This is a genomic window from Pseudovibrio sp. W74 (assembly GCF_001623085.1).
In the GTDB taxonomy this organism is placed as follows: domain Bacteria; phylum Pseudomonadota; class Alphaproteobacteria; order Rhizobiales; family Stappiaceae; genus Pseudovibrio.
The window spans coordinates 135,365-182,333 of sequence record NZ_LMCJ01000013.1; the positions used below are offsets into that span (position 1 = coordinate 135,365).

Genomic DNA, 46,969 nt, shown 5'->3' on the forward strand with positions numbered 1-46,969 from the left:
ATCATGGTTTCCGTTATGCTGGCATTGGTGCACGGTTATGCATCTATCAGTCAGCGCGGCAACCAGGTGGTTTCCGGTGTGGCGATCAACTTCCTTGCAGCTGGTCTGACCGTATTGCTGGGGCAGGCATGGTTCTCTCAAGGTGGACGAACACCGGCTCTGTCTCCGGCAACCCGCTTTGAAAGCCTCACGCTACCATTCGCCGACACTCTGGCAAACGTGCCTGTGCTGGGTCCGATCTATGCCAATCTGATCTCTGGTCACAACATTTTGGTTTATGCATCTTTCGCTGCTGTACCGTTGACCTGGTGGATCATTTTCAGAACCCGCTTTGGTCTGCGTCTTCGTGCAGTAGGCGAGAACCCTTCCGCAGCTGATACAGCAGGTCTATCAGTAACACTGCTACGTTACCGTGCGACAATCATTTGTGGTATTCTCTGCGGGTTCTCTGGTGCTTACCTGTCTGTTGCTCAGGGCGCCGGATTTATTAAAGATATGAGTGCGGGCAAGGGCTTTATTGCTCTGGCAGCTCTTATCTTTGCAAAGTGGAAGCCAGTGAACGCCATGTTCACATGCCTTCTCTTTGGTTTCCTAGATGCATTGGCAATCCGTCTTCAGGGCCAGGAAATTCCTGGAATTGGTGAAGTGCCTGTTCAGGTCTTCCAGGCTCTGCCTTACGTGCTGACTGTGGTTCTTCTTGCCGGCTTTATCGGTCGCGCAATCCCACCGAAAGCATCTGGTATCCCATATGTTAAAGAGCGTACATAAGGACAATAATAATGAGCGCATTTGACAAACTTTTTGAAGAAGCAAAGGCGGCACGAGAAACCGCCTATGCGCCATACTCCAACTTCAAGGTGGGCGCTGCATTGCTCACCACTGATGGCAAAGTCGTCTCCGGGTGTAACGTCGAAAACGGCGCCTACCCGGAAGGCACCTGTGCTGAAGGCGGAGCAATCGCGGCAATGATCCGCGGTGGCTCCACCAAGATCAATGAAGTTGTAGTGCTGGCAGACGCCGCGCTGTGCACACCATGCGGTGGGTGTCGTCAAAAACTTTCTGAATTTGCAAGCAACAAGCAGATCAAAATCCATGTCGCGAACCTCGAAGGTCTGCGTAAAACCTTCACCATGGAAGAACTGCTGCCTGCTGGCTTTGAATTGAATGAACAGATTGAGGATTGATTATGAGCGGATTTGGTAAGGAATCAGCGGAAATTGTACGCGCTGCTCGCCCAGGTGATTATAAAGTTGGGATGATCCTCGGTTCTGGTCTGGGTTCTCTGGCTGACGAAGTGGAAGACGCGGTTCGCGTGTCTTACAACCGTCTCACCGGTTTCCCTGTCTCTTCTGTTACCGCGCACGCAAGTGAGCTGGTTGCAGGCACTCTGGAAGGTGTCCCGGTTGTTATTCTGTCCGGTCGTGCACACTACTATGAGAGCGGCAACCCATCCGTGATGCGCACTCCGCTTGAGACCCTCAAAGCACTTGGCTGTGACACAATCGTTGCAACCAACGCTGCAGGCTCCCTGCGTGAAAATATCAAGCCGGGTTCTCCAATGCTGATCAATGACCACATCAACTGGTCTGGTCTGAACCCGCTCATCGGCGAAGAAGACGAGAGCCGTTTCCTCGATCTTTCCGCCGCATACGATCCAGAGCTTCGTGAGCAGCTCAAAAAAGCAGCTGCTGAAACTGGTGAAGACCTCGAAGAGGGCGTCTACATGTGGTTCTCCGGCCCGTCTTTCGAGACTCCGGCAGAAATTCGCATGTCTCAGGTGCTCGGTGCTGATGCCGTTGGCATGTCCACTGTACCGGAAGTGATTATGTCTCGCTTCCTCGGCATGCGCGTCGCAGCAATCTCCACCATCACCAATATGGGAGCTGGCCTACAAGCCCACGGCCTCTCTCATGATGAAACCAAGGAAATGGCCCCGCTTGGAGCGGCCAAGATCAAAAAGATTTTGCGTGCCTTCCTCAAAAACATGGCTTGAAGGAAACTGGCAAAATGACCGAAGCATCAACAAAAGAAATAGCAAAGCGTGCTCTAGGACTTATCGATCTAACCAACCTGAATGATGACTGCACTGCAGAAGATGTAGCAGCACTTATTGAGCGCTCAACTACACCTTACGGTCACACTGCAGCCATCTGCATCTGGCCTCGCTTTGTAAAGCAGGCTGCTGAGCTTCTGAAGAACTCTCCAGTTCGCATCGCGACTGTTGTGAACTTCCCTGCTGGCGGTGAAGACACCGCAGCAGTGATCGAAGAAACCAAAAAGGCTGTTGCTGACGGCGCGGACGAAGTTGATCTCGTTATGCCATATCGCGCATTCGCAGAAGGCCGTCGTGGTTTCGCTGAAGATCAGATCAAACAGGTTCGTGGCGCAATTCCTGCTCCAGCACAGCTCAAGGTTATCCTTGAAACCGGTGAGCTGAAGGATCCTCGTTTGATCCACCTGGCTTCTGAAATTGCAATTGCACAGGGTGCAGACTTCATCAAAACCTCAACAGGTAAAGTGGAAGTCAACGCAACTCTCGAAGCTGCGGAAATCATGCTCAACGTACTGCGTGAAACTTCCAAGGAAGATCACCGCGTTGTTGGCTTCAAGCCAGCTGGTGGTGTGCGCACTGTAGAAGAAGCAGCTGAATACCTGAAACTGGCTGACGACTTGATGGGCAGCAACTGGGTATCCTCAGCAACGTTCCGTTTCGGCGCAAGTGGCCTGCTTGATGCAGTGCTCGCTGGCATCGAAGGCCGTGATAACGACACTAAAGAGACCTACTGATATGCTTCCTCAAGAAATCGTTCGTAAGAAACGTGAAGGCGAAGTCCTGACAGCTGAAGAAATTCAGTTCTTTGTAAAGGGCATCACTGATAACAGCGTAACCGAAGGACAGGTTGCTGCTCTGGCAATGGCCGTGTTCTTCCAGGGTCTCAGTGTTGACGAGCGTGTTGCACTGACACTCGGCATGCGTGATAGCGGTGACGTTCTTGACTGGTCCGACATCGGCGCACCAGTCGTTGACAAGCACTCCACGGGTGGTGTTGGCGACAACGTTTCTCTGATGCTTGCACCTGCACTTGCTGCAAACGGTGCTGCTGTTCCAATGATCTCCGGTCGCGGCCTCGGCCACACCGGCGGTACTCTGGACAAGCTGGAAACCATTCCGGGCTACTCCGCAAAACCATCCAACGAACTGTTCCGCAAGGTTGTTCGTGAAGTTGGTTGTGCGATCATCGGCCAGACTGGTGACCTCGCACCTGCTGACAAGCGCTTCTACGGTATTCGTGACGTGACCGCGACTGTTGAGAGCATTGATCTCATCACCGCGTCCATCCTGTCCAAGAAGCTGGCGGCTGGCCTTGAAACTCTGGTTCTCGACGTTAAGTGGGGCACCGGCGCATTCATGGCGAACTACGAAGACGCGAAAGCTCTGGCTGAAAGCCTCGTTCTTGTTGCAAACGGTGCAGGTCTTAAAACCACCGCATTGCTCACAGATATGAACGAGTCTCTGGCATCTGCAGCTGGTAACGCGATCGAAGTTCAGAACGCTGTAGACTTCCTGAAAGGCACCCACGTTGACAATCGTCTGTGGGATGTGACCGTTGCAATTGGTGCAGAAGGTCTTGCCAACTCAGGTCTTGCTGACTCTGTTGATGACGGTAAGAAGAAGATGGAAGAAGCCTTCACCTCCGGTAAGGCAGCTGAACTCTTCGGCAAGATGGTCGGTGAACTCGGTGGTCCAAACGACTTCATGGAGAAGCCGGAAGCATACCTTGCAAAGGCTCCGATCCAGCGCGCAATTCATGTGCCAGAAGCATCTTTGGTGACTGGTGTTGATGCACGTGCAGTTGGTCTCGCAGTTGTTGAACTTGGTGGTGGTCGTCGTGCCGCAGCGGATGAAATCGATCCTGCTGTAGGTCTCACAGACATCGCTGGTGTTGGGACTTCCGTAGACAGCGAAACTCCAATCGCCGTCATCCACGCACACACCGAAGATCAGGTAGAGCGTGCAGAGAAAGTTCTGCGTGATGCTTACACCTTCGGTTCTGCAGCGGACGTTAAAGAGTTCGACACAATCCGTGACCGTATTGCGCCTTAATCTGCGCAGCAATAATTAACTGGCAGGACAGCCTCTCACCTCTTTTGAGCAGACAATTATCTGATTGAGAGCTGTCCTCCAAAAACTAAGGAAACGCGAATGCCACGCGCAATTATGTGTGTACTCGACAGCTTCGGTATCGGCGCAGCCGACGACGCTGACAAGTTTGGCGATGTCGGCTCCGACACCCTTGGTCACATTGCCGATGCATGTGCAGAAGGTAAAGGCGATAAAGAAGGTCTGCGCAGCGGTCCTCTCTCCTTGCCAAACATGGATCGTCTTGGACTGGGTGCTGCCGCTCGTGCATCCACTGGTAAAGACATTAAAGGTCTGGATTTCTCCGGCACGCCAGAATCCCATTGGGGTTTTGCTGCTGAAGTTTCCAACGGCAAAGACACACCATCCGGTCACTGGGAAATTGCTGGCGTACCAGTCACATTCGACTGGGGCTACTTCCCGGATGAAAACCCGTCATTCCCTGCTGAGTTGATCGAAAAGATCATCGAAGTTGGTGAACTGCCGGGCGTTCTGTGTCTGACGCATGGTTCTGGCACTGTTGTCATCGAGGAATTCGGTGAAGAGCACGTCAAAACCGGCAAGCCAATCATCTACACCTCTGCGGACAGTGTTCTTCAGATCGCTGCACACGAAGAGAGCTTTGGCCTTGAGCGCCTGCTGGATCTCTGCGTGAAGTGCCGCACACTGGTAGACGAATACAACATCGGTCGTGTGATTGCCCGTCCGTTTGAGGGCTCTGCTGAAGCAGGCTTTGAGCGGACTTCAAACCGTCGCGACTATTCTGTTCTGCCACCGGCTCCAACTGTTCTGGATCGTCTGGAAGATGCTGGTCGTCAGGTGATTGCTGTCGGCAAGATCTCCGATATTTATGCAGCACAGGGCATCACCAAACTGCTGAAGGGCGCTGGCAACGATCAGCTCTTTGACCGCACTTTGGAAGCAATGGATCTGGCGAAAGACGGAGACCTCGTGTTCTCCAACTTCGTTGACTTCGACATGCTCTACGGCCACCGCCGTGACGTGCCGGGTTATGCCGCAGCTCTGGAACACTTCGACAAGCGCCTGCCAGAGATGATCGAAAAGATGAACGACGGCGACCTGCTCATTCTGACTGCCGACCACGGTTGTGACCCAACCTGGAAAGGCACAGACCATACACGTGAGCATGTTCCTGTACTGGCTCTGGTGAAAGGCGAGAAGGGTTCCAACATCGGAAAACGCCCGACTTTCGCTGATATGGGCGAGTCCGTTGCCAAACATCTTGGAATTTCAACTGGCGAAAACGGAAATAGTTTTCTGTAGATCCAGTAGGAAATTTTGAAAATAAGCCGGGCAAGCATTGTTTGCCCGGTTTAGTGTACCGCGATATATTTCTGAATTGCCTATGATTTGCAATTGTTAGAGTGCGTTCCGTTTGTTTGGACACAATCAAACGGCAAGAATTCACTCCAATAAAAATGTTAGAGCATGATGCGTGACTTTAAAGGAACGCGGCATGCTCTGAGGATGCTGGGAGAGGCATCCGTCGTGTTACATGAGAGGGGAATGCAGCATGCAGGCTCGCACGTTTACTGCACAGCAAGATGGAAGCTTAACGCCTGAGATGAAGCAGGCGTTTGAAGAGGACGGCTTCCTCGTTCTTGAAGGATTTGCATCGCCGGAAGAGTGCGATCAGTTGAAAACACGCATGGCTCACCTGATTGACGAGTTTGACCCGTCAACAGTCGCGTCAGTGTTTGAGACCAATGCGCAAACGCATGCGAAGGACGCTTATTTCCGTGAAAGCGGTGATAAAATCCGTTTCTTCTTCGAGGCAGAAGCATTTGACGAAAATGGTGCTCTGACCAAAGACAAACATCAGGCACTGAACAAAGTCGGCCATGCCCTGCATGACTATGATCCTGTGTTTGAACAGTTTTCACGCTCCCCGAAAATGGAACGCGTGGCCAAAGATATCGGACTGACAGAGCCACTGCTTGCTCAGTCCATGTACATCTTCAAACCGCCTCACATCGGCGGAGAAGTAAACAACCATCAGGACTCCACATTCCTCCACACAGCGCCGTTGACCTGCACAGGCTTCTGGTTCGCTTTGGAAGATGCGGATGAAACCAACGGTGGTTTGTATGGCGTTCCAGGTGGTCATCAAGGACCGCTTCGCAAACGCTTCCATTACAACGGCGAAGGCCTTGTGATGGAGACCCTAGACGAAACCCCACTCGAAAAATCTGCAGATGATGCGGCGCCACTTGTTGCCCCCAAAGGGACCCTTGTTATCCTTCACGGACTTGTGCCGCACAAATCTGCTCCGAACCGCTCTGATAAGTCCCGCCATGCCTATGCTGTACATATGGTAGACGGAACCGCAAAATGGTCGGATGACAACTGGATTGTTCGGGCTAAAGACAAGCCAATGCACGGATTTTAAGAAATGAGACCAAAGCAGAACGTGGTGCCACGTGCCGAACTGCACTGCCACATTGAAGGTGCAGCACCTCCAACGCTCGTAAGAAAGCTGGCTCAACGCTATGATGTAGATCTGGGTGATCTGTTCGACACCAACGGAGCCTACAGCTGGCATGACTTTACCACCTTTATTCAGCAGTACGATGTTGCAGCATCTCTGTTCCGCCGCCCGGGCGACTACGCAGAACTGGCTGAAACCTACTACAAGATGCTGGCAGCTGAAGGTGTGATCTATGCGGAGGTGTTTATCTCTCCTGATCATGCAATCAAAGCAGGCCTGAGCTACAACTCCTATCTGGAAGGCCTCATAGCCGGTCTGGAACGCGCAAAAGCTGACACAGGCATCGAAGGCCGTCTGGTTCCTCTCGGTGTGCGTCATGAAGGTGCTGAATCCGTTGAAGGCGCAGTCAAGGCCGTCATCGACAACCCACACCCAATGGTAACAGGCTTCGGTCTGGCTGGTGACGAGCGCATTGGCCCGGCAAAGGACTTCGAAAAAGCCTTCGCTATGGCCCGTGAAGCTGGTCTCGGCCTCACAGCCCATGCTGGTGAGTTCGGTGGTGCTGAAAGCGTGCGTGATGCACTGGATTACCTGAAGATCACCCGTATTGGTCACGGTGTGCGTGCCGTAGAAGACGACGCGCTGGTCCAGCGTCTGGTGGATGAGGAAATTACCCTTGAGGTGTGCCCACATTCCAACATTGCGCTCGGTGTCTATTCAAACCTGCGCTTCCACCCGGTAAACATGCTGCGTCAGGCAGGTGTGCGTATCACCCTCAATTCCGATGATCCGCCATTCTTCCACACAACGCTTGGACACGAGTATGTTGAAACATCTCGTGTGTTTGGCTGGACGCGTGACATCCAGAAATCCATCACAAAGAATGCGCTGGAAGCGGCGTTTGTTGATGAGGAAACCCGTGCTGTTCTTCTAAAGCGTTTGGACACTTTAACTGAAGAAGCATGAGTTTTTGCTTGAGTTGAGTGTGCATAAGCAGGAAAACTGGCATAGCCGGGTTTCTTATGCTCAAAACCTCAGAGCATAGATTGCAAAAAGCCCGTACCTTCATAAAAAGGTGCGGGCTTTATAGCGAAGATCACTGGGGCATTTTAAGCTTCGGGGCAGACGTTGCATAAGGCCCACTCCGGCAAACCAGAAATACGAGTGCTTTACAGGCCTCAACAGGCAAAACGATAGGAACCGACGAAGATGGAGATGCAAGCATCGCAGGCTTTGTCCTTGCTCAACGCAAAAGCAGTTCGTGAACGCTCACATATGCTTTTGGAGCTGGGATTGCAGGGCGAACTTGAGCATTTTGCTGTTGATCTGTCTCACCTTGCAGAAGCTGCCCGCAGAACACTCGCTGCGACCGACAACACCTATCCAGACCGGCAAATTCCGTTTCATGCCCGCTGGCGCCAGTTTGAGACCGGTGGCATAGACCGTTGGGGAATGCTGGCTGGTGCGCGACGCTTTTCTGATGTGCAGGGCATGGGCCGTGCAGCTTGCGATCTGGCGATTGTTTCAGCGCTGCTGGATGCCGCCGCTGGTGAACACTGGACGTATCGCGAAGCAATCACCAATGAGACCTTCAAGCATTCTGAGGGTTTGGCGATTGGTTCACTGGCCATGTTCTCGGCTGGTTTCTTTTCTCACGAGCCGCTGGACCCACTCAGGGCAGATGCCATCACCTTGTTCCGTCTGGACAAGGATGAACTCGCAGAAGGCTTACAAATCACAGAGAAGAACCAGCTCATCGGGCTGGATGGGCGACTGTCTTTGCTGAACCGTCTGGGAGAGGCTGTTTCTCTTCGTGATGATCTGTTTGGTAAAGAAGACGAGCCACGTCCGGGCGGTCTCTTCGATATCCTCTATGAGGAAGGGCAAACGGGCCCTCTGGATGCAGAACGGATTCTGGAGCTGGTTCTGGATGGATTAGGGCCGATCTGGCCCAATCGTGAGCAGATCGATGGTGTGATCCTTGGAGACACTTGGCGTCATTCCAAAGTCACAACTCAGGACAAAACCACCAATCTTGTCCCTCTTCACAAACTTTCTCAATGGATTGCTTATTCTTTAGTTGAACCTCTGTCGTGGGCTGGTATTGAGATGACAAACATTGATGGTTTGACTGGCCTTGCTGAGCATCGCAATGGCGGACTGTTTTTGGACACGGGCGTGCTGCGCCTGAAAGATCAAAAGCAGTCCCTGAACAAACACGAAGTAAGCAGCGAGCTGGTTGTTGAATGGAGAGCGCTCACGATCGCTCTTCTCGATAAGCTCGCGGATTGGATTCGGGCAGATTTGTCTGTCTCCCGGGACCAGCTTCCACTGGCATGTGTGCTGGAAGGTGGGTCTTGGGCTGCAGGACGACAAATTGCCCTTGAAAAACGAGGTGATGGATCTCCACCCCTGATGATTATCAGTGATGGAACCGTTTTTTGATCTATAACCTTTCGTCAATTGCACCCGAGAATATCAGGTGCCTAACTAAGACACGCACTGCCATGTACATGCTGACAAAAGGCAGCTGCATATAAAAGACCCGACTGGGTTGAAAAAGAGGAACACGATGTCCGGCGCAACCGTAATCGCACACCCGCTGGTCCAGCATAAGCTGACCCACATGCGGAGAAAAACAACCCCGACGCAGGACTTCCGCCGCTTGCTGCGCGAAATCTCTTTGTTGCTGTGCTACGAAGTAACACGCGATTTGAAGATGACCACCCAGTCCATCGAGACACCAGTTGCTGAAATGGATGCACCGGTTCTGGCTGGTAAAAAGCTTTGCTTCGCCTCCATCCTGCGTGCTGGTAACGGCCTGCTGGAAGGCATGCTTGAGCTGATCCCGTCTGCGCGCGTTGCGCATATCGGTCTCTACCGCGATCCTAAGACCCTTGAAGCCGTTGAATACTACTTCAAAGCGCCTCAGGAGCTGGAAGAGCGTCTGGTGATCGTTGTTGATCCAATGCTGGCGACCGCAAACTCTGCAATTTCCGCTGTAGACCGCCTGAAGAAGCGCGGCGCAAAGAACATGGTGTTCGTTTGCTTGCTGGCTGCTCCTGAAGGTGTTGCGCGCTTCAACGAAGCACATCCTGACGTGCCAATCTACACCGCCTCCATCGATGAAAAGCTCAACGAAAAGGGCTACATCATCCCGGGTCTCGGTGATGCTGGTGACCGGATGTACGGTACAAAATAAACTTTCTTGGTTTAGAAGCGTCAGGCATCAGGTCTGGCGCTTTTTTCTTGAAGGCATCCTCAAGAAATACAGACAGAAATACCGGAGACGATACGCATCTCAAAACTGTGTATTCGTCCTTTATGAGGTGTAGACCGTGTTGTAAGGTCATGCGCGCAAGGGGATGATGGAATGCCTAATAAAGCTCGTACCCGTTTGAAGGTTTGCTGTATTTCAACTTCGGGTGAAGCAGCCACCGCTGTTGCTTGCGGCGCCGATGCTGTCGGTCTTGTTGCCCACATGCCGTCCGGTCCCGGTGTGATCGAAGATGACCTCATTCTCAATATTGCCCGGCAAGTCCCACCAGCTGTAGCAACCTGGCTCCTCACATCACGTACCACTGCAAAAGACATCGTCGAACATGTGCTCACCTGCGGCACCAACACGGTTCAAATTGTCAAACCAATTGACCCAGGCGAATATCAGGAACTGCGTCTGGACCTGCCTGCCTGCACACGCATCGTGCAAGTTGTTCATGTCGAAGACGAGTACTCCTTTGAAATCGCGCAGGAATATAGCCGCGTTGCAGATGCGGTTCTGCTCGATTCAGGCCGCCCTTCAGAAAACGAACTCGGCGGAACAGGCCGAACGCACAACTGGGATCTAAGCCGCCATATTGTCGAGAAGCTCGATATTCCGGTATTCCTTGCCGGTGGGCTGACCCCTCAGAACATCATCGAAGCAGTTGAGACTGTAAAACCCTACGGCGTAGATGTTTGCAGCGGCGTACGCGTGAATGGTCGCCTCAACCGAACTCGACTGTCAGAATTTGCTGCGGCAATCGCCTGTACCTGAGTTCTAGGTAGATCTCCGGAAATCTTAGGTTTTTAATTAGAATTCTTGCCTTTTTCTTCGGCTCGGCTGTATACCTATGAAAAGTAATGGGCAAAACACTGAGTGATCTCTGAACACGGCGAAAGACCGGGATGTTGTGGTGCCCAGAAGATGTGGGGGCGCACGTGCAACGTTATATCTGGGTCATGGTTGTCGTCATTTGTGTCGCGTTGATTGTGCCCAAGGTGCTCGAAGAGCGCTTGCTGGGCGTCGTTGAGGTGCACGAATCTCAGAGTGTAAACGAGCCTCAGAAAACCTCAAAACGCATCACCAGAATCCGCAAGTCTCCCAACGGCCACTTCATGGCGACCATCAAGATCAATGGTCACAAGACCTCAGCTCTGATTGATACGGGTGCAAGTTTGCTCGCCATACCTTACAGCATCGCACGTAAGGCTGGCATAAGGGTGCGCAACGAAGATTTCACTGTTGAAGTGCGCACAGCAAACGGCATCACGTCGGGGGCATCAGCCTCTATTTCAAATCTCTATTTGGGTTCAATTCATATACGCAACGTTAAAAGCCTAATCCTTAAAGATGAAGCGCTCTCACAGGTGCTTTTAGGGATGTCTGCGTTGAACAGGCTTGGCAAAATCACGCTCGGCAATAAAGAACTCGTGATCGCGCCAAGATAACCAAAAAAAATAAACCCTGCTTTCTGCTGCTCTTAGACTGGCGGTATCCTTTTGTCTTGCTTGTACTAATTCTCGTTTCATAGGAGGTTGGTATGGAATGAATGACCTGAGGGGAGGCAGGTCTGCAATGGAAAGGGAAAGCAGTGGCTATTCGTGATTTCGGTGAACTGGAAAACCGGGAAATTGTCAAAGAAGTGACACTGCATGGCGGCAACCTTACCGCAAGCATCCTCACCTATGGCGCCACAGTTCGCAGACTGCAGCTGGGAGATCGCGACCTGACACTCGGCTTTGACAATCTGCGCGACTATGAACTCCACTCCCCGCACATGGGCGCGACTGCAGGCCGCTGCGCTAACCGCATTGCAAGCGGTTGTTTCTCAATTGGCTCTGAAGAATTTCAGCTCTCTGTGAACGAAGGCGGACGACATCACCTGCACGGCGGGCACAAAGGCTTCGCCCATCGGATCTGGACCATTGAAGAAGCCAGCGAGGACAGCGTTTTACTCTCTTTGGAATCTCCGGATGGCGAAGAGGGATACCCGGGCACTGTCCAGATCACCTGCCGCTATACCCTGACCAAAGACAACACGCTGCGCATTGAGTTTTCCGGCACCACAGACAAGCCAACCCTGCTGAATCCGGCGCACCATAGCTACTTCAATCTAGGCGATCATGAGGATGTTACCAGGCATCAGATCATAATCCCGGCGCGCTCTTTCCTCCCTGTTTCTGATCAGCTGATTCCGACTGGTGAAATCGTTGATGTCGCGGGAACATCCTATGATTTCCGTGAGATGCGCGAGATTGCCGACGCACAGGATTCACGCTTCGATAACAATTTCTGCCTCAGGCAGTTCCGTCTGAAAAAGCCTGAGCTATCCGCTGTGGTGTTTGAACCTGAGACCGAGCTCAAGATGGAAGTCTGGTCAACAGAGCCCGGCATCCAGTTCTATGACGGCAGTTCCCTCAATACCCCGGTTCCGGGCTTTGGCGGCAAAATGTATGGCCCAAGAGCAGGCCTGTGTCTGGAACCTCAATGCTGGCCAGACAGCCCAAACCACGAAGAATTTGCGTGTTCCACGCTTCAACCCACTGAGCACTATCTACAAGTAACCGAGTACCGTTTCATCTGATGTGCAAAGGAGAGACAGCACATCAGTTGTTGTAAAGGACGATAACAGTGAAGACCATTTTCTCACCTGATCAGCTGTTGCATGCCCCGACCAAAGAAATCTCTGATGGGCAGTTGGTTCCTGCCAATGAGATCCCGTCTCGTGCCGAAATTGTTCTTGCGCACCTCAAAAAAGCGCAGTTCGGTGAGGTGCTTACATCAAATGAGTTTTCTCTGGACCCAATCCTCAAGGTACATGATGCAGATTATGTCACCTTTCTGCAGGATTTCTGGAAGCTTTGGCTGGCAGAAGGGCGCACAGTAGAAGAGGTCTTCCCGTTCGTCTGGCCCGTACATGGTCTCAGACATGACATTGTGCCCGATCACATTGACGGCAAGCTCGGTTTCTACTCGTTCGATGCTGGCTCGCCCATGGGCGAACACACATGGGTCGCAGCGCGCAAAAGTGCGGAAACCGCTCTGACAGGGGCGGAGTTGATCCTGTCAGGTGATAACTCCGCCTTCGCACTCTGTCGTCCTCCGGGGCACCACGCACACCGTCGCCTTTATGGTGGCTATTGCTTCCTGAACAATGCAGCGATTGCCGCGCAATACCTGCGAGATCAAGGCGTTGCCAAGGTCACGGTCTTTGACGTGGATTACCACCATGGCAACGGTACTCAGGCAATCTTCTATGACCGCGCTGACGTGCAGTTCCTCTCCATCCATGCAGACCCGAAGGTTGAGTTTCCTTATTATCTCGGCCATGCGAATGAGCGGGGCTTGAAAGAGGGCGCAGGGTACAATCACAATTATCCTCTGCCACACGGCACTGCATGGGCTCAGTGGGAGGAGGCGATGGAAGACGCCTGCCACTCCATCGAGAAGTTTGCGCCGGATGTCATCATAGTCTCTCTGGGCATGGATCCGTATGAGAATGATCCGATCTCTCAGTTTAAGCTGAAGACGGATGATTTCACAAAAATCGGTGCCCGCATTGCCAAACTAGGTAAGCCAACCTTGTTTGTGATGGAGGGCGGATACGCTGTTGGGGATCTGGGCATCAATTGCACCAAAGCACTAAGCGGATATCTCGATACTGTGAAGGTTGGCTCCTAATCAGCTAACACGCTCAGAAACCTATGTTTTATGTAGTGACGGGGAAAGATCTTTCCCGCCACTTGTGTCTTGCCGCAATGCCCCTCTTGAAAGCGGCCCACAATATGCGTACATCCTTGCGAACTGAAATTTCTTAAAGCGTATTCCCGTAAGGTGGGGAACGGTTTACGGATAACAACACGCGAGACCACGAGGGATTAGAGCAGCACAGCCAGTCTGACGAAAGGCGGCTGCTTTAAGTGATCAAAGAATGCCAGAGCAAAATCTAAGAAAAACAAGCCTTCTGTGGTTATTTTGCAATCCGTTTGGACGCATCTCCAAAGGCGTCTACTGGCTGGCAACGGCACTGATCTTCTGTGTTTTATCCATCGCAGTGAATGTCGCCACAAGTTCGCTTGCCGACACCTATATCGAAAACGGAACATCAGATCTCACATTGGCACAGGCCTACAGTGACCTGCTGACCACGAATCCGCTGCTGTACCCCTTGCTGCTTATCGCAAACTTTATGGTGTTCATGCTGGTGATCAAACGGTTACAGGACCGCGGTGTCACTGGTTTCGTTGCGCTGACACTCTTCTTGCCATTCCTGAACCTTCTGGTGCCAATCATTGTTGGTTTCCTTAAGAGCCAGGAAGGCCCGAATAAATACGGTCCGGCATCCAACACCCGCCCATTACAACGTAAAAAATAAGCGTTTATGTTGAGATTTTGCGTTGCTATGTGCCAGTGAATATCACGAAGTGCTGGCAACTCGTGATTGACCATCAGGCACAGCACAGCTAAATCTCGAGGCATGACTGATACGCTTTCTCCTGCGGTACAGATCTGCCGCGACCTAATCCGCTGTCCAAGTGTCACCCCAGCTGAAGGTGGTGCTCTCACCACGCTTGAAAAGCTGCTCGCTGACGCCGGTTTCAACGTCTCCCGTGTGATGTTCTCCGATGAGAACACACCCGACATCGAGAACCTGTTTGCAACCATTGGCTCAGGCAAGCCACACTTTGTGTTTGCAGGCCACACTGATGTTGTGCCAGTTGGAGATGAAGCAGCCTGGACCCACGGTCCGTTCGACGGCACCATCGCAGATGGCATGCTTCATGGACGCGGAACCGCAGATATGAAAGGCGGCGTAGCAGCGTTTGCCGCTGCTGCAATCGACTATGTTAAAGCGCATCCAGATGGAATTCCCGGCCAAATCTCCTTCCTGATCACAGGCGATGAAGAAGGTCCGGCAATCAATGGCACCGTTAAACTGCTGGAATGGGCCAAAGAGCAGGGACATGTGTTCGATGCCTGCATTGTTGGTGAACCAACCAATCCGGATGCGCTGGGAGATGCGATCAAAGTTGGCCGCCGCGGGTCACTGACGGGCACTGTCAAAGTCAACGGAACTCAAGGCCACGTTGCCTATCAACATCTTGCGGACAATCCGGTCCCAGGCATGCTCAAGCTACTGAGTGCCGTTGCTGAGGTTAAGCTCGACAAAGGCAACGAGCGGTTCCAGCCATCCAATCTGGAAATCACAACTGTTGATGTTGGCAACACCGCAACCAACGTCATTCCAGCCCACGTCATGGCGAAATTCAATATTCGCTTCAACGATCAATGGTCTGTCAGCTCACTGAGCCAGCACATCGAGAAGCTTTTAAATGATGCGGCCCCGGACGGCCTCGACTGGAGCATAGAGTTTGCCAGAGAAGCCACCGACAGCTTCCTGACTCATGATGAAGCGTTGATCCAGACCTTGTCTGATTCCATCAAGACGGTCACTGGTCGCACACCAGAGCTGTCCACTGGCGGCGGAACCTCAGATGCACGCTTCATCAAGAACTATTGTGCTGTAGTTGAGTTCGGCCTTGTTGGTCAGACCATGCACAAAGTTGATGAGCACGTTGCTGTGGCTGACATCGAGCAGCTCGCAGACATTTACCTCCGCTTCCTGCAAGATTACTTTCAGGCATAAGCTAATAAGGAACAGGGTGTTGTGATGGTTCTTGGCACACAGGAAATTCGCCAGTCCTGCATTGCATCCTGGAGGATCATGAAGGGCGAGACGGAAGCGTTGCAGCAGTTTGATCTGTCTGCAGATGGCTTCTGGCGCTCCTTTCTGGTCATCTTCCTCCTGCTTCCGTTCTATCTGCTGAGTCTGATCGCAGAGCATGCGTTGATGGTTGAGCATTTCACCACGCAGGGACAAGAGAGCACTGAGATGGTTGCTGGGGGCTTCCAGCTGTATTTCGGTAAATTCCTCTCCCTGTTTGTCGACTGGATCACATTCCCGATCGTTGTTGGGCTTCTCGCTGGATCGTTGGGGCTGAAACGCAACTACGGACCATACATCATCGTCCGCAACTGGAGCACGCTCATCATCCTGCTCCCGCAGACGCTGCTGTATCTGCTTTATATGGCGGGGCTCATTCCCTCAGAACTGCTGATCATGTTGACCTTCCCGATCATCGGGTGGGTGCTGTGGTACAGATTCCAGATTGCCCGTGTTGCAGGGGACTGCAGCTTCTCAATCTCGATTGGTCTGGTGGTTCTGGATCTGGTGCTTTCCATCCTGATCAGTGCGTCGCTTGACCGACTATTTGCGTAATAATACCTATTTTTCACGCACCCCTTTAAATTTTCAGTAGCGCTCATCCCAGTTTCCGCGCACACTTAACGTGGAGGAAAATTGGGAGGGACGGAATGTCAGACAATCATCTGACTGTGCCTGCGGGTGCGCAAAACTCACAGCACAAACTGGCGAAACCGATCGTGCGTCAGGTTACTCTGGAGGATATAACAAGCTCCCTGAAGCTTGGAATTCTGGACTTTGTGAAGACGCCTGTTATTGGCCTGACCTTTGGCGCCTTCTTTGTCGTCGGAGGGGTACTGGTCACGCTGCTCTCGTTCTGGGTGGACATGAGCTACATCAGCTACCCACTGGCCTGTGGCTTCCTGCTTCTGGGACCATTTGCAGCTTTAGGGCTCTATGAGGTTTCCAGACGACTGCAGGCAGGCGAGACACCGCGCATGAGCGGCCTGTTTACGCTGATGTGGGAGCAACGCCGCGGTGAAATTGCCTGGATGGCCTTTGTCGTCATCTTCATCCAGTTCCTATGGATGTTTAAGGTCCACCTGTTGCTGGCCCTCTTTTTGGGAATGCAGGGCTACGGCACATTTCTGCAGTTTGCGCAGACGATCTTTGAGACCTCTGATGGTCTCCTGTTTCTGTTGGCTGGTCACCTTGTCGGAGCGTTTTTCGCCATGCTGCTGTTCGCAGTCAGTGTGGTGTCATTCCCGATGCTGCTGGACACGGAAGTGGATTTTGTGACTGCAATGATCACAAGCTTCAAGGTGGTGACGGGAAGCCCGGTGATCATGGTAGGCTGGGGATTGCTCATCACAGCGATATTGATGGCTTCAATGATCCCTATGTTTGTTGGCTTGCTGGTTACATTGCCAGTGCTCGGCCACACAACATGGCATCTTTACAAACGGGTCGTGTCATTCGAAGAAAAGTAAGACCTTGTGTAACCGGAGGTGGACGGCCTCCGGTTTCCTAACGACTTAACGGAATGAAGAGAGACTTAGTCTTCTTCATCCGCTGGGGCTTCATCAGCACCAACGTTTTTCAAGCTGTCCTGATAGGCAAGGAACGACGCTTCATCCTCTTCCGGGGTGCGATAATCGACCTGCGTAAGATACAGCCCCTCAGGCACGGCAACAGGGCCGCACGCCTGTCTGTCACAGGCTTCCAGTGCTGCTCTCAGATCGTCCTTAGTCCAGCGGCCTTCACCCACAAGACGAAGGCTACCCACCATGGAACGAACCTGATTGTGCAGGAAGGAGCGGGAGCTGCATTCAAGGAAGACATGATAGCCTTGACGATATACGCAGATGCGCTCCATCGTCTTCCACGGGCTCTTCGCCTGACAACGCGTATGGCGGAAGGTCGTGAAATCATGATGACCCAGCAGCACTTGCGCAGCGTCGTTCATGGCCTCTGCATCCAGCTCTGGCTTCACATGCCATGCCAGCCCAAGGTCGTGTGTCAGCGGCTCAAGACGGTTTGCGATCTTAAAGCGATAATGACGGCGGATTGCTGAAAACCGGGCATCAAAGCCCAGACCTGCCTTTTCACAAGCCAGAATAGCAACAGGGTCCGGTTGCGCATGAAAGTTCAGCGCATTCTTCACGGTTTCTGCAGGCCAATCCTTTGCAAGGTCCAGATGCGCCACCTGACCGGTCGCATGCACACCAGAGTCCGTGCGTCCGGCACCGCCAATGGTCACTGTCTCACCCGTGAAGGACTTGATTGCGCGCTCAATAACACCCTGGGCTGTCGGCCCGTTGTCCTGACGCTGCCAGCCTACAAAAGGGCGTCCGTCATAATCAATGGTAATTTTGTAACGCGGCATTCTTGTTCTTTGCAAAGGTTAGGCAAGCAGACTGTAAGCCAGTTTGCAGGGCGTGAGGCAGGCATGAACCTGCAGGATATCTCTGAAATTTGCGCTGTACTATCAGATTTGAATGGGCAAGGCCAGACCCGACAGTGAGGCGTAAAGGAACCTACTCGAACTCTCGGAAAGGTGTGGCATAGGTAACCTCAACCGGCAGGTCTTCTCGTCCCGCCTGCGTAAAAGGCAATGCCATGAAGATTGACCCGGCATAGGGTCCTTGCACCTTCTTTGCCAGCTCGCTGTCAAAACCAAAGCGGGAGTAGTAATCAGGAGCCCCTAACACCAGAACCAGGTCTTCCCCCAGTCCCTGCAAGTCATCCAATGCTTCCTGAATGAGCTTTGTGCCAACACCTTTGTTTTGAGAGGATGGATCAACGCAAACCGGTGCAAGGCAGCTGATTTTCAGGCGGTGTCCTTCTCCCGTTCCCGTCACACGGGAAAATGCAAGGTGGCCGAGCAGCTTACCGTCATCGTCCGTCGCAATTCGTTCAAGAACCAGCGCACCACAAGCACGCAGTCGCTCAACCAGGCGTCCTTCGTTGCTCTGCCCAAAGGCTTTGACGAGCAAAGACAAAATCGCAGGCTCGTCATTCTTTTCAGGCGTACGGAGACCAACTTGATCCTCTCCAATCTGGTGGAACTCAACCATGATGCCTCCGTGCTTCCTGATGTTTCTTAAGAAAAGCCTATCTGATTAAACAGGGTCAGGAAACCGTGTCTCCGGCACTAAGCTTAGAGCCACGTAAAAATTCATCAGCAGACATCGCCTTTTTGCCCGCTCGTTGAACCTGAACCAGCTTGATCGCACCAGAACCGCACGCAATCGTCAGCGTGGTCTCATCAACAACCAGGACCTCTCCAGCAACGCCTGAACCTTCAGCGACACTGCTGCGCAGGATTTTCACGCGCTCAGGGTTCTTGCCGCCCAAATCCATCTCACACCATGCGCCGGGGAATGGAGAAAGGCCGCGAATGTGATTGTGCACCTGCTCAGCTGGCAAAGACCAGTCAATGCGCGTCTCGCTCTTCTGGATCTTCTTGGCGTAGGTCACGCCCTCTTCAGGTTGAGGCGTAGCACCAAGACCACCACGAGACAGAGCAGACAGCGCGCGCATCATCAAATCACCGCCCAAAGCAGACAGACGGTCATGCAGCTCGCCTGCTGTCATGTCTTCAGTAATCGCAACGGTTTCAGACATGCACACAGGGCCAGTATCTAGCCCTTCTTCCATCTGCATCACCTGAATGCCAGATGCCTTGTCGCCAGCCATGATCGCCCGGTTAATCGGCGCAGCACCGCGCCAGCGTGGAAGCAAAGAGGCATGGCCATTCAGACAGCCGTGCTCAGTGCCTTCTAAAATGGCTTTTGGCAGCAACAGGCCATAGGCCACAACAACAGCGACATCAGCTTCAAACGAGCGGAACCGTTCCTGTTCCTCTTCGCTTTTCAGGGAGGTTGGCGTAAAGACAGGAATGCCAAGGCTTTCAGCAGCTTCATGAACCGGCGTCTTCTTCAGCTCCATACCGCGTCCGGCCTTGCGTGGGGGCTGCGAGTAACAAGCGACCACATCCCAACCTTGCCCGACGATCTCAAAGAGAGTTGGAACGGAGAAATCAGGAGTACCCATAAAGATGACGCGCAATGACATAGCTGACCTGCCTGGCTGTAATTCTTGTGTTCCAGACTTAATGCGTCAGCTGGTAGGGAAGGACAAGGAAAAAACAACAAAAAAAGCGGCTCTCCAAAGAAGGCCGCTTATTCAGCTTGCAGTACTGAGTTGATCAGGCTTGTTTTGCCTGCTTGATCATCTTCTTCACGATCCGGTCACGCTTCAGTCGGGACAGGTAATCGATGAACAGCACACCGTTCAGATGGTCCAGCTCGTGCTGAATGCAGGTAGCCAGCAAACCGCCAGCTTCAATTTCCTGCTTCTCACCGTCGATGTTGAGGAAGGAAACGCGCACTTCGCTTGGGCGCTCAACATCCTCGTAAACGCCAGGAATGGACAGGCAACCTTCCTGATAAGTGCTCTTCTCCTCAGATGACCACGTGATCTCTGGGTTGATGAACACCATTGGCTCTTTCTCGACGGAATCGTCTTCTTCGCTCTCGCGCTCTGCAACATCAAGAACGAACATACGTTTCAAAACGCCAATCTGACTTGCAGCAAGGCCAATGCCCGGCGCGTCATACATGGTCGCCAGCATATCGTCGGCAAGTTTTCTGATTTCGTCGTTGATGTCTTCAATCGGAGCGCACTTCTCGCGAAGGCAGTTTTCCGGGACAAATTTTATCTCGCGAATCGTCATAATTACTTTTGAAGTTGTTCTCGTTGCAAAGCTGTCTGCTCAACGTGAGGCCAGCTGATAGTGTTGTTTAGGCTTCATATCCTCTTATGAGAACTTTGCCAAGTCGTTGACTATAGGCTTTTGGCTAGCAGCATTTAATGGATACTCCCCATCAATTGAAGGATGTGGGTTGCAGTGCATCCAAGAAAGCTGAGAGGTATCGCGGTCTTGCAAAGTGTTCTATGTTTGTTTCATGGAACAGACAGTCTTCACATACGGTGCATTCACCCTCTCATATATTCAGGCAACCATAGTTACTGGAGGCCTTTTTTTCCTTTTGCTGCTCATCTGGATCATGAGCCTGCGCGCAAAACTGAACAGAGTGCGTGGTACATCGGTGCTGGAGCAAAAGCGGGCAGAGGACACCGAAGCTGCCTTGGCAAATCTGGTGCGATCTCAGGGTGAAATGACAGGCCGCATGCAAACCATGGCGGAAGTGTTTGGCTCCCGTCAGTCAGATCTCATGCGTGTGGTGAATGATCGTCTGGATGGTCTTGGAAAAACGCTGGGTGCGTCTGTTCTGGAAACCCATCGCCAAACCCACGCCAGCCTCACGGGCCTGCAAGAACGTATGGCACTGCTCGACAAAGCGAACAAAACCATGGGTGAGCTGGCAGGGCAGGTGACTGACCTACAGATGGTTTTGAACGACAAGCAAACCCGCGGCGCATTTGGCCAGGGGCGTATGGAGGCAATCATTGATGACGCATTGCCGCCAACAAGCTTCTCGTTTCAAAGCACACTCTCCAACCGCTCGCGGCCCGACTGCCTGATCCATATGCCGACGGGTGCACCACCGCTGGTGGTGGATGCCAAATTCCCGTTGGAAGCTTTTGCTGCAATCAAAGATGCCGAAACCAAGCAAGACCTGAAAGAAGCTGCCGCTCGCTTCCGAAAGGATATCTCCAAGCATCTGGAAGATATCGCAGGCAAGTACTTGCTTCCAGGTGAGACACAAGACACAGCGCTGATGTTCGTTCCCTCCGAAAGCCTTTTTGCGGAGATCCACGAAGGTTTCCCGGACCTGACGCAGAAAGCCCACCGCCTGCGTGTGGTCATCGTATCGCCGTCTCTGCTTGTCCTTGCTGTGCAGGTGATCCAGTCTGTACTGCGCGATGCCCGCATGCGTGAACAGGCTCACTTCATTCAGGCTGAAGTTGGTAAGCTCCTGCTGGATGTTGGCCGTCTGACAGAGCGTGTCTCCAAACTGCAAACCCATTTTGCCCAGACCAACAAAGATCTGGACCAGATTATGATCTCAGGCGACAAAATCGGGAATCGGGCTCGCAAGATTGATGAGATGCAATTGGGCGGTAAAGCAACAGATCACGTCTCCTCAGCTGCATCACAAGCCCCACAAACAACACACCTTGCAGAAGATGAGTTGCCATCACCCTTTCAGTTTGACCGGCGGTAAGCGCCTATTCGCTCTGTAGAAGATGATCACGTAAGGCAGCCACTGCCGGACGCCTCCAGGCAGCTGAACTCCCAACAATGTAATAGGTGTTCCCCGTCATATGCCGTGCAGGGACTGGCTCGATCAGCGTCCCATCCGCCAGATCTTTCTCAATGAGCAAAGAAGGAAGCAAGGCAAGGCCAAGGCCCTGACGCGCAGCCTCCAATACCATGAAGAAATGTTCGAAGGAGAGGGAGGTGTCTCCGGGCAAGTAGCTTGAAAGCTTGTGTGCCTCCGCCCAGTATTCCCAACTGCCTAGGCGTGTGGAGTGAATGAGGCGGGGGAGACACAGAAGATCTTTTATGCTCTCCGGCTGGGTATCCCCCAACAGGCTTGGGTGACAGACCAGAACCATCTCTTCATCACAAATCCGGAAGCTCTCCAGAGCAGGCCAACTGCCACGGCCCACAGTAAGCGCCACATCCACACTGGAAGGATCCCAGTTGACCGGATCTTTATGACCAGCTGAAAAGTCGGCTGGGATGGTAACAAGATCAACGCTGATGGCGGGATAGACCTGCTTAAAGCCTTTGATCCGCTCCATGAACCAGAGATTGGCAAGTGAGGGTAGCGTCCCGATACGCAGCTGACCTGAAACAGACCCCTTCAATTCATGCTCAAGATCCTCAACCAGCTTCAACGCATTCTTTGCCTTCTGGCTCAGCAGCAACCCGTCTTGAGTAAGTGCAAGCGTTTTCCCCTGACGCGAAAACAGCACCAGTCCCAACTGCTCTTCCAAATTCTGAATGCGGCGGGACACAGCCCCTTGCGTGATGCCAAGCTCCCGTGCTGCCCGGGTAAAGCTCCCATGACGCGCTGCTGCATCGAAAACGGGAAGAACGGAAAGGATTTGCGAAGTGATCGATAGACTATGTCGGCTCATACTATGAGTTTAACTCATGTCTATGTGACTGTCGTTGGTCTATCTATGAGATTTTACGTAGTTTAAAACAACTCCAGCATGAGTTTTGGGTATAGAGCCTATTCTAGGTAAGTGGCCTTCAGGGCTTCTACCAGAATACGGATTTTAATTTGCAAGTAAGGTGAGGCTGAACATGGCGCGTCCATTCCATCTGGCATTTCCGATTGATGATCTGGAACAGACCAAAACGTTCTACATGGGCGTGCTTGGGTGTAAGCAAGGCCGAGAACTTGAAGGCAAGTGGGTCGATTTTGACCTGTTCGGACACCAAATGTCCGCCCACCTTCGTGAAAAATCACAATTTCCCCTTGGAGTCACTGGTGTTGTTGATGGAGATGCAGTTCCCATTCCTCATTTTGGTGTTGTTTTGCCAATGGATGAATGGAAGGTTCTTGCTGATCGACTGAAAACACATGAAACTATTGAATGGTTGCTGGAACCGAAAATCAGGTTTGAAGGGCAACCGGGAGAGCAGGGAACTTTTTTCATCAAAGATCCCTCGGGCAATGCTCTCGAATTCAAGGCATTCGCCAGTGACTCTGACATTTTCGCAACCTGAGTAGATCCCCATGGAAATTTTAGAAGCAACACATACAACACAAAATCCTGCCGAATCTGACCGGATCAAAGTCGCGCTCGCACAGATCGCTCCGGTCTGGTTGAAGCGAGAAGAAACACTGAAAAAAGTGGCGGATGCAGTAGAGCTCGCAGGCAAACAGGGCTGTCAGCTTGTCACCTTCGGCGAAGCACTGGTCCCGGGTTACCCGTTCTGGATAGAACGCACCGACGGGGCACGTTTCAACGATCCAAAGCAAAAAGCGATTTACGCGGAATACCTTGAGCAAGGCGTAGTGATTGAAGACGGCCATCTCGATGGCATCTGTGCGATTGCGAAGAAATACAACATCGCTGTGTATCTCGGTGTCATGGAGCGTGCTGCAAACAGAAGCGGTCATAGTCTCTATTGCTCGCTGGTCTACATCAACCAGAATGGTGAGATCGGCTCTTCGCACCGCAAGCTACAACCAACTTTTGAGGAGCGCCTTGCATGGGCACCGGGCGATGGAAACGGCTTGCGTGTCCATCCGCTGGGCCGCTTTACCGTTGGTGGTCTCAATTGCTTTGAAAACTGGATGCCCCTGTCCCGCGCAGCTCTGTACGCGCAAGGGGAAGACCTTCACGTTGCCGTTTGGCCGGGTGGTCTGCACAACACCGAAGACACAACCCGCTTTGTTGCGAAGGAAAGCAGAAGCTATGTGATCTCAGTCTCTGGCCTCATGCGCCCAACAGATTTCCCGGAAGACACGCTGGAGCTTGCCAAGATCCTTGAGAACAGCGATGACTTTCTTGCAAACGGTGGTTCCTGCATCTCTGCGCCAGATGGGTCTTGGGTGGTAGAACCACAAGTCGGTAGGGAAGTTCTGATTACAGCAGAATTGGACCATGCCGTGGTACGTGGTGAACGCCAGAACTTTGACCCAACGGGTCATTACAGCCGACCAGATGTGACACGCTTGATCGTTGATCGGAAACGTCAACAACTCGCGGATTTCATCGACGCTGAATAAAATTAAGTACTCAGGCAGATTTATTGGGGCAAGGTTTTGATTAGCTTAGGTTTCTTCTCTCAAAAAATTCAGTAAAATTGAGTGAAACAGCCAGCTACAGATACCCCTGCCTCATAGTAAGATCAAGATCTGGAACAATAGAATCTCAAAGCAGGTGATGGTGACGTGTCTCACTACCTGAGTGATGGACACTGTTGTTTGTAGCCCTGCCAAACCTGAGTGTGATCTTCGCATCTGCAAGCTGAGTGTTGAATTATGGAAATTTTAGAAGCAACGCATTTATCTCACGACCCGTCCGCATCTGACAAAATCAAAGTCGCCCTCGCGCAGATCGCTCCAGTCTGGCTGAAGCGTGAAGCGACCTTGAACAAAGTGATTGATGCGGTAGAGCTTGCTGGCAAGCAGGGCTGCCAACTTGTTGCATTTGGAGAGACACTGGTGCCGGGCTATCCGTTTTGGATTGAACGCACAGACGGTGCACGCTTCAATGACCCAAAGCAAAAAGCCATGTACGCCAAATGCCTTGATCAAGCCGTAGTGATTGAGGACGGTCATCTGAATGCTGTCTGTGAAGCGGCGAAGAAACACAGCATTTCCGTGTATCTCGGCGTTATGGAGAGGGCAGCAAACAGAAGCGGGCATAGTCTGTATTGTACGCTGGTCTACATCGACCAAAACGGAGAGATCGGTTCTGCGCACCGTAAACTGCAGCCAAGCTATGCAGAACGTCTTGCGTGGGCACCGGGAGATGGCAACGGTTTGCGTGTCCATCCGCTGGGCCGTTTTACAGTTGGTGGCCTGAACTGCGCTGAAAACTGGATGCCCTTGTCACGCGTCGCCCTGTATGCGCAAGGAGAAGACCTGCACGTGGCCGTCTGGCCGGGTGGCCTGCGGAACACAGAGGATCCAACACGTTTTGTTGCCAAAGAAAGTAGAAGCTACGTACTATCAGTCTCAGGGCTGATGCGTGCTGCAGACTTTCCAAAGGATACGCCAGAACTAGCAGAAATACTCGAAAACAGTGGTGAGTTTCTCGCTGATGGCGGGTCTTGTATCGCTGCACCTGATGGGTCATGGGTGGTCGCACCACAGGTAGGCAAAGAACTCCTGATCACAGCAGAATTAGATCACGCATTGGTGCGGGCTGATCGCCAACTCTTTGACCCGACCGGCCACTACAGCCGACCGGATGTGACACGTCTCGTCGTCGATCGTAAGCGCCAACAGCTTGCTGAATTCGTCGATTCTGAATAAAACAAATCACAGATTGATATATTACGGCGTATTTGTGAGATGAGCCTGCTGGTCTCAAACAAAAATACGCTCAACAATGGAGTGCCTCATGAACCTGGTCTTATCTCTCAAAAGCTTCAACGAACCTGAGTGGATCGACCGTTTGCAGGCACTTCTTCCCAATCGAAAGATTGAGGGCTGGAACGGCGGCGTCGCTGAGCCCGAAAAAGCAGAATATCTCCTTGCCTGGAAACCAGACCCAGCTGCCTTTGCTGCCCTGCCAAACCTCAAGGTGATCTTTTCACTGGGTGCAGGTGTCGATCATCTGACCTCATTGCCGGAACTCCCCAACCTCCCGTTGGTCCGGATTGTTGACCCAGACCTCACCAGCCGCATGACAGAGTGGGTGGTCTTCCAAACGCTTCTCCACCATCGCCAACATTTAACTTATGCCGCTCAGCAAGAAGCAGGTGTTTGGAATGGACACAGGCAGTGGGCGGCAAAGGACGTACGCGTTGGTATTCTGGGTCTTGGCGAGCTGGGGTTGGATTCAGCAAAGGCCCTCAAAGCGCTGGGCTTCTACGTTGCCGGGTGGTCTCGCTCGCCAAAAGATGTAGACGGCATTGAGAGCTTTGCCGGTGAAGACCAGCTTGAGACGTTCCTTAATCGTACCGACATCCTGATCAATCTGTTGCCCTCAACACCTGCCACGCACAAGCTGGTCAATGCAGAGCGATTGGCCATGTTGTCTCAATCTGGCGCATTAGGAGGGCCTGTCTACATCAACGCTGGACGTGGTGCGACACAGGATGAAGCTGCGATCGATACAGCTTTGACATCCGGCCAGCTCAAAGGTGCCAGCCTTGACGTGTTCGCAATCGAGCCTCTGGCTGACACAAGTCCTCTCTGGCGGCAGAAAAACTGCATCATCACACCACATGTGGCAGCTGAGAGCGACCCGCAAGCTCTCTCCGAATATGTTGCCCAGCAAATCAAGGGATTTGAGCGAGGTGAAGCGCTCGAGAACCTAGTTGATTTGGAAGTCGGGTATTAAGTTCACCTGATTCTTGATGAAACCTTAGTTTAGAGTGCCAAATACCGGAAGAAGTTGAGTGCGCAGATCAATCTAAGGTTTAGCTGCAAGGAGTAGCATCAAACACAACTATAACAATTAAGTTGTGACCTGATGCTCTCCATAATCCGAGGTTTGTTCCAGCGAGATCTGGGCAGCGCGACTATTGAATTCAGCCTCATCTCTGGCCTCATCGCTCTGGCGATTCTTGCCATGGTGTCCGCACCAACGCTCACCAGCACCTCTTTTATTGCTAAAAATACCACTGCGCAGCCAAACGCAGCCGAGCGTGATCTTCAATTGTGGGAACTGGTGAAGCCAAACAATTAAATTTGTAAATAAATGAATTTTAGCGAGACAAAACTACCAAGTGTTAAGGCCTTCTTTGGAATTACCCTTGCAAAACCATAACCTGGTATTTGTGGGGGAGATCACGACATGATTGCAAATGGACTATTGATCATTTTTCCATTGCTGCTTGCAATCGCCGCATTCTTTGATCTCTTCACAATGACGATCCCGAACAAGCTCAACCTGATTATAGTCGTTGCCTTTGTCAGTTTGGCCTTCTTATTGCAATTGCCCCTAGAACAGGTTGGCATGAGCTTCGCACTCGGCTTCGGTGTGATGGTTGTCGGCTTCGGCCTGTTCGCGCTCGGTGTTATGGGCGGCGGTGATGTGAAGTTCCTCGCTACAATCTCTCTTTGGTTCGGTCTCTCGATGAACATGCTGGACTTCATTTTGCTGACCAGCATTTATGGCGGAGCATTAACGCTGGTTATCCTGGCCTTGCGTAGGGTTCCGTACTTTCCACAGTTCATGCAGGGGCAAGAATGGCTCTTAAGATTGCATGACAGAAAAGCAGGCGTTCCATACGGGATTGCAATCGCAATTGCGGGGATTCAGGTGTACCCGAAGACCTTCTGGTTTGCTCAAATTCCAACTTTCTGAGCATTTCGCGAGCAAATCATCTTAGTAAAGTATTAATGTTTTGAACTAGTGTGCTTTCACTGGCGCTAACCTATTGCTGTTCATGCATATTCCTAATTTGACTCTATGCACATAAGTAAAAAATACAAATGTAGTGATGTTACGGAATATTAACTATGTCTTGACAATTTTTGCTCAAATTAGGGTTAACGAATGCTGCTTAGCTAAATCTCTTAGAGGGTGGGTGCCACATGAAGGCCTCCAGATTACTAGTTTTAATTATCGCTTTAAGCGCCGGTGGGTTGGCCGCCTGGCTGAACCTGTCTTCCGGTTCCCGGGAGCAGTCGCCAACCATTGTTGCTCCAGTACAAGAAATTCCATCGCTGGATATTCTTGTTGCAGCGCAGGACCTCAAAGTCGGTACATCTCTTACCCAAGGCGATTTAGCTTGGGCCAAATGGCCAGAAGAATCTGTATCTGACGGTGTAATCTTGCGCGGTTCAAGCCCAAATGCAGATGAAGAATTTCTGGGACAGATTATCAAAGCAGCGATGTTCAGCGGGGAACCAATCCGCGCAGAGCGTCTCATCGATACGGACAAAGGCTTCCTGGCAGCGATCCTCCCAAAAGGAAAACGCGCCGTTGCTGTTCCTGTTGATGCAGTCTCTACCGCAGGTGGTTTCATCCTTCCAGGAGACAAGGTTGATGTGCTGGTTACCATGCAAGCTAAGAAACGTGATGATGGCGTTATAAGTGAAACGCTCCTCGAGAACATCAAGGTGCTCGCTATCGATACCACGACGGCTTCTGAAAACAGTGAGAAGGCGATGTCTCCAGACCAGACAGCTACACTGGAACTCTTGCCCCATGAAGCTGAGACCATCGCTCGCGCAACCCAGATGGGAACTCTCTCGCTTTCATTGCGTAGCGCAGCAGATTCCAGAGACGGTTTGAAGCAGCCTCCGCGCGTCAAAGGTGGTGTGAAGTTCGTAAAGTACGGGATTGCCTCCCAGTCTGTTAACGGAAATTAGTAGGTAAACTATGGTTTTTCATCGACAAATTAGTCTGGCGAGAAGTTTACCGCAAAAATGCTGCCTTAGTGGTGCTCTCATGCAGTTCCTTCTGATCTTTGCCTTGGTTTTAGTTGGACCGCAGATTGCATTCGCTCAAAGCAATTTCGAAGCGACTGTGGAAGTCACCTCTCAGCACCGCGGCAAAGTTCGTCAGCTGAATGTTGGTGAAGGAAGATCTATCGTCCTCAATACAAATGAGGAAGTCCGTGATGTCCTTGTCTCGAATCCAGAAATTGCAGATGCTGTTGTCCGCACCAGAACCCGCGTTTTTGTCTTCGGAAACAAGATTGGCCAGGCGTCACTGGTTCTGTTCGGCAATGGTGGTCGCCAACTGGCATCGTTCAACCTGAGCGTACAGCCTGATCCATCAGGTCTGGTCGCACTCATCAAGCGATTGCTGCCAAACTCCGCAATCAATGCAGACATCGTCAATCAAAGCGTTGTCCTCTCAGGAACAGCAATCTCCGCCCTCGAAGCACAACAGGCCTACGATATTGCGTTGAAGTTTGTGGGCAACGATGACAAAAAAATCGTCAACACAATTGCAGTCGCCGAAAAAGATCAGGTCCAACTCAAAGTTACAGTTGCTGAAATTGAACGCACAACGATTAAGCAGCTTGGTGTGAACCTCCAAGGCTCACTCAAAATCGGCGCACTTGATGTCAATTTCAATACGTCACCTGCGTATAACATCAATCCATCTGTTGTGAATGCTGGATCCCTGGCAGGAAAGTTGGGGTTTGGTAGCGGCACCCTCAATCCCACAATCAAAGCGCTCGAGCGTGAAGGGGTAATGAGAACACTTGCGGAGCCAACACTTGTAGCGGTCTCTGGCGAAAATGCTAGCTTCCTCGCCGGTGGTGAGTTCCCGATCCCCGTGGCTTATGAGGATAACAAGGTAAGCCTTGAGTTTAAACCATTCGGCGTTGGTTTGGATTTCACGCCTGTTGTTCTTTCCGGAGGACGTATCAAACTGCGAGTTAAAACCGAAGTCAGTGAGTTGAGTTCTGAAGGGGCTGTAAGTATCGCAGGTGCTATTGCCGTTTCTGCACTTAAAGTTCGCCGAGCGGAGTCTACACTCGAGCTCCCTTCTGGAGGAACCTTGGTTATGGCAGGTCTCCTGAAGCAGAATTATGGGCAGGAGATTGACGGGATACCTGGTTTAAAGAATATCCCAATTCTCGGTACCATGTTTAAGAGCCGCGATTATATCAATCGCCAAACTGAGCTTGTAATCTTTGTAACACCTTATGTGGTGAGACCAATAGCCCGCTCACAAGTAGCGCGGCCTGACGACAATTTTGCAGCACCAAGTGATCAATCTACAATCTTTCTAAACCAATTAAGCCGGATTTACAGGGGAACAGACGCTCCTGTGAAAGGGAATTATCACGGCAAAATTGGCTACATTTACGAGTGAGGACAAGTGAAATGAATCCCCTACTGTCACCCACTTTGAAATGTGTACGCAAATTGAGAGAAGCTTCAGTAGTGCTCGGTACTTTTGCTATGCTTGGAGCATGTCAGTCACAACCATCATATGTTGAACATCAGTCGATTGCAGACTTTGATTATCGGAAAAGGCATCCGATTGTTATTACAGAAGCGCCTGAAAATTTTGATATTCCCGTAGCTGGAGAGATGCGCAATTTGAACGGGTCCATGAAAACGGCAGTTGCTGCTTTTGGTAAACAAGCAGACATCGATGGGAATGGATTTGTTGAGGTTTTGGTTCCGTCAGGTTCTGGGAATGAAGCAGCAGCAAAAGCTATTTCCCCTCAGATTCGCACCGCATTGAAAAAAGGCGGAGTAGCCGCAGATCATATTGTTATGAGGAGCTACGCGGTGTCTGACATGGGTGCATCAGCACCAGTCCGTCTTTCATTTATGCGTGTGAAAGGGATTGTGCGTGATTGCGGTAATTGGCCTGATGCGATGATAAGCAATCATCAAAACACAGACTATCACAACTTCGGGTGTGCTACTCAGGCAAACCTCGCTGCGATGGTCGATAATCCGACAGATCTGTTGCGACCACGCCCATTCGGGCCGAATGATCCAGCGAGAACTAACGAGATTTTGGCAAACAACCGATCTGGAGACCTGACTGCGGGTCAGTATGGAGCTGGTGTTGGCACAAACGTATCATCCGTGGCGCAGAACTAGTGGGATAAACTATGAGTGATTTAGCGCAGTTCGATCCAGATGCCTCATCACAGGAAGAAACGACGAGTCAGCTTTCAACTTCTGACTTTCAGTTTGTAAATATTCCGCGGATTTCTGTTCAGGCATTTTGCGTGGATTCGAGAACATCAGAGATAATCCAGAATGCGAGCTTAGATCGCCGGATGTCGAAGACGCATACGATGGTGCGACAAGGTGGTATTCCCGCAGCTGTAGAAACATTTGAAACTGCCGCTACACCTAACTTCTTGATCGTCGAATCGTTGTCTAATCCAAAAGAGATGATCGCTGAGTTAGATCGGCTGGCTGAGTATTGTGATGCTGGGACTAATGTTCTTGTTATTGGGCGCATAAATGATGTCAACTTGTACAGAACGCTCATTAGCAGGGGGGTCGGTGAGTACATTGTCGGACCAATTGATATCCCTCAATTGATAAATACCATTGGTCAATTTTATGCAAATACTGACGCGGAACCCTTCGGTCGAACTGTGGCTGTAATCGGTGCTAAAGGTGGATGTGGTGCATCGTCAGTTGCTCATAATCTGTCTTGGTCAATTGCGAAAACACTCGATAACGATGTTGCTATTGCTGATTTGGATTTGCCATTTGGAACAGCAGGTTTAGATTTTAATCAAGACCCATTACAAGGTATATTAGAAGCAATTGCATCTCCTGAGCGGCTTGATGACACGCTACTGGATCGCCTTCTTGCAAAGTGTAATGACCGTCTCAGATTGTTAGCAGCACCAGCTACGCTTGATCAAACCTACGATTTTGATACTGAGAAGTTTGATCAGGTTATTGAGGTCATGCAGAAAGGAACGCCGACTGTTGTTCTTGACTTGCCGCACACGTGGAACAGCTGGGTTCGGCATATCCTTGCACATGTAGACGAAGTTTTGATTGTGGCTGAGCCTGATCTAGCAAACCTTCGAAATGCAAAAAACCTGGTCGACAGCATTGGCCAACTTCGACCAAACGACACAAAACCATACTTGGTTTTGAACAAAGTCGGCATTCCGAAGCGACCAGAAATTAAGCCTGATGAGTTTAGTAGCGCTTTAGATGTGGTTTCTTTAGCGGTAATGCCGTTTGAGCCTGCATTGTTTGGGACTGCATCTAACAACGGTCAGATGATTGCGGAGTTTGATAGCAAACACGCTGTTGCGGGTTTGTTTGAAGAGATTGCGGCCAAGGTCACGGGCAAGGCTGAAACGTATACAAAAAGCAAGTCACTCATCGCATCTCTTATTAAAAAAGTCCGCAAATAGTCCTCTGGTTGATTTTGTGCTGATTTCAAAGGCGGAAGAATATGTTTGGTAGACGTGGCAACGGTGAATTTGGAAACAAAAATCCAAAGTCTGCTCCAGTAAATCCTGCGATACAGAAACAGGCAACAAGGCCTGCTGACCAGGACACACCAAGCACTGCAAAACCTAAGTCGTCTGGCGCCGAAGTTCAGCAGGAAAAGCCCAATGAAACTGCTCCTGAAACACAACGAACTCAGGAGTACTACGCAACCAAGGCATCGATCTTCAATGCGTTGGTTGAGGCAATTGATCTCTCGCAGTTGAGCCGTCTGGATCAAGAGGATGCGCGTGATGAGATCCGGGATGTCGTCAATGACATCATCGCTCTCAAAAATCTCGTCATGTCGATTTCTGAGCAAGAAGATCTGCTTGAAGACATTTGTAACGATGTGTTGGGTTATGGACCACTTGAGCCGCTATTAGCCCGTGATGACATTGCCGATATCATGGTGAATGGGGCGAACACCATTTATATCGAAACAGCTGGCATGGTGGAGCAAACAAATATCCAGTTTCGCGATAATCGTCAGCTGATGAACATTTGCCAGCGGATCGTGTCTCAGGTTGGTCGTCGTGTAGATGAAGCCAGCCCGATATGTGATGCGCGCCTTCCTGATGGCTCTCGTGTAAACGTGATCGCCCCACCGCTGTCATTGGACGGGCCTGCACTTACAATTCGTAAGTTTAAGAAAGACAAGCTTACGCTCGATCAGCTGGTGAATTTTGGTTCGATTTCGCGTGAAGGTGCTGAGATCCTGGAAATCATCGGCCGGGTCCAGTGTAACACGGTTATTTCTGGTGGTACGGGCTCAGGTAAAACCACACTTCTCAACTGCTTGACGCGCTATATCGATAGCACGGAGCGCATTATCACTTGCGAAGATAGTGCTGAACTACAACTTCAGCAGCCACATGTCGTCAGATTGGAAACCAGACCTCCAAATCTGGAAGGTGAGGGTGAGATCACAATGCGTGATCTTGTGAAAAACTGTCTGCGTATGCGCCCTGAGCGGATCATTGTCGGTGAGGTACGTGGCCCAGAAGTCTTTGACTTGCTTCAGGCGATGAACACCGGTCACGATGGCTCAATGGGTACGATTCACTCCAACTCCCCACGTGAGTGCTTGAAGCGTATTGAATCCATGATTGCTCTTGGGGGGTTCTCTCTTCCATCTAAAACAGTACGCGAGATCATTGTTGGCTCTATTGATGTAATTGTTCAGGCTGCACGCTTGAGAGATGGCTCCCGTCGTATCACCCATATCACTGAGGTTGTAGGTATGGAGGGCGATGTCATCACGACACAAGATCTCTTCACCTATGACATCACAGGAGAAGACGCGAATGGCAAAATCATAGGCCAGCATCGCTCTACCGGCATAGGACGTCCGCTCTTCTGGGAAAGAGCAAGATACTTCAACGAGGAAGAGCGGCTAGCCCGCGCGCTGGATGCTTCAGATGTTTCTGGAGGATTACATGGCTGACTTGGATAACTTTTTAGCCTCTCCGCTCGCTGATTATCTGATTACAGCCTTGATTATGGTGAGTGTCGTTGGTGTCACTTTCACACTCTTGATGCCTCTCTTCTCCAAAGACAAGCTTGGGAAACGAAAAGAGGGCCTTGTTCAGAAAAATGGAACTCAACCAAACGGACGGTCTCAGAAGGTTGATGTTACAGCTCGTAGGAAAACCGTTCAGGACCAGCTTAATGCTATGGAGGCAGCGCAAGCTGCCAAGAAAAAAAATGCAGACAAACCGATTTTTGCCGACTGGATTGGGCAAGCTGGTCTGTCTTGGTCAAAACCAAAGTTCTATGCAATTTCTGTAGTTTGCGGTGTTGTTGTTTTCGCGCTTAGCATTTTATGGGGACAACCTATTTGGTTGTCTGTCGCACTGCTCTTTGTCGGTGTTTTTGGCCTTCCAAGATTTTACGTTTCAAGAAGGCGCAAGAAGCGTTTCAGTAAGTTCTTAGATGAGTTTCCTAATGCAGTAGATATTATCGTGCGAGGGATTAAATCTGGAATGCCTCTGGGGGATTGCTTTCATGTTGCTGCTGCTGAAGCAAAAGATCCTGTCGGGATGGAGTTTTCGTTAGTTTTGGACAAAATGCAAATGGGTGTGCCGTTAGCAGAAGCAATACAGAGTATGCCTAAGCGAGTGCCATTACAGGAAACAAACTTTCTCGCAATTGTGATTACAATTCAAGCACAGGCTGGCGGTAGCCTATCTGATGCATTAGGGAATCTGTCCAAAACACTGCGCCAACGCAAAGAGATGAAAGGGAAGATCCGAGCAGTTAGTCAGGAAGCCAAATCGTCTGCTGCAATTATCGGTTCTTTGCCATTCCTTGTCGCAGGGATGATGACACTTGTAAGTCCTGATTACATTAAAGTACTCTTTAATACAGAGACCGGCTTATTTCTGGTTGGAGTTGGTCTTTTTTGGATGTCTTTGGGTATTCTTGTGATGCGGAAAATGATTGATTTCAAGATTTAGGGGATCGAAATGAACTTTATTGATCTTGGGAGCGGCAATTTATTTGTCATTACACTCACATTGCTTGCTGTATCTGGTACTGTCTATGCACTCTTAATGCCGCTCTTTGAACGTGATGAACTCAAAAATAGAATGAAATCTGTTGCTCTTGAACGAGATAAAATTCGCACGCGAGAACGAAACAGGCTAGCTATCCAAAAGGAAGCTGAACATGTATCCCTGAGGAGCAATCCTAAGGAGAGTATGAGGGAGTTTGTTGATAAATATGACTTAAAAAAATTATTATCGAGTGATCAAGTAGTCAGAAACTTGAAACGAGCTGGTTACCGCGGAGCATCACCACTATATACTTATCTGACTTTGCAAATAGTTTTGCCAGTTGCCTTCTTCTCATTTTCGTTTTTATACTTATCAGTAATTCTAAAAATCGACATGCCTGTTGTTGGTGTGTTGGGAATATGTATTTTGATTGCTGCTATTGGCTTTCTTGGCCCTCGCATTTTTGTTCAAAATCAAATTCAAAAGCGCCAAGAGTCAATTCAGTTAGCTTGGCCGGATGCGATGGATCTAATGCTTATTTGTGTTGAGTCTGGCGTATCTATCGAGGCTGCATTCAAGAAAGTAGCAGAAGAAATTGGTGCGCAATCAGCTGCTTTAGCAGAAGAGCTTGTTCTGGCTAATGCGGAACTATCTTATTTAGATGAACGCAGGAAAGCCTACCAAAACTTGTCTGAGAGAATTGGCCTTGATAGTGTTAAGAACGTCGTCGTTGCATTGACACAGGCAGAAAAATACGGAACCCCTATCGGCTATGCTCTGCGAGTGTTGTCAGACGAAAGTCGTCGTGAGAGAATGCAGGAAGCTGAGAGAAAGGCAGCAGCTTTGCCACCCAAGCTTACTGTTCCGATGATGCTTTTCTTTCTACCAGTCTTGTTTATCGTTCTCGTAGGCCCTGTCGTTATTCAGGCAATGAGCACTTTCTTCTAACCCATCACGCCTTGCCCAGCATGATCTTCAAATACGCTACATTCTCGGCGGCTTGGCGTGGGTCTATGTCGGATTGGGCGACGCGAACGGCTTCGTCAAACCGGCCTTGCAGTCCAAGGGTCAGAGCAAGGTTCTGGCGAACCTGACTGCCAGCTTTGCCGGTATTCAGAGCTGTTCGTAAAGTCGTCTCTGCGTTGCGCAGGTCGCCTCCCAGCAGGTAGGACATTCCCAGGTTATTCAAAACAGTTGGCTCATTTGGTGAAAGCTTCAGCGCTTGCTGGTAGGTTGAGCGTGCTTGTTTTGTCTCACCGAGTTGATCCAGAATAGCCGCCTTTGCAGAAAGCATCTTCCAGTTTGGCTGTGCTGGGTCGAACGCATTGTCGATGACATTGAGCGCTTCCTGCAACTTGCCGTTTTCAGCCAGCACTTTGCCATAGCTTGCCGCAATCGTGTTGTTTTCAGCATTAGCGATGACACCACGTCGTAAAATTGCTTCTGCTTGTTGGCCTTGGCCATCAATTCTCAAAGCTGCTGCAAAGTTCAGGATTGTCCGTGGATTTTTCTTGTCCTTGGCATAAGCACCACCCCAATAGGCGAGGGCTTTTTGCATCTCTTGTGAGCCAGGTTTAAGCTGCTGGTTCTGTGAGATAGATGCCTGAGCGCGTGGTTTGTTGGTTGCGCAGCCGGAAAGTGCAAGCCCACAAACCAGCAACAGCGAGACAGCTGTTGCACTTCTTAAAATGCCAGAAGACACCTTAGTTGTGTGTGTGCGGTCAAATACGGCCATGGAACCCTCAACAACGAAGCAATTCAAATATTGTTTGAAAATCTAATATTATCCCTAATTTCTGGTTAATTTGGTGTAGGTGAGCCCATTGTTGGGCGGGGGAGTAGCAAGCTGAATGTCTTGCGCAGAACCAGTAACGCCGTTAGGTTGCCACAACGCTGTCCGTATAGGACAGAACACAAATTTCAAACATCTCATCAATGGAGCTCCCGGTGCACGGACCGTTAATTTCTGCCGATAAAACAGTAAATCCAATCCCGGTCGTAGCGCTCTCTGCCAGTGAGTTAGAAGCGTATTTTGATGCCGCGGGTTCCATGGTGAAATCTTGGGCGAAAGCGCAGGAGTTTACAGCTGCTTTTGGGGAGACTCTGGCAGTTCCAAATGAAGCAGGCAATATTGCAACCGTGCTGTTTGGATATGGTGAAAGCCAGAGAGATGCTTTGGAAACAGGCGCTGCTCTTAATAAAAAGCTCCCAACTGGCGCGTTTGAACTTGCAAAAGGTTTTGAAGATCCAGCTGGTATTGCTCTCGGGTTCTCACTCGCAGCCTACCGTTTTGATGCTTATAAGAAAATCCCTGCGCCAAAGTCTCAGTTGGTAATCAGCGAGCCAGGCATTTTGGAAGAGTTGGCACCAATTATCGCTGGCGCGCACCTGGCAAAAGATCTCATCAATACACCCGCAAATGACATGGGGCCGGAAGAACTTGCCGCAGCAGCTTTCCAGCTTTTTGAGGATCATGGTGGATCTTCAAAGGTCATCATGGGAGATGTTCTGGAGAACGAGTTCCCGCTTGTGCATGCTGTCGGCAACGGCAGTGACAGAGCGCCGCGTCTGGTTGATGCGACTTGGGGGAAAGAGACTGATCCGAAAATTACCTTGGTCGGCAAAGGGGTGATCTTCGACAGTGGCGGTTTGGACGTAAAGCCAGCAGCAGGCATGATCCTTATGAAGAAGGATATGGGCGGCGCGGCAAATGTTCTTGGCTTGGCTGCAATGATCATGAAAGCCGAGCTGCCAATGCGCCTGCGCGTGATTATTCCTGCCGTTGAAAATGCAATCTCGGGCCGCTCCTTCCGCCCTTCCGATATTTTCACAAGCCGTAAAGGCCTTTCTGTAGAGATCGGAAATACAGATGCTGAAGGACGCTTGGTCCTGGCAGATGCACTTGCGCTGGCTGATGAAGAAAGCCCGGAGCTGATTGTCGATATGGCAACGCTGACAGGTGCTGCCCGTGTCGCGCTTGGGCCTGATTTGCCGCCGTACTATACTGACGATGAAGACTTGGCCGAAACCATCGCTGTTCACAGTGAAGCCGTGAATGACCCTTTGTGGCGCCTGCCACTCTGGAAGCCATATAAGAAATACATCACCTCCAAAACAGCTGATCTGGCAAACATCAACACAAGCGGAGCAGGCTTTGCAGGCTCAATCACTGCAGCTTTGTTCCTTCAAAGATTCGTTGAAAACGCGGGTAGCTGGGTACATCTTGATATCTACGGTTGGACACCAATTGAGAAAGACTTCAGAACCCATGGCGGAGAAGCCCAGGCAATTCGGGCACTTTTTGACATGTTGAAGACCCGATTTGCCTAAGCAAAGTGCAGATTGCGCTGTCAAAATTACTTAATATCTCAATCTGGTAAGGGTCCCGAAATGATTTGCAGGCTAGGTTTTAGCCTGCAATAGGGATTAGGACGATAAAATATGCCCGTAGAGATCCGCCCGTCGCAGGCGCTTAAGCTATGGCATGATGTAGTGTTGGAATTGGTGCGCGCAGCAGATCAGGATTTGACTGCTCGCCAAATGTCTATTCTTTTAACTGTATATCTTGAGCCTCCACCACATACCGTGCGCGGACTTGCGCAAAAACTAGGGGTAACCAAGCCTGCAATTACGCGCGCATTGGATACCCTTGGAACAAACAAGCTACTTTCCAGAAAGCGTGATGAAAATGACCGCCGCAATGTCGTTGTCACACGCACAGTTGCTGGGGCGCTGTATCTGGAACAACTTGGCGATCTGGTCTCAGAAAAAGCTCAGGACCTTTCGCGTTGATCGAAAGGCGGAACCAAGACATTATCACTCCGCTATGCCATTTTGATTGGAGGGGCCTCATATGACTGCTCAACTTGACCGCCGTTTACATCCGGTAAGACCGGATTTGGCTTCCACTGACTATCGCGGCCAGGTGCAATCTGAGCGTTTTGTGGAAGGGACCGACTACTCTGTCAAAGCAGATAAAATTGAGCTACGTGCTCGGCCAGATGTTGCATGCGGAATCGATACTGAACTGAATTTTGGCGAAACCTTTCGTGTATTCGAAACAACGCCAGAAGGGTGGTCTTGGGGACAGTTGCAAACAGACGGATATGTCGGCTGGTTGCCGACAAACGTGCTGGGGCCTGTTGAACAAGCAACTCACAGAGTGATTGCCCTGCGCACCTATCGCTACCCGGAAGCCGAAATGAAACGCCCAGCTCTGGGGCAGGTCTCAATGGGAGCACTCGTAAGCGTCGTGGGATATGAGACCACGCGCGGGCTGGAGTTTGCAAAGCTTGCCGATAGCTCGTTTATGGTCAAAAAACACTTGGTAGAGCAGACTGATAAAGCGGCCGACTGGGTGAAAGCAGCAGAAGCGATGGTTGGAACGCCATATCTTTGGGGAGGACGCTCTACTCTGGGGCTGGATTGCTCCGGCTTGATCCAACTTGCGCTCCAGACAGGCGGTGTAAACGCCCCACGTGACGCGGATATGCAGGAAGCCATGCTGGGCGAGCAACTCGACCTCTCCAGTGGCCTGCCAACCTTGCAGCGCGGCGACTTGATGTTCTGGAAGGGGCATGTGGGCGTTATGTCTGATTCTGAGACCTTGCTGCATGCCAACGGTTACACAATGACGGTCGCTTATGAAGGGCTTCAGGCGGCTCTTAAACGCATTGGCGAGAACGAATTTGGCCAGCTCACCTCTGTGAAGAGACTAAGGTGAAACGATGTTTACCCGCGCTTAACCATAAAGCGCATTATCGGCATATCTGACCCATCAATTCGCGCAAATTAGGTTTTCGTTCACTAAAATAATCGCACAAATAACTAGTAAAATTTAACAGTTATTCGGTGGGGTTTGCCGTGTTTTGGAAGCTGCAAAAACAGGTCTCTGACCGTTCGTCAAAAATTGCCTCTGTCGCAATCTCTACTGCGATGATCGCAGGCATCTCTGCTACCTCAATCACACCCGCCTCTGCGGATGTTGAGGTGGTCGCCGATCAGGCAAAAGTCTTCCGTCTCGAAGAGCCAGCCGAAACCATCATTCTTGGAAATCCAAGCATCGCAGATGTGACAGTGCACGACCGCGTGACAATCGTGATCACAGGCAAATCCTATGGCACAACCAATCTGGTTGTCCTGAACGATGCCTCTGAGCCCGTTGTTGAAGAGCTGATCACCGTAACAGCAGAAATGGCCGGCTACGTCGCCATCCAACGCAACAACAGCCGCTTCACCTACTCCTGCAACCCCGACTGCCACGAAGTCCTGCGTCTGGGTGACAATAAGAAAAAGATCGAGGATGTCGCCGCCACCATCAGTGTTCGCAATGAATTGGCGCAAGACGGGACAGTGACGGGTAACGAATAGATTGGTACGTTCTAATGTCTTGTTTGCTCTTGCGCTGTGCACTAAAAATGAGAGTGGGTACTAATAAGGTTCGGCAAGTTCATTCGGACCAACGTGGTGTAACAGCCATTGAATTCGCGCTCATCGCACCAGTGTTGTTTTCTATTGTTTTAGCTATTATCGAACTTGGATTGTCCTTTCTAGTTGAAGTTGTTCTAGATAATGCTGTTGCAGAAGCAGCACGGCAAATCAGAACAGGACAGGTATTTTTCGCTCAGAAAAATGGTGAATACAACAGCACCAAATTTAAGAATGTCATCCTAGAAAACGGCGCTGGTTTGCTGAAATCCGTTGAAGACAATATTTACGTGGACGTAGATTCCTTTGAAGACTTTGGGGATCTCAAAGAACCTAAGCCGCTCGTAGAAAACGGCAAAGTTGTGATGGATCAGAACTGGAAACCTGGGCAAGCTAGTGACGTTGTGCTGGTGAGGGTTGTTTGTGCATGGCCATTAATCACAGCAAAGATGGTAGAAGTCTTTGGGAAAGCTGATGGTGGTAAACGCATTTTGGTAGCCACCGAAATTTTTAGGAATGAACCTTTTTCAAGTGGGCCAAGTCAACCAAACTCATGAAACATCTTGAAAGCATATTCTCTCATTTCAGATTGTATCTGCGTAACAAACGCGGAGCTGCAGCAATAGAATTTGCAGTTGTTTTGCCACTGCTACTTTTCTTGTTTGTCGGTATGGTGGAGCTCACAACAGCGCTATCCTATGATCGTCGCATTAGTAAAACTGGCGCCTCAATTGCTGATCTAGTCGCACGCTCGAGCGATGTAACCGCAGAAATGGATGATATTGAGATAGCAATTGACCATCAGATGGCTCCTTTCGATAATACCGATGTGAATGTCCAAATTGGTATGATCCTTATTGTAGCAAAGGTGCCAACAGTCGTATGGAGCTGGCAAAGCAATAGTTCAACTGCACCATGGGCAAGGGGCTCGATACCCGAGGGAATTTCATTTGCTCCAAATATGCTTGTAAATGGTCAATTCTATGTAATTTCAACTTCCGCAGTGACTTACGACTTCCTTCTAGGAAACTTATTGTCAGATTTGAGTGAGTACATGACTGGTGAAAGTAACGATTTTACGTCCATTAGCTTAGGTGATAGTTTTGTATTGCATCCACGGAAAGTCTCATGTGTGGAATATTACAACAACTGTGCGAACGGGCCGCCATAATAACAACTACGTAAGATTTAGTGCTGTAATCTAAATATTGATGTGTCATAACTTCGCAGATCGCCAAAAACTGCTGTTTTGTGATCTTTACCGATAGATTTGTTAGCTCAAATGTTGAATAAGCGCCCCAAGCTTGGCGAAGAATTTAACGCACATATCGGTGAACAGTCACAGAGCTGCGATAGTATGGCTGAGACCTCCCCTCAAGAGCCCTATCGCAACACTCTTGAGCTCGGGCTGGTGCGGTATGTGGAAAATGAAAAGAGGCTATCAATGGCTACCAATCGGACCTATGACCAAATCCAGGTCGGAGATTCCGTCACTCGCTCTCGCATCTGTACAGCAAACGATCTTTACGTTTTTGCGCACGCGTCTGGCAACATCAATCCACTGCATCTGCCAAACGCGCAGTGGGAAGGCATTGAGAAGAAAGATGGCCCATCCGCACCGTTCATGTGGGGCGCTACTCTGATCTCAGCAGTCGTCGGCAACTACCTCCCAGGTCCTGGCTGCGTGTACCGCGATCAGACACTTTCCTTCCATAACAAGGTCAAAGTGGATCAGGTTCTCGACGTCACTGTAACCGTTCTGGAAAAACTGCCAGATAACATCATCCGCCTTGCAACAAGTGTGAAGGTTGACGATGGCACTCTGGTTGCTGAAGGTGAAGCTCGCGTAGAAGCGCCAACAAAATCAATTTCTTACGATGCAGAAGAGCTGCCAGGCCTGCTGATGAAGCGCCACCAGCACTTTGATCGTCTCGTTGCAACTGCTGCCCAGCTGCCAGCGATCCCGACTTCTGTTGTGTGCCCAGACGATGCAAACTCCCTCGGCGGTGCAGTCATGGCCGCTCAGGCTGGCCTGATCATCCCGATCCTGTGTGGTCCTGAAAAACGCATTCAGGCTGCTGCTGACAAAATCGGCGCAGACATCTCCAGTTACGAGTTGATCGACACACCTGATGAAGGTTCTGCGGCTGCTAAAGCTGTTGCGCTGGTTCATGAAGGCCGCGTGCGGTCCGTTATGAAGGGTCACCTTCACACAGATGACCTGCTGCGCCACGTTGTGAAGCGCGAAGGTGGTCTGCGCACCAAGCGTCGCCTGTCACATGCGTTCGTAATGGATGTTCCGGGTCGCGAAACCCCGCTCATCGTCTCTGATGCTGCAATCAACATTGCACCAGACCTGATGTCAAAAGTTGATATCACTCAGAACGCAATCGACGTTGCTCGTGCTATCGGCATTGAGCCACCAAAAGTCGGCATTCTGTCCGCTCTTGAAACCGTAAACCCAGCGATCCCATCCACCATCGATGCAGCAGTGCTGTCCAAGATGGCTGAGCGTGGTCAGATCAAAGGCGGTATCGTTGACGGTCCTCTGGCGATGGATAACGCGATTGATCTTGAAGCTGCTCGCACCAAAGGCATCGAATCCGTTGTTGCAGGTCGCGCAGAAGTGCTGATCGTGCCAAATCTCGAAGCTGGCAACATGGTTGTGAAAGAGCTGACCTTCCTTGCTCATGCCGAAACAGCTGGCCTTGTAACCGGTGCACGCGTGCCGATCATCCTCACCAGCCGTGCTGACAATGATCGTGCGCGTCTCGTTTCTTGTGCTCTGGCATCCATGTACGACTACTACCTGCGCAACGGCGCAGCGTATGTTGGTGAACAGGATCTGGCAGAAGCCGCAGAGTAATTTCGAGACAGCTGAGAAAACAATAATGACAATCGAAACAATCCTTGTACTGAACGCTGGGTCTTCCTCCATCAAATTCCAGCTGTTCAAAGGCGAAGAAAGTGTGCTTTCCGGCCAGATCGACGGTTTGGGAGCATCTGCCTGGGTTAAAGGCAAATCCGCTGAAGGCGCAACGATCATGGATCGTGCGCTCTCAGAAGAAGAAGCACAGAACCACAACACGGCTCTGCAGGTTATCCTTGCTCTGCTGAAAGAGTTCGACCCGAACCTCGAAGTGGACGCTATTGGTCACCGTGTGGTTCACGGCTCTTCCAAATACTCTGCGCCTGTGCTGGTCACTGAAGAAGTTGCCGCGGAACTTGAAACATTCAACCCGCTTGCGCCTCTGCATAACCCGCACAACCTTGCAGGTATTGCTGGGTCCAAAGCGGCATTCCCGGGCAAGCCGAACGTCGCGTGTTTTGACACCGCGTTCCACCGCACGCAGGAATTCAAGAACGAAGCCTACGCGATCCCGACCAAATACTATGACGAAGGCATTCGTCGCTATGGCATGCACGGCCAGTCCTTCCACTTCATCGCGGAAGAACTGCACAACGTGGCGCCAGAAGTGGCAGATGGCAAAGTTGTCGTCGCTCACCTCGGCAACGGTGCATCCATGTGTGCGATCGAGAACGGCAAATCTGTAACCACCACCATGGGCTTCACCCCGGTTGATGGTTTGGCAATGGGCACACGGTCCGGTCTTATCGATCCGGGTGTCATCTTCTACCTGATGGAAGAAAAAGGCATGTCCGTGAAAGAAGTCGCGAACCTGCTGAACAAGGAATCCGGCATGAAGGGTCTTTCCGGCATCTCGCAGGATATGCGTGATCTGGAAAATTCTGACAGCCCTGATGCAAAACGCGCACTCGACTATTACGACAACCGCATCAAGCGCGAGCTGGGTGCTCTGGTTGCTGTCATGGGTGGTCTGGACGCAATCGTCTTCACCGGTGGCATCGGCGAGAATTCCTCTCAAACCCGCGCTGGTGTTTGTAAGGGCCTTGAGTTCCTCGGCGTAGAAATCGACGAAGAAGCCAACAAGGCGCGCGCGAAGGAAGCAATCACAATTTCCAAAGCATCTTCCAAGGTTAAGGTCATGGCGATCCCAACCAACGAAGAAGCCATGATCGCTCGTCAGACCCGCGCGATTTGCGAGTCGTAATCGACCTAAAAGTGGTGTTGATCACAGCGTTTAAGCCGCACTTTTCTTAAAGGAGAAGTGCGGCTTCTTTTTTGTTTGCCTATACGTACAAGAGCAGACGGGATAGTTGCACAAACATATTTGCATAGGTTGAATTATCAAAATAAGTTATATATTGAGGCGTGCATCTCTATTATATATAGCTTCAATAAACACTGGCATTCCTATGATCATCGCTGCAACTACATTAGCGCTACCAGCCTCTTTACAGGCTGCTGAGCTGCGTCTGGTGGAATACCATCAAAGAAATTTAGCCTACATCATTGTACCTCGGACAGATAAGAAATTGCCTGCACTTGTGCTGTTTCATGACTGGGCAGGATTAACCGAAGAAGCGATCCTGCAGGCTGCGAAAATCGCAGAACAAGGCTATGCAGTGTTCCTTCCTGATCTGTTTGGCGGCAAGGCCCCACAGTCAAAAGAAGAAGCCCAGCCACTGGTTGAAGCGATCCTGGAAACGGACCATCAGCAAGAGCTTATGGCAAATGTCCATTCAGGTTTGCAGGTACTGGAAAATGTTGAAGAAGTAGAGCCAGTGGACGTCTCCATTTCTGGTCTTGGTATTGGTGAGCAAGTTGCCAGTTACATCTCAAAAAGTGATATGACGCCCGCGCTGCCAATGCTCACCTATGCATAAGTCAGTGCGTCTGGCTGATGCCATTTTGTAATCCCACGCATTGCATCCCGTATGCTGAGGCAATACTACTGGGCCAACTCAATCTTTACATCTGAAGGAGGGGCTCATGTCCTCACCGGTCACTGCTGTCGTGTTTGATATTGGCAATGTCTTGATCTCTTGGGATCCGGAGAACCTGTATAAGGACCTGATCCCTGACGCATCAGAGCGCCAGTTCTTCCTTGATGAAGTATGCCCCTACGACTGGAATCTGGAGCAAGACAGAGGGCGCCCTTGGGGAGATGCCATCGCCGAACGGCTTGCCAAATTTCCGCAGTACGAAGAGTGGATCAAAGCCTATTACGAGCGCTGGGAAGAAATGCTGGCTGGTGCGATTGAGGCCAATGTCTCGCTCCTGAAAGAACTCAAGGATAAGGGCATCTCTTTGTACGCCATCACCAACTTCTCTACTGAGAAGTTCGAGGACGCCAAACGCCTGTTCCCATTCCTTGCGGACAGCTTCATCGATACCGTGATCTCTGGTGATGAGAAGCTTCTGAAGCCGGATGCTGCCATCTACAACGTGCTGCTGGAAAGAAACCAGCTTGAAGCCTCCAACCTTGTCTTCATCGACGATACACTCAAAAACGTTGAAGCAGCTCAGGGCGTCGGTATGAAAGCGCTCCACTTCTCCGAAGCAAACAAACTCCGCTCAGAACTAAAGCAACTCGGCCTGCCACTGTAGGAAAGTGTAAAGCGCAAATATCAGTTAAGTCGGTCAAGTTTATTTGATTTGGTTCGTATTTATAGATACTTAACGTTCTCTTTGGTTTCTTACCGACAGTAATTGAGCAAAGTGGACGCTATTGAATAAATTTATTCATGTATATATTGACTAAATATTTTGCTAAAAAGGAGGTGTAGGTAAAATTACTAAGGATATTGCTATGAAGTCATTTCTTGCACTACCTATCATTGTGTTCCTTGGAATTTCTCACGCACTTGCTCAGCAGGCTACTTATGTAGAGAACAGATTTAAGGCGCCATTAGGTCCGTATTTTATTTTCGATCAAAGCTATTATCGAGTGAAGGGTTCTGAGCAAGTTGGAGGGCTCGGAACCTATGGACGTGTAACTGGGAAGGGTTGGTTAGGACCGTTTATTGTCAATGGTTTCAAGGCCAACGGTAAACTTGGTATAGTTCCTGAGTTGAACTCACGTTCTGCGACAGCCTCGGGGAAAACCATCATGAATGCCTTCTTGAATGGTAATGTTTCGGGTGAAACCCTTGAAGGTGACGCTGTTATTCAAGGCGATGCTGAGTTTAATGTTGATTTGACGGAAGATTACACTGTCATAGTTGTCAGACCAGATAACTGGGATGCAATCTATAAAGGCATCAATCAGAAATATGAAACCGGGGACATTGGTCTGAAAGCTCGATTTCAGGATCCTAAATTCAGAGTTGTTGATACAGCTGTTTATGCAACTAATCTGAAAATTGAAAAAATTAAAAAGATTACAGGGAGCCTTGTCGGCAAGACGGATGTTCCTAAGCTTGATGTAGTCGTTGAGTTGGAAGGGGATGCTAATGTTAATGAAGAGTTTGAACTGACAGGTAAGCAGATCATCGCTTACTCGTATCGACGTTTGTGTTGGGTGGGAGAGACTATCGTAGAAGCGCGGGAGGATAATCCTGGCGTTAGTGATATGTCGAACTGTGATAATTATTAACTGGCGCTTGAATTTCGTTTTAACCACTTAGGAGGGGCACATAATGCTGCCCCTCCTTGTTGGCCCTCAAAAACTTATCCCCCTCCCCAAAATCCTCCTTATTCTTAGTCCCGTGCCCACGCATTCGGGCAGGAGTGGACCGTCCATTCCGCGGCGTGGGTGGGGTTGGGCTGCTGGTACGAGGTAACGTATCGTGTCAGGAGGTCCGGTGAAGCGCCATACCCTATTGAGACCACAGTGGTATTAGGGAGTTTGGGGTCGTTCCGGAGGGCGTCCGGTGGTGACAAGAAATTGTCGATGACAGGGAAACCTGTCAGTGACACGGGAACGTGTCATTCACGTCTGTCCGAGAGGGAGCCCGCGTGTTCATGATAAAAGGCCCGGGCGAGGCGAACAGCTGATGCCGAAGAAACATATCTAACAAGTAGCGCAGGCAAAGCCTGTTCGCCTTGCTCCACCCGT

The 46,969-nt window shown here is 50.6% G+C and carries 49 protein-coding genes; 43 read left to right on the forward strand and 6 right to left on the reverse strand.

The window, feature by feature from the left end:
* From PsW74_RS09590 to PsW74_RS09675, 18 genes are all read left to right on the forward strand, one after another.
* Positions 1 to 768 (forward strand): ABC transporter permease (locus tag PsW74_RS09590; RefSeq protein WP_244277854.1); only part of this gene is annotated, 768 nt, incomplete at its 5' end.
* Between the two features lie 11 nt (positions 769 to 779).
* On the forward strand, positions 780 to 1,184 hold the full coding sequence (cdd, locus tag PsW74_RS09595; protein WP_057464187.1) for a cytidine deaminase: 405 nt from the start codon (positions 780 to 782) through the stop codon (positions 1,182 to 1,184).
* A 2-nt stretch (positions 1,185 to 1,186) separates the two neighbouring features.
* Positions 1,187 to 1,993, forward strand: a complete 807-nt coding sequence (locus PsW74_RS09600) for a purine-nucleoside phosphorylase (protein WP_063286755.1) — start codon at positions 1,187 to 1,189, stop codon at positions 1,991 to 1,993.
* Positions 1,994 to 2,007: 14 nt separating this feature from the next.
* Positions 2,008 to 2,787 carry a deoxyribose-phosphate aldolase gene (deoC, locus tag PsW74_RS09605; RefSeq protein ID WP_057464250.1) on the forward strand — a complete coding sequence of 260 codons (780 nt, stop codon included), beginning with the start codon at positions 2,008 to 2,010 and terminating at the stop codon, positions 2,785 to 2,787.
* Position 2,788: 1 nt separating this feature from the next.
* Positions 2,789 to 4,105 carry a thymidine phosphorylase gene (gene deoA / locus PsW74_RS09610; RefSeq protein WP_057464185.1) on the forward strand — a complete coding sequence of 439 codons (1,317 nt, stop codon included), beginning with the start codon at positions 2,789 to 2,791 and terminating at the stop codon, positions 4,103 to 4,105.
* A gap of 99 nt (positions 4,106 to 4,204) precedes the next feature.
* Positions 4,205 to 5,425: a phosphopentomutase gene (locus PsW74_RS09615; protein ID WP_063286756.1), complete on the forward strand. Its 1,221-nt coding sequence runs from the start codon at positions 4,205 to 4,207 to the stop codon at positions 5,423 to 5,425.
* 250 nt (positions 5,426 to 5,675) lie between these two features.
* Positions 5,676 to 6,551, forward strand: a complete 876-nt coding sequence (locus PsW74_RS09620) for a phytanoyl-CoA dioxygenase family protein (protein WP_063286757.1) — start codon at positions 5,676 to 5,678, stop codon at positions 6,549 to 6,551.
* Between the two features lie 3 nt (positions 6,552 to 6,554).
* Positions 6,555 to 7,556, forward strand: a complete 1,002-nt coding sequence (locus tag PsW74_RS09625; RefSeq protein WP_063286758.1) for an adenosine deaminase — start codon at positions 6,555 to 6,557, stop codon at positions 7,554 to 7,556.
* Positions 7,557 to 7,799: 243 nt separating this feature from the next.
* Complete coding sequence (locus tag PsW74_RS09630; RefSeq protein WP_063286759.1) at positions 7,800 to 9,035, forward strand: DUF1688 family protein; 1,236 nt, start codon at positions 7,800 to 7,802, stop codon at positions 9,033 to 9,035.
* 127 nt (positions 9,036 to 9,162) lie between these two features.
* Positions 9,163 to 9,792, forward strand: a complete 630-nt coding sequence (gene upp, locus PsW74_RS09635) for a uracil phosphoribosyltransferase (RefSeq protein WP_057464180.1) — start codon at positions 9,163 to 9,165, stop codon at positions 9,790 to 9,792.
* 171 nt (positions 9,793 to 9,963) lie between these two features.
* On the forward strand, positions 9,964 to 10,626 hold the full coding sequence (locus PsW74_RS09640; RefSeq protein ID WP_063286760.1) for a phosphoribosylanthranilate isomerase: 663 nt from the start codon (positions 9,964 to 9,966) through the stop codon (positions 10,624 to 10,626).
* A 164-nt stretch (positions 10,627 to 10,790) separates the two neighbouring features.
* Positions 10,791 to 11,300 (forward strand): TIGR02281 family clan AA aspartic protease, encoded by a 510-nt coding sequence (locus tag PsW74_RS09645; RefSeq protein WP_208981677.1) that lies wholly within the window; start codon positions 10,791 to 10,793, stop codon positions 11,298 to 11,300.
* 143 nt (positions 11,301 to 11,443) lie between these two features.
* Positions 11,444 to 12,436, forward strand: coding sequence for an aldose epimerase family protein (locus PsW74_RS09650; protein WP_063286761.1), 993 nt, complete (start codon positions 11,444 to 11,446; stop codon positions 12,434 to 12,436).
* Between the two features lie 47 nt (positions 12,437 to 12,483).
* The gene (locus PsW74_RS09655) at positions 12,484 to 13,533 is read left to right on the forward strand and encodes a histone deacetylase family protein (protein WP_063286762.1); all 1,050 of its coding nucleotides are present in this window, start codon (positions 12,484 to 12,486) and stop codon (positions 13,531 to 13,533) included.
* Between the two features lie 250 nt (positions 13,534 to 13,783).
* Positions 13,784 to 14,227, forward strand: coding sequence for a DUF805 domain-containing protein (locus PsW74_RS09660; protein ID WP_057464176.1), 444 nt, complete (start codon positions 13,784 to 13,786; stop codon positions 14,225 to 14,227).
* 102 nt (positions 14,228 to 14,329) lie between these two features.
* On the forward strand, positions 14,330 to 15,499 hold the full coding sequence (dapE, locus tag PsW74_RS09665; protein ID WP_063286763.1) for a succinyl-diaminopimelate desuccinylase: 1,170 nt from the start codon (positions 14,330 to 14,332) through the stop codon (positions 15,497 to 15,499).
* Between the two features lie 24 nt (positions 15,500 to 15,523).
* The gene (locus PsW74_RS09670) at positions 15,524 to 16,132 is read left to right on the forward strand and encodes a hypothetical protein (RefSeq protein WP_063286764.1); all 609 of its coding nucleotides are present in this window, start codon (positions 15,524 to 15,526) and stop codon (positions 16,130 to 16,132) included.
* Between the two features lie 95 nt (positions 16,133 to 16,227).
* Positions 16,228 to 17,046 carry a DUF2189 domain-containing protein gene (locus PsW74_RS09675; RefSeq protein ID WP_063286765.1) on the forward strand — a complete coding sequence of 273 codons (819 nt, stop codon included), beginning with the start codon at positions 16,228 to 16,230 and terminating at the stop codon, positions 17,044 to 17,046.
* Between the two features lie 65 nt (positions 17,047 to 17,111).
* Here PsW74_RS09675 and truA read toward each other — a convergent pair whose 3' ends face one another.
* The 4 genes from truA to def form a co-directional block, all read right to left on the reverse strand.
* Positions 17,112 to 17,942 carry a tRNA pseudouridine(38-40) synthase TruA gene (gene truA / locus PsW74_RS09680; RefSeq protein WP_063286766.1) on the reverse strand — a complete coding sequence of 277 codons (831 nt, stop codon included), beginning with the start codon at positions 17,940 to 17,942 and terminating at the stop codon, positions 17,112 to 17,114.
* A 151-nt stretch (positions 17,943 to 18,093) separates the two neighbouring features.
* Entirely contained in the window at positions 18,094 to 18,633 is a 540-nt protein-coding gene (locus tag PsW74_RS09685) for an N-acetyltransferase (protein WP_063286767.1), read from the reverse strand.
* 55 nt (positions 18,634 to 18,688) lie between these two features.
* Positions 18,689 to 19,627 (reverse strand): methionyl-tRNA formyltransferase, encoded by a 939-nt coding sequence (gene fmt, locus PsW74_RS09690; protein WP_208981055.1) that lies wholly within the window; start codon positions 19,625 to 19,627, stop codon positions 18,689 to 18,691.
* 139 nt (positions 19,628 to 19,766) lie between these two features.
* Positions 19,767 to 20,294, reverse strand: a complete 528-nt coding sequence (gene def, locus PsW74_RS09695; protein ID WP_063286769.1) for a peptide deformylase — start codon at positions 20,292 to 20,294, stop codon at positions 19,767 to 19,769.
* Positions 20,295 to 20,526: 232 nt separating this feature from the next.
* On the opposite strand from def, the gene rmuC reads away from it, so the two are divergent.
* A complete protein-coding gene (rmuC, locus tag PsW74_RS09700) occupies positions 20,527 to 21,750 on the forward strand; it encodes a DNA recombination protein RmuC (protein ID WP_208987916.1) in 1,224 nt (407 codons plus the stop codon).
* A 4-nt stretch (positions 21,751 to 21,754) separates the two neighbouring features.
* On the opposite strand, the gene PsW74_RS09705 is transcribed toward rmuC, so the two are convergent.
* On the reverse strand, positions 21,755 to 22,672 hold the full coding sequence (locus tag PsW74_RS09705) for a LysR substrate-binding domain-containing protein (RefSeq protein ID WP_063286771.1): 918 nt from the start codon (positions 22,670 to 22,672) through the stop codon (positions 21,755 to 21,757).
* Between the two features lie 172 nt (positions 22,673 to 22,844).
* Between PsW74_RS09705 and PsW74_RS09710 the strand changes: the two genes are divergently transcribed.
* The 13 genes from PsW74_RS09710 (at position 22,845) to PsW74_RS09770 (ending at position 35,567) form a co-directional block, all read left to right on the forward strand.
* The gene (locus PsW74_RS09710; RefSeq protein ID WP_063286772.1) at positions 22,845 to 23,270 is read left to right on the forward strand and encodes a VOC family protein; all 426 of its coding nucleotides are present in this window, start codon (positions 22,845 to 22,847) and stop codon (positions 23,268 to 23,270) included.
* 10 nt (positions 23,271 to 23,280) lie between these two features.
* A complete protein-coding gene (locus PsW74_RS09715; RefSeq protein WP_063286773.1) occupies positions 23,281 to 24,279 on the forward strand; it encodes a carbon-nitrogen hydrolase family protein in 999 nt (332 codons plus the stop codon).
* 255 nt (positions 24,280 to 24,534) lie between these two features.
* Positions 24,535 to 25,533 carry a carbon-nitrogen hydrolase family protein gene (locus PsW74_RS09720; RefSeq protein ID WP_063286774.1) on the forward strand — a complete coding sequence of 333 codons (999 nt, stop codon included), beginning with the start codon at positions 24,535 to 24,537 and terminating at the stop codon, positions 25,531 to 25,533.
* An 88-nt stretch (positions 25,534 to 25,621) separates the two neighbouring features.
* Entirely contained in the window at positions 25,622 to 26,566 is a 945-nt protein-coding gene (locus tag PsW74_RS09725; RefSeq protein WP_208987917.1) for a glyoxylate/hydroxypyruvate reductase A, read from the forward strand.
* A gap of 132 nt (positions 26,567 to 26,698) precedes the next feature.
* Positions 26,699 to 26,914, forward strand: a complete 216-nt coding sequence (locus PsW74_RS09730; RefSeq protein WP_063286776.1) for a hypothetical protein — start codon at positions 26,699 to 26,701, stop codon at positions 26,912 to 26,914.
* A 108-nt stretch (positions 26,915 to 27,022) separates the two neighbouring features.
* Positions 27,023 to 27,535 carry a prepilin peptidase gene (locus tag PsW74_RS09735; RefSeq protein ID WP_063286777.1) on the forward strand — a complete coding sequence of 171 codons (513 nt, stop codon included), beginning with the start codon at positions 27,023 to 27,025 and terminating at the stop codon, positions 27,533 to 27,535.
* 230 nt (positions 27,536 to 27,765) lie between these two features.
* Positions 27,766 to 28,545, forward strand: a complete 780-nt coding sequence (cpaB, locus tag PsW74_RS09740) for a Flp pilus assembly protein CpaB (RefSeq protein ID WP_063286778.1) — start codon at positions 27,766 to 27,768, stop codon at positions 28,543 to 28,545.
* Positions 28,546 to 28,624: 79 nt separating this feature from the next.
* Complete coding sequence (locus PsW74_RS09745) at positions 28,625 to 30,007, forward strand: type II and III secretion system protein family protein (protein ID WP_063286779.1); 1,383 nt, start codon at positions 28,625 to 28,627, stop codon at positions 30,005 to 30,007.
* 11 nt (positions 30,008 to 30,018) lie between these two features.
* Positions 30,019 to 30,753 carry a CpaD family pilus assembly protein gene (locus PsW74_RS09750; protein ID WP_082830531.1) on the forward strand — a complete coding sequence of 245 codons (735 nt, stop codon included), beginning with the start codon at positions 30,019 to 30,021 and terminating at the stop codon, positions 30,751 to 30,753.
* Positions 30,754 to 30,764: 11 nt separating this feature from the next.
* The gene (locus PsW74_RS09755) at positions 30,765 to 32,045 is read left to right on the forward strand and encodes an AAA family ATPase (RefSeq protein ID WP_063286781.1); all 1,281 of its coding nucleotides are present in this window, start codon (positions 30,765 to 30,767) and stop codon (positions 32,043 to 32,045) included.
* Between the two features lie 41 nt (positions 32,046 to 32,086).
* The gene (locus PsW74_RS09760) at positions 32,087 to 33,568 is read left to right on the forward strand and encodes a CpaF family protein (protein ID WP_063286782.1); all 1,482 of its coding nucleotides are present in this window, start codon (positions 32,087 to 32,089) and stop codon (positions 33,566 to 33,568) included.
* Positions 33,561 to 34,580: a type II secretion system F family protein gene (locus tag PsW74_RS09765; protein ID WP_063286783.1), complete on the forward strand. Its 1,020-nt coding sequence runs from the start codon at positions 33,561 to 33,563 to the stop codon at positions 34,578 to 34,580. Before PsW74_RS09760 ends, PsW74_RS09765 begins: the two co-directional genes overlap by 8 nt.
* A gap of 9 nt (positions 34,581 to 34,589) precedes the next feature.
* On the forward strand, positions 34,590 to 35,567 hold the full coding sequence (locus tag PsW74_RS09770; RefSeq protein ID WP_063286784.1) for a type II secretion system F family protein: 978 nt from the start codon (positions 34,590 to 34,592) through the stop codon (positions 35,565 to 35,567).
* Positions 35,568 to 35,571: 4 nt separating this feature from the next.
* Here the strand turns inward: PsW74_RS09770 and PsW74_RS09775 are convergent, their stop codons facing one another.
* Positions 35,572 to 36,354, reverse strand: a complete 783-nt coding sequence (locus PsW74_RS09775) for a tetratricopeptide repeat protein (RefSeq protein WP_063286785.1) — start codon at positions 36,352 to 36,354, stop codon at positions 35,572 to 35,574.
* A 212-nt stretch (positions 36,355 to 36,566) separates the two neighbouring features.
* On the opposite strand from PsW74_RS09775, the gene PsW74_RS09780 reads away from it, so the two are divergent.
* From PsW74_RS09780 to PsW74_RS09830, 11 genes are all read left to right on the forward strand, one after another.
* The gene (locus PsW74_RS09780; protein ID WP_063286847.1) at positions 36,567 to 37,949 is read left to right on the forward strand and encodes a leucyl aminopeptidase family protein; all 1,383 of its coding nucleotides are present in this window, start codon (positions 36,567 to 36,569) and stop codon (positions 37,947 to 37,949) included.
* Between the two features lie 111 nt (positions 37,950 to 38,060).
* Entirely contained in the window at positions 38,061 to 38,411 is a 351-nt protein-coding gene (locus PsW74_RS09785) for a MarR family transcriptional regulator (RefSeq protein ID WP_063286786.1), read from the forward strand.
* 61 nt (positions 38,412 to 38,472) lie between these two features.
* Positions 38,473 to 39,342, forward strand: coding sequence for an NlpC/P60 family protein (locus PsW74_RS09790; RefSeq protein WP_063286787.1), 870 nt, complete (start codon positions 38,473 to 38,475; stop codon positions 39,340 to 39,342).
* A 140-nt stretch (positions 39,343 to 39,482) separates the two neighbouring features.
* Positions 39,483 to 39,989 (forward strand): pilus assembly protein N-terminal domain-containing protein, encoded by a 507-nt coding sequence (locus PsW74_RS09795; RefSeq protein ID WP_208987919.1) that lies wholly within the window; start codon positions 39,483 to 39,485, stop codon positions 39,987 to 39,989.
* 53 nt (positions 39,990 to 40,042) lie between these two features.
* Entirely contained in the window at positions 40,043 to 40,603 is a 561-nt protein-coding gene (locus tag PsW74_RS09800; RefSeq protein ID WP_208987920.1) for a TadE/TadG family type IV pilus assembly protein, read from the forward strand.
* Entirely contained in the window at positions 40,600 to 41,217 is a 618-nt protein-coding gene (locus PsW74_RS09805; RefSeq protein WP_063286790.1) for a TadE/TadG family type IV pilus assembly protein, read from the forward strand. Before PsW74_RS09800 ends, PsW74_RS09805 begins: the two co-directional genes overlap by 4 nt.
* A gap of 273 nt (positions 41,218 to 41,490) precedes the next feature.
* Positions 41,491 to 42,912, forward strand: coding sequence for a bifunctional enoyl-CoA hydratase/phosphate acetyltransferase (locus tag PsW74_RS09810; protein ID WP_063286848.1), 1,422 nt, complete (start codon positions 41,491 to 41,493; stop codon positions 42,910 to 42,912).
* Between the two features lie 25 nt (positions 42,913 to 42,937).
* Positions 42,938 to 44,119, forward strand: coding sequence for an acetate kinase (locus tag PsW74_RS09815; RefSeq protein WP_057464150.1), 1,182 nt, complete (start codon positions 42,938 to 42,940; stop codon positions 44,117 to 44,119).
* Positions 44,120 to 44,324: 205 nt separating this feature from the next.
* Positions 44,325 to 44,795, forward strand: coding sequence for a dienelactone hydrolase family protein (locus PsW74_RS09820; protein ID WP_063286791.1), 471 nt, complete (start codon positions 44,325 to 44,327; stop codon positions 44,793 to 44,795).
* 106 nt (positions 44,796 to 44,901) lie between these two features.
* Positions 44,902 to 45,519: an HAD family phosphatase gene (locus PsW74_RS09825; RefSeq protein WP_063286792.1), complete on the forward strand. Its 618-nt coding sequence runs from the start codon at positions 44,902 to 44,904 to the stop codon at positions 45,517 to 45,519.
* A gap of 202 nt (positions 45,520 to 45,721) precedes the next feature.
* The gene (locus tag PsW74_RS09830; protein WP_063286793.1) at positions 45,722 to 46,507 is read left to right on the forward strand and encodes a hypothetical protein; all 786 of its coding nucleotides are present in this window, start codon (positions 45,722 to 45,724) and stop codon (positions 46,505 to 46,507) included.
* Positions 46,508 to 46,969 lie beyond the last annotated feature (462 nt).

What these genes read in the sequence shown, in the direction of transcription:
- cdd (WP_057464187.1), top strand. Translation starts at nt 780, where the DNA reads ATGAGCGCATTTGACAAACTTTTTGAAGAAGCAAAGGCGGCACGAGAA.
- PsW74_RS09600 (WP_063286755.1), top strand. Translation starts at nt 1,187, where the DNA reads ATGAGCGGATTTGGTAAGGAATCAGCGGAAATTGTACGCGCTGCTCGC.
- deoC (WP_057464250.1), top strand. Translation starts at nt 2,008, where the DNA reads ATGACCGAAGCATCAACAAAAGAAATAGCAAAGCGTGCTCTAGGACTT.
- deoA (WP_057464185.1), top strand. Translation starts at nt 2,789, where the DNA reads ATGCTTCCTCAAGAAATCGTTCGTAAGAAACGTGAAGGCGAAGTCCTG.
- PsW74_RS09615 (WP_063286756.1), top strand. Translation starts at nt 4,205, where the DNA reads ATGCCACGCGCAATTATGTGTGTACTCGACAGCTTCGGTATCGGCGCA.
- PsW74_RS09620 (WP_063286757.1), top strand. Translation starts at nt 5,676, where the DNA reads ATGCAGGCTCGCACGTTTACTGCACAGCAAGATGGAAGCTTAACGCCT.
- PsW74_RS09625 (WP_063286758.1), top strand. Translation starts at nt 6,555, where the DNA reads ATGAGACCAAAGCAGAACGTGGTGCCACGTGCCGAACTGCACTGCCAC.
- PsW74_RS09630 (WP_063286759.1), top strand. Translation starts at nt 7,800, where the DNA reads ATGGAGATGCAAGCATCGCAGGCTTTGTCCTTGCTCAACGCAAAAGCA.
- upp (WP_057464180.1), top strand. Translation starts at nt 9,163, where the DNA reads ATGTCCGGCGCAACCGTAATCGCACACCCGCTGGTCCAGCATAAGCTG.
- PsW74_RS09640 (WP_063286760.1), top strand. Translation starts at nt 9,964, where the DNA reads ATGCCTAATAAAGCTCGTACCCGTTTGAAGGTTTGCTGTATTTCAACT.
- PsW74_RS09660 (WP_057464176.1), top strand. Translation starts at nt 13,784, where the DNA reads ATGCCAGAGCAAAATCTAAGAAAAACAAGCCTTCTGTGGTTATTTTGC.
- dapE (WP_063286763.1), top strand. Translation starts at nt 14,330, where the DNA reads ATGACTGATACGCTTTCTCCTGCGGTACAGATCTGCCGCGACCTAATC.
- PsW74_RS09670 (WP_063286764.1), top strand. Translation starts at nt 15,524, where the DNA reads ATGGTTCTTGGCACACAGGAAATTCGCCAGTCCTGCATTGCATCCTGG.
- PsW74_RS09675 (WP_063286765.1), top strand. Translation starts at nt 16,228, where the DNA reads ATGTCAGACAATCATCTGACTGTGCCTGCGGGTGCGCAAAACTCACAG.
- truA (WP_063286766.1), bottom strand. Translation starts at nt 17,942, where the DNA reads ATGCCGCGTTACAAAATTACCATTGATTATGACGGACGCCCTTTTGTA.
- PsW74_RS09685 (WP_063286767.1), bottom strand. Translation starts at nt 18,633, where the DNA reads ATGGTTGAGTTCCACCAGATTGGAGAGGATCAAGTTGGTCTCCGTACG.
- def (WP_063286769.1), bottom strand. Translation starts at nt 20,294, where the DNA reads ATGACGATTCGCGAGATAAAATTTGTCCCGGAAAACTGCCTTCGCGAG.
- rmuC (WP_208987916.1), top strand. Translation starts at nt 20,527, where the DNA reads ATGGAACAGACAGTCTTCACATACGGTGCATTCACCCTCTCATATATT.
- PsW74_RS09705 (WP_063286771.1), bottom strand. Translation starts at nt 22,672, where the DNA reads ATGAGCCGACATAGTCTATCGATCACTTCGCAAATCCTTTCCGTTCTT.
- PsW74_RS09710 (WP_063286772.1), top strand. Translation starts at nt 22,845, where the DNA reads ATGGCGCGTCCATTCCATCTGGCATTTCCGATTGATGATCTGGAACAG.
- PsW74_RS09715 (WP_063286773.1), top strand. Translation starts at nt 23,281, where the DNA reads ATGGAAATTTTAGAAGCAACACATACAACACAAAATCCTGCCGAATCT.
- PsW74_RS09720 (WP_063286774.1), top strand. Translation starts at nt 24,535, where the DNA reads ATGGAAATTTTAGAAGCAACGCATTTATCTCACGACCCGTCCGCATCT.
- PsW74_RS09725 (WP_208987917.1), top strand. Translation starts at nt 25,622, where the DNA reads ATGAACCTGGTCTTATCTCTCAAAAGCTTCAACGAACCTGAGTGGATC.
- PsW74_RS09730 (WP_063286776.1), top strand. Translation starts at nt 26,699, where the DNA reads ATGCTCTCCATAATCCGAGGTTTGTTCCAGCGAGATCTGGGCAGCGCG.
- PsW74_RS09735 (WP_063286777.1), top strand. Translation starts at nt 27,023, where the DNA reads ATGATTGCAAATGGACTATTGATCATTTTTCCATTGCTGCTTGCAATC.
- cpaB (WP_063286778.1), top strand. Translation starts at nt 27,766, where the DNA reads ATGAAGGCCTCCAGATTACTAGTTTTAATTATCGCTTTAAGCGCCGGT.
- PsW74_RS09745 (WP_063286779.1), top strand. Translation starts at nt 28,625, where the DNA reads ATGCAGTTCCTTCTGATCTTTGCCTTGGTTTTAGTTGGACCGCAGATT.
- PsW74_RS09750 (WP_082830531.1), top strand. Translation starts at nt 30,019, where the DNA reads ATGAATCCCCTACTGTCACCCACTTTGAAATGTGTACGCAAATTGAGA.
- PsW74_RS09755 (WP_063286781.1), top strand. Translation starts at nt 30,765, where the DNA reads ATGAGTGATTTAGCGCAGTTCGATCCAGATGCCTCATCACAGGAAGAA.
- PsW74_RS09760 (WP_063286782.1), top strand. Translation starts at nt 32,087, where the DNA reads ATGTTTGGTAGACGTGGCAACGGTGAATTTGGAAACAAAAATCCAAAG.
- PsW74_RS09765 (WP_063286783.1), top strand. Translation starts at nt 33,561, where the DNA reads ATGGCTGACTTGGATAACTTTTTAGCCTCTCCGCTCGCTGATTATCTG.
- PsW74_RS09770 (WP_063286784.1), top strand. Translation starts at nt 34,590, where the DNA reads ATGAACTTTATTGATCTTGGGAGCGGCAATTTATTTGTCATTACACTC.
- PsW74_RS09775 (WP_063286785.1), bottom strand. Translation starts at nt 36,354, where the DNA reads ATGGCCGTATTTGACCGCACACACACAACTAAGGTGTCTTCTGGCATT.
- PsW74_RS09785 (WP_063286786.1), top strand. Translation starts at nt 38,061, where the DNA reads ATGCCCGTAGAGATCCGCCCGTCGCAGGCGCTTAAGCTATGGCATGAT.
- PsW74_RS09790 (WP_063286787.1), top strand. Translation starts at nt 38,473, where the DNA reads ATGACTGCTCAACTTGACCGCCGTTTACATCCGGTAAGACCGGATTTG.
- PsW74_RS09805 (WP_063286790.1), top strand. Translation starts at nt 40,600, where the DNA reads ATGAAACATCTTGAAAGCATATTCTCTCATTTCAGATTGTATCTGCGT.
- PsW74_RS09810 (WP_063286848.1), top strand. Translation starts at nt 41,491, where the DNA reads ATGGCTACCAATCGGACCTATGACCAAATCCAGGTCGGAGATTCCGTC.
- PsW74_RS09815 (WP_057464150.1), top strand. Translation starts at nt 42,938, where the DNA reads ATGACAATCGAAACAATCCTTGTACTGAACGCTGGGTCTTCCTCCATC.
- PsW74_RS09820 (WP_063286791.1), top strand. Translation starts at nt 44,325, where the DNA reads ATGATCATCGCTGCAACTACATTAGCGCTACCAGCCTCTTTACAGGCT.
- PsW74_RS09825 (WP_063286792.1), top strand. Translation starts at nt 44,902, where the DNA reads ATGTCCTCACCGGTCACTGCTGTCGTGTTTGATATTGGCAATGTCTTG.
- PsW74_RS09830 (WP_063286793.1), top strand. Translation starts at nt 45,722, where the DNA reads ATGAAGTCATTTCTTGCACTACCTATCATTGTGTTCCTTGGAATTTCT.